This is a genomic window from Streptomyces sp. S.PB5 (genome assembly GCF_030403745.1).
GTDB lineage: Bacteria > Actinomycetota > Actinomycetes > Streptomycetales > Streptomycetaceae > Streptomyces.
This window is the reverse complement of sequence record NZ_JAQMWP010000027.1, coordinates 57,672-112,087: the sequence shown is the minus strand read 5'-3', so window position 1 is coordinate 112,087 and position 54,416 is coordinate 57,672. Positions and strand designations below refer to the sequence as shown.

General features: G+C 71.3%; 37 protein-coding genes, 1 rRNA gene and 4 pseudogenes (1 of these 42 only partly in view). 19 read left to right on the top strand and 23 right to left on the bottom strand.

From position 1 onward, the window contains the following. A 5S ribosomal RNA gene (gene rrf / locus PH203_RS43985) occupies nucleotides 1-91 on the top strand; the annotation flags it as partial. A gap of 92 nt (nucleotides 92-183) precedes the next feature. Here the strand turns inward: rrf and PH203_RS43980 are convergent. From PH203_RS43980 to PH203_RS43960, 5 genes are read right to left on the bottom strand one after another with little or no spacing between them, the layout of a single operon-like run. Beyond that, nucleotides 184-1,494 carry a DUF58 domain-containing protein gene (locus PH203_RS43980; RefSeq protein WP_289927935.1) on the bottom strand — a complete coding sequence of 437 codons (1,311 nt, stop codon included), beginning with the start codon at nucleotides 1,492-1,494 and terminating at the stop codon, nucleotides 184-186. Then, on the bottom strand, nucleotides 1,494-2,483 hold the full coding sequence (locus tag PH203_RS43975) for a MoxR family ATPase (RefSeq protein ID WP_289927934.1): 990 nt from the start codon (nucleotides 2,481-2,483) through the stop codon (nucleotides 1,494-1,496). Before PH203_RS43975 ends, PH203_RS43980 begins: the two co-directional genes overlap by 1 nt. Further along, entirely contained in the window at nucleotides 2,483-3,673 is a 1,191-nt protein-coding gene (locus tag PH203_RS43970) for a DUF4350 domain-containing protein (RefSeq protein ID WP_289927933.1), read from the bottom strand. The genes PH203_RS43975 and PH203_RS43970 overlap by 1 nt, the downstream gene beginning before the upstream one ends. After that, entirely contained in the window at nucleotides 3,670-4,428 is a 759-nt protein-coding gene (locus tag PH203_RS43965; protein ID WP_289927932.1) for a DUF4129 domain-containing protein, read from the bottom strand. Before PH203_RS43965 ends, PH203_RS43970 begins: the two co-directional genes overlap by 4 nt. A gap of 4 nt (nucleotides 4,429-4,432) precedes the next feature. After that, nucleotides 4,433-5,782 carry a glycerophosphoryl diester phosphodiesterase membrane domain-containing protein gene (locus tag PH203_RS43960; protein ID WP_289927931.1) on the bottom strand — a complete coding sequence of 450 codons (1,350 nt, stop codon included), beginning with the start codon at nucleotides 5,780-5,782 and terminating at the stop codon, nucleotides 4,433-4,435. Nucleotides 5,783-5,922: 140 nt separating this feature from the next. On the opposite strand from PH203_RS43960, the gene mtnA reads away from it, so the two are divergent. The 8 genes and pseudogenes from mtnA to PH203_RS43920 all read left to right on the top strand — a co-directional run bounded on the left by mtnA (nucleotide 5,923) and on the right by PH203_RS43920 (nucleotide 15,410). Then, a complete protein-coding gene (mtnA, locus tag PH203_RS43955; protein ID WP_289927929.1) occupies nucleotides 5,923-7,065 on the top strand; it encodes an S-methyl-5-thioribose-1-phosphate isomerase in 1,143 nt (380 codons plus the stop codon). Nucleotides 7,066-7,262: 197 nt separating this feature from the next. Beyond that, nucleotides 7,263-7,952: a two-component system response regulator MtrA gene (gene mtrA, locus PH203_RS43950; RefSeq protein ID WP_187822996.1), complete on the top strand. Its 690-nt coding sequence runs from the start codon at nucleotides 7,263-7,265 to the stop codon at nucleotides 7,950-7,952. 1 nt (nucleotide 7,953) lies between these two features. Beyond that, on the top strand, nucleotides 7,954-10,032 hold the full coding sequence (gene mtrB / locus PH203_RS43945) for an MtrAB system histidine kinase MtrB (protein ID WP_289927927.1): 2,079 nt from the start codon (nucleotides 7,954-7,956) through the stop codon (nucleotides 10,030-10,032). After that, the gene (locus PH203_RS43940; RefSeq protein WP_289927926.1) at nucleotides 10,022-11,866 is read left to right on the top strand and encodes an LpqB family beta-propeller domain-containing protein; all 1,845 of its coding nucleotides are present in this window, start codon (nucleotides 10,022-10,024) and stop codon (nucleotides 11,864-11,866) included. The genes mtrB and PH203_RS43940 overlap by 11 nt, the downstream gene beginning before the upstream one ends. A 212-nt stretch (nucleotides 11,867-12,078) precedes the next feature. Then, nucleotides 12,079-12,366, top strand: a pseudogene (locus PH203_RS43935) (ComF family protein); the annotation flags it as partial. Nucleotides 12,367-12,900: 534 nt separating this feature from the next. Beyond that, nucleotides 12,901-13,458: pseudogene (locus PH203_RS43930) on the top strand (hypothetical protein); the annotation flags it as partial. A gap of 310 nt (nucleotides 13,459-13,768) precedes the next feature. Next, nucleotides 13,769-14,461 (top strand): ribosome-associated translation inhibitor RaiA, encoded by a 693-nt coding sequence (raiA, locus tag PH203_RS43925; protein WP_289927925.1) that lies wholly within the window; start codon nucleotides 13,769-13,771, stop codon nucleotides 14,459-14,461. Between the two features lie 202 nt (nucleotides 14,462-14,663). Further along, nucleotides 14,664-15,410, top strand: coding sequence for a response regulator transcription factor (locus PH203_RS43920; protein ID WP_289927924.1), 747 nt, complete (start codon nucleotides 14,664-14,666; stop codon nucleotides 15,408-15,410). Here PH203_RS43920 and PH203_RS43915 read toward each other — a convergent pair. Both PH203_RS43915 and PH203_RS43910 read right to left on the bottom strand, forming a co-directional pair. Continuing rightward, nucleotides 15,396-16,589, bottom strand: a complete 1,194-nt coding sequence (locus PH203_RS43915) for a crosslink repair DNA glycosylase YcaQ family protein (protein WP_289927923.1) — start codon at nucleotides 16,587-16,589, stop codon at nucleotides 15,396-15,398. The genes PH203_RS43920 and PH203_RS43915 overlap by 15 nt on opposite strands. 284 nt (nucleotides 16,590-16,873) lie before the next feature. After that, complete coding sequence (locus PH203_RS43910) at nucleotides 16,874-17,473, bottom strand: GNAT family N-acetyltransferase (RefSeq protein ID WP_289927922.1); 600 nt, start codon at nucleotides 17,471-17,473, stop codon at nucleotides 16,874-16,876. A 269-nt stretch (nucleotides 17,474-17,742) separates the two neighbouring features. On the opposite strand from PH203_RS43910, the gene secA reads away from it, so the two are divergent. Further along, nucleotides 17,743-20,580: a preprotein translocase subunit SecA gene (gene secA / locus PH203_RS43905; protein WP_289927921.1), complete on the top strand. Its 2,838-nt coding sequence runs from the start codon at nucleotides 17,743-17,745 to the stop codon at nucleotides 20,578-20,580. 126 nt (nucleotides 20,581-20,706) lie between these two features. Here secA and PH203_RS43900 read toward each other — a convergent pair whose 3' ends face one another. Next, nucleotides 20,707-21,495 (bottom strand): Rv3235 family protein, encoded by a 789-nt coding sequence (locus tag PH203_RS43900; protein WP_289927919.1) that lies wholly within the window; start codon nucleotides 21,493-21,495, stop codon nucleotides 20,707-20,709. 320 nt (nucleotides 21,496-21,815) lie between these two features. On the opposite strand from PH203_RS43900, the gene PH203_RS43895 reads away from it, so the two are divergent. Both PH203_RS43895 and PH203_RS43890 read left to right on the top strand, forming a co-directional pair. After that, on the top strand, nucleotides 21,816-22,331 hold the full coding sequence (locus tag PH203_RS43895; RefSeq protein WP_289927918.1) for a hypothetical protein: 516 nt from the start codon (nucleotides 21,816-21,818) through the stop codon (nucleotides 22,329-22,331). Nucleotides 22,332-22,425: 94 nt separating this feature from the next. Beyond that, nucleotides 22,426-23,091: an HAD family hydrolase gene (locus PH203_RS43890; RefSeq protein WP_289927917.1), complete on the top strand. Its 666-nt coding sequence runs from the start codon at nucleotides 22,426-22,428 to the stop codon at nucleotides 23,089-23,091. 86 nt (nucleotides 23,092-23,177) lie between these two features. Here the strand turns inward: PH203_RS43890 and PH203_RS43885 are convergent. From PH203_RS43885 to PH203_RS43875, 3 genes and pseudogenes are all read right to left on the bottom strand, one after another. After that, a pseudogene (locus tag PH203_RS43885) lies at nucleotides 23,178-23,303 on the bottom strand (IS982 family transposase); the annotation flags it as partial. 264 nt (nucleotides 23,304-23,567) lie between these two features. Then, a complete protein-coding gene (locus PH203_RS43880) occupies nucleotides 23,568-23,780 on the bottom strand; it encodes a hypothetical protein (RefSeq protein WP_289927916.1) in 213 nt (70 codons plus the stop codon). A 237-nt stretch (nucleotides 23,781-24,017) separates the two neighbouring features. Further along, nucleotides 24,018-24,584, bottom strand: a complete 567-nt coding sequence (locus PH203_RS43875) for a DJ-1/PfpI family protein (RefSeq protein WP_289927914.1) — start codon at nucleotides 24,582-24,584, stop codon at nucleotides 24,018-24,020. A 589-nt stretch (nucleotides 24,585-25,173) separates the two neighbouring features. Between PH203_RS43875 and PH203_RS43870 the strand changes: the two genes are divergently transcribed. Further along, a complete protein-coding gene (locus PH203_RS43870) occupies nucleotides 25,174-30,105 on the top strand; it encodes an NAD-glutamate dehydrogenase (protein ID WP_289927912.1) in 4,932 nt (1,643 codons plus the stop codon). 110 nt (nucleotides 30,106-30,215) lie between these two features. Here the strand turns inward: PH203_RS43870 and PH203_RS43865 are convergent, their stop codons facing one another. Continuing rightward, nucleotides 30,216-31,040: an ABC transporter ATP-binding protein gene (locus PH203_RS43865; RefSeq protein WP_289927910.1), complete on the bottom strand. Its 825-nt coding sequence runs from the start codon at nucleotides 31,038-31,040 to the stop codon at nucleotides 30,216-30,218. Continuing rightward, nucleotides 31,033-31,959, bottom strand: a complete 927-nt coding sequence (locus PH203_RS43860; RefSeq protein ID WP_289927907.1) for an ABC transporter permease — start codon at nucleotides 31,957-31,959, stop codon at nucleotides 31,033-31,035. The genes PH203_RS43865 and PH203_RS43860 overlap by 8 nt, the downstream gene beginning before the upstream one ends. A 263-nt stretch (nucleotides 31,960-32,222) precedes the next feature. Between PH203_RS43860 and PH203_RS43855 the strand changes: the two genes are divergently transcribed. Next, complete coding sequence (locus tag PH203_RS43855; protein WP_289927906.1) at nucleotides 32,223-32,849, top strand: TetR/AcrR family transcriptional regulator; 627 nt, start codon at nucleotides 32,223-32,225, stop codon at nucleotides 32,847-32,849. Nucleotide 32,850: 1 nt separating this feature from the next. On the opposite strand, the gene PH203_RS43850 is transcribed toward PH203_RS43855, so the two are convergent. The 5 genes and pseudogenes from PH203_RS43850 to PH203_RS43830 all read right to left on the bottom strand — a co-directional run bounded on the left by PH203_RS43850 (nucleotide 32,851) and on the right by PH203_RS43830 (nucleotide 37,611). Continuing rightward, the gene (locus PH203_RS43850; RefSeq protein WP_289927905.1) at nucleotides 32,851-33,792 is read right to left on the bottom strand and encodes an ADP-ribosylglycohydrolase family protein; all 942 of its coding nucleotides are present in this window, start codon (nucleotides 33,790-33,792) and stop codon (nucleotides 32,851-32,853) included. A gap of 45 nt (nucleotides 33,793-33,837) precedes the next feature. Further along, nucleotides 33,838-34,818 carry a UDP-glucose 4-epimerase GalE gene (galE, locus tag PH203_RS43845; protein ID WP_289927903.1) on the bottom strand — a complete coding sequence of 327 codons (981 nt, stop codon included), beginning with the start codon at nucleotides 34,816-34,818 and terminating at the stop codon, nucleotides 33,838-33,840. Nucleotides 34,819-35,013: 195 nt separating this feature from the next. Then, nucleotides 35,014-35,682 (bottom strand): annotated as a pseudogene (locus PH203_RS43840) (glycosyltransferase family A protein); the annotation flags it as partial. Nucleotides 35,683-35,724: 42 nt separating this feature from the next. Then, a complete protein-coding gene (locus tag PH203_RS43835; RefSeq protein WP_289927902.1) occupies nucleotides 35,725-37,017 on the bottom strand; it encodes a glycosyltransferase 87 family protein in 1,293 nt (430 codons plus the stop codon). Nucleotides 37,018-37,143: 126 nt separating this feature from the next. Further along, nucleotides 37,144-37,611, bottom strand: coding sequence for a MarR family transcriptional regulator (locus PH203_RS43830; protein WP_289927901.1), 468 nt, complete (start codon nucleotides 37,609-37,611; stop codon nucleotides 37,144-37,146). A 139-nt stretch (nucleotides 37,612-37,750) separates the two neighbouring features. Here PH203_RS43830 and PH203_RS43825 point away from each other — a divergent pair, with 139 nt between their 5' ends. Beyond that, the gene (locus PH203_RS43825; RefSeq protein ID WP_289927900.1) at nucleotides 37,751-38,164 is read left to right on the top strand and encodes an organic hydroperoxide resistance protein; all 414 of its coding nucleotides are present in this window, start codon (nucleotides 37,751-37,753) and stop codon (nucleotides 38,162-38,164) included. A gap of 240 nt (nucleotides 38,165-38,404) precedes the next feature. Here PH203_RS43825 and PH203_RS43820 read toward each other — a convergent pair whose 3' ends face one another. The 5 genes from PH203_RS43820 to PH203_RS43800 form a co-directional block, all read right to left on the bottom strand. After that, nucleotides 38,405-40,675 (bottom strand): bifunctional glycosyltransferase family 2 protein/CDP-glycerol:glycerophosphate glycerophosphotransferase, encoded by a 2,271-nt coding sequence (locus PH203_RS43820; RefSeq protein WP_289927898.1) that lies wholly within the window; start codon nucleotides 40,673-40,675, stop codon nucleotides 38,405-38,407. A 150-nt stretch (nucleotides 40,676-40,825) separates the two neighbouring features. Continuing rightward, complete coding sequence (locus PH203_RS43815) at nucleotides 40,826-41,707, bottom strand: carbohydrate ABC transporter permease (protein ID WP_289927897.1); 882 nt, start codon at nucleotides 41,705-41,707, stop codon at nucleotides 40,826-40,828. After that, nucleotides 41,704-43,056, bottom strand: a complete 1,353-nt coding sequence (locus tag PH203_RS43810) for a sugar ABC transporter permease (RefSeq protein WP_289927895.1) — start codon at nucleotides 43,054-43,056, stop codon at nucleotides 41,704-41,706. The genes PH203_RS43815 and PH203_RS43810 overlap by 4 nt, the downstream gene beginning before the upstream one ends. 5 nt (nucleotides 43,057-43,061) lie before the next feature. Next, on the bottom strand, nucleotides 43,062-44,432 hold the full coding sequence (locus PH203_RS43805; protein WP_289927893.1) for an ABC transporter substrate-binding protein: 1,371 nt from the start codon (nucleotides 44,430-44,432) through the stop codon (nucleotides 43,062-43,064). Nucleotides 44,433-44,629: 197 nt separating this feature from the next. Beyond that, entirely contained in the window at nucleotides 44,630-48,937 is a 4,308-nt protein-coding gene (locus PH203_RS43800) for an FHA domain-containing protein (protein WP_289927957.1), read from the bottom strand. Nucleotides 48,938-49,328: 391 nt separating this feature from the next. Between PH203_RS43800 and PH203_RS43795 the strand changes: the two genes are divergently transcribed. From PH203_RS43795 to PH203_RS43780, 4 genes are all read left to right on the top strand, one after another. After that, complete coding sequence (locus PH203_RS43795; protein ID WP_289927891.1) at nucleotides 49,329-51,011, top strand: serine/threonine-protein kinase; 1,683 nt, start codon at nucleotides 49,329-49,331, stop codon at nucleotides 51,009-51,011. Between the two features lie 160 nt (nucleotides 51,012-51,171). After that, nucleotides 51,172-52,407: a serine/threonine-protein kinase gene (locus tag PH203_RS43790; RefSeq protein ID WP_289927890.1), complete on the top strand. Its 1,236-nt coding sequence runs from the start codon at nucleotides 51,172-51,174 to the stop codon at nucleotides 52,405-52,407. Between the two features lie 268 nt (nucleotides 52,408-52,675). Next, entirely contained in the window at nucleotides 52,676-53,779 is a 1,104-nt protein-coding gene (gene prfB, locus PH203_RS43785; RefSeq protein ID WP_289927889.1) for a peptide chain release factor 2, read from the top strand. 299 nt (nucleotides 53,780-54,078) lie between these two features. Further along, nucleotides 54,079-54,416, top strand: the 5' portion of a protein-coding gene (locus PH203_RS43780; RefSeq protein ID WP_289927887.1) for a hypothetical protein. Its footprint extends 298 nt past the window's final position; the window shows 338 of its 636 coding nt (coding positions 1-338); its start codon is at nucleotides 54,079-54,081; its stop codon lies off the right edge, out of view.

Below are 54,416 nucleotides of genomic sequence, written 5' to 3'. Positions count from 1 at the left end.
GCCCGGTTACATTCCGAACCCGGAAGCTAAGCCTTACAGCGCCGATGGTACTGCAGGGGGGACCCTGTGGGAGAGTAGGACGCCGCCGAACAAATTTTGAGAAAACCCCCGTGCCGTTGGCACGGGGGTTTTTGTTTTTCTACTTCCCTTTCTCGGGAGAGAGGCCCCCTCCCGAGAAGCCGATTACAGACGTCCAGCTGTCTTGAGTGCCAGATACGCGTCCGCCAGTGCCGGCGCCAGATCATCCGGGGTTTGGTCGACCACTGTGACGCCGTGGCGGCGGAGCTGTTCCGCGGTGCGGTGACGTTCGCTCTGTGACTGTGCGGCGGATGCGGCTTCGTAGACCGCGTCGGTGTTTCCGCGGGCTTTGGCCATGCGGGCGACTTGTGGGTCGGCCACGGATGCCAAGAGGACTGTGTGGCGCTGGGTGAGCTGGGAGAGCACAGGGAGCAGTCCTTCTTCGACGGGGGCGGCGTCGAGGGAGGTCAGTAGGACGATCAGGGAGCGGCGGGGGGCGGTCCTGAGTGCAGTGGCTGTAAGACCGCGTGCGTCTGTTTCCACGAGTTCCGGTTCGAGGGTGGCCATCGCGTTGACGAGGGATGGGAGGACGTCTTTGGCTGTGCGGCCCTGGACCAGGGTGCGTACTCGGCGGTCGTAGGCGAGGAGGTCTACGCGGTCGCCGGCTCGGGAGGCGAGGGCTGCCAGGAGGAGTGCCGCGTCCATGGAGGCGTCGAGGCGTGGGGCGTCGCCCACGCGGCCTGCTGAGGTGCGGCCGGTGTCGAGGACGATGAGGATGTGGCGGTCGCGTTCGGGGCGCCAGGTGCGTACGGCGACCGCGGACTGGCGGGCTGTGGCGCGCCAGTCGATGGAGCGGGTGTCGTCGCCGGGGACGTATTCGCGGAGGCTGTCGAATTCGGTGCCCTCGCCGCGGGTGAGGACGCTGGTGCGGCCGTCGAGTTCGCGTAGGCGGGCGAGCTTTGAGGGCAGGTGCTTGCGGCTGGTGAACGGGGGCAGGACGCGTACCGTCCACGGGATGTTGTGGGTGCCCTGGCGGGAGAAGAGGCCTAGCGGGCCGTATGAGCGGATTGTCACGCGGTCGGCCTGGCGGTCGCCTCGGCGGGTGGGGTGTAGGCGGGTGGTGGCGCGGCGGCGTTCGCCTGCGGGGATCGTGAGGCGGTGGCGGGAGGCTGCCGTCTCGGTGCCGGGGAGCCAGCTGCTGGGGGGCCAGGCGTCGCGCACGTGGGCGCGGAGCAGGCGCTTGGACGGGTTGGTGATGGTCAGGGTGACGTCGGCGGGTTCGCCCAGGCGTGCGGAGGTGTCGCCGGAGCGGGTCAGGCGCAGGCGTCGTACCGGTGCCGCCAGGGCGAAGTCGCAGGCGCAGGCGGCGGCCAGCGGGGCGTTCACCGCGAGTAGGCCCGTCAGGCTGGGGTCCCAGATGCCGACGGGGATCGAGCCCAGGGCCGCGAGGAGCGCGGCGCGTCCGGTGAGTGCCATCAGCGTGGGACGGGGACGTGGGCGAGGATCGCCTGGATGACGGAGTCGGGGGTCACGCCTTCCATTTCGGCTTCCGGGCGGAGTTGTACGCGGTGGCGGAGGGTGGGGAGGGCGAGGGCCTTCACGTCGTCGGGGATGACGTAGTCGCGGCCTGTCAGCCAGGCCCAGGCGCGGGAGGTCGCGAGGAGGGCCGTGGCGCCTCGGGGGGAGACGCCGAGGGTGAGGGACGGGGACTCGCGGGTGGCTCGGCAGATGTCGACGACGTAGGCCGTGATCTCGGGCGAGATCGTTGTTTTCGCGACCGCTGCTCGGGCGGCTTCCAGGTCTGCGGGGCCTGCTACCGGGCGTACGCCGGCGGCTTGCAGGTCGCGGGGGTTGAAGCCCTCGGCGTGGCGGGTGAGGACGTCGATCTCGTCCTGGCGGGAGGGGAGGGGGATGGTGAGCTTGAGGAGGAAACGGTCCAGCTGGGCTTCGGGGAGGGGGTAGGTGCCCTCGTACTCGACCGGGTTCTGGGTGGCTGCGACCAAGAAGGGGTCGGGGAGGGGGCGTGGGGTGCCGTCCACCGTGACCTGGCGTTCCTCCATCGCTTCGAGGAGGGACGACTGGGTCTTGGGGGGTGTGCGGTTGATCTCGTCCGCGAGGAGGAGGTTGGTGAAGACCGGGCCGGGCTGGAAGGAGAACTCGGCGCTGCGGGTGTCGTAGACGAGGGAGCCCGTGACGTCGCTCGGCATGAGGTCCGGGGTGAACTGGACGCGCTTGGTGTCGAGTTCGAGTGCGGAGGCGAGGGCGCGGACGAGCAACGTTTTGGCGACCCCAGGGACTCCTTCAAGGAGAACGTGTCCGCGGCAGAGGAGCGCGACTACGAGGCCGGTCACGGCGGGGTCCTGGCCGACCACGGCTTTGGCGATCTCGGCGCGCAGGGCTTCGAGGGATGCGCGGGCGGCGCCCGGATCCCCGGTGTTCCCGGCGTTGTCAGTGGTCGGGGCCATCATGGACGGCGTACCTCTCTTTCGAGGGCGTCGAGTTGGTCGGCGAGGGAGATGAGGGCCGCGTCGTCGCGGGGCGGCGGGCCGAAGAGGAGGGTCGGCAGGGTCTGTCCGTCGCTGTGGAGATGGGCGGACAGGGCGGGGAGCAGAGCTTCGGGCGCGTGCGCCTGGGCGACGGGGACGCCTACGAGGGGGGCGAGGCGGGTGCGGGTGGTGGAGCGCAGAGCGGCGGCCGCGCGGTCGCGGGCGTTGGCTTTGCGGTAGAGGCGGGCGCGGCCTTCGACGGTTTCGGAGGCGCGGATCGCCACGGGGAGTTTTTCGGGCACCAGGGGGCCGAGTCGGCGTGCCCGCCAGAGGGCGGCGAGGGCTGCGGCGATGAAGAGCTGGAGTGTGCCCCATTTCCAGCCTGCGGGGAGCAGGTCGAAGAAGCTGCGTTCGTCCTCGGTGGCGGCCGAGGAGTCGGAGAGTGAGGGGAGGTACCAGACCAGATGGGGGCGGGAGCCGAGGAGTTGGAGGGCGAGGGAGGCGTTGCCCTGCTCGTCGAGGCGGTCGTTGTGGAGGATGTCGGGCGCGCCGAGGACGACGGTGTCGCCGCCCCTGGTCGCCGGGATGCGCAGCAGGGTGGCCAGGCGCTGGCTGGGGTAGCAGGCGTCGGCGTCGGGGTGGAGGGTCGTGTAGCGGATGCCGCCCGTGTCGGCTGCGCCGGCGCGCTGGGCGGCGGGCAGGTCGCAGTCGGGGTCGAGCGTGGAGTCGGTGCTGGTGGCGGGGTCGGCCGTGACGTCGGGGGCGAGTCGGCCGACGGAGGCGCCGCCGGGGGCGATGAGGACGGTTCGGCCGCCGGAGGCGGCGGTCGCGGAGTGCAGCCGGGTCTGTTGACGGTGCGTCAGCAGGTCGGGGAGGGCGACCAGGAGGGTGGTGTCCGGGCCGGCCGCGGTGCGGGCTTCGTCGAGGGTGGTGACCACGCGGGTGGACACGCCGCGGTCGGCGAGGAGTTCGGCGACCGCTCGGCTGCCGAGCGGGTCGGCGGAGCGCGGGTCGAGGTTGCCGTGCCGGGCGTCGGAGCGGATCACGGCGATCGTGACCGCCGCCGCCAGGAGGAGCGCGAGGGCGAGCACGATGCCTCGGGAGCGGGTCCAGAGCTGGCGTGCGGTGGGCGAGACCGACGTGGCCGGGAGCGTGGCCTCGGTGGTCATTCGGCGGCTCCCTGGCGGGTGTTGTGGGCCGCGCTGGTGGTGCTGCTCGCGAGCTGGGGCTTGGTGCGTTCCAGGTCGCGGTCGAGTTCGGCGATGCGGTGGTACGACGGCTCGCTGGCCCTGCGGCCGCCGTATGTGACGTCGTCGAAGTCCCGGGCGGCCGCGTGCAGTCGGGCTGCTTGTGAGGGGAGGGCGCGGGCGGCCTCGGCGGCGGCCTCGTCCGCGGTGCGGCCGGGGCGGATGTCGAGGAGGGCGCGTTCCTCCAGGGAGCGGACGATGGCTCGCATACGTTCCTGCACGGCCTGGTTCCAGTGGCCCTGGGCGGCGTGTGCCTCGGATGCCGCGCGGTGTTCGGCGGCGCTGCGGGGGCGGTCGTCGAACAGGGCTGCGGAGGAGGCGGGTTCGCGGCGCGGGGTGCCCAGGCGCCACCACAGGGCGCCCAGGACCGCGAGGACGGCCAGGACGATGACGACGAGGCCGAGTGCGCCGCCGGGGGCGGCGGTCGCGGCCGTGCCGAACAGTTCGCTGACCCATGTCCAGAAGGTGTCGAGGGCGCGCTGGAACCAGCCGGGGTCGTTCTCGTGGTACAGCCGCTTGGACAGCTCGCGTCGAGCCGCCTCTCGCGCGGGATCACGCGGGATGGTGATCGGTGGTTCGTCGCCGGAGCGCGACAGCGACAGCATGACGGTGTCGCCGGCGCGCACGACCGTGTGCGGCAGCGGTACCGATGTGAGAACTCCCCCCGCCAGGCTCACCGCATCAGCCTCCGGGAGTGGCGCCGGGCGTGCCGGAGCCGTAGTCCTGGACGCCTGCCGCGCGGGCCAGTTCGAGGTCGAGGGCCTCGCGGCGGATGCGCTGGTCGATGTAGAGGAGCACGGTGACGCCCGCCGTGATCGGGAAGGTGATCATGGATCCGATCACCGAGCCGATGCCGCTGACGATCAGGAACGTCCAGCCGAGGTCGCCGCCGCTGTTCAGGATCCCGGTGAAGCCCTCGCCGTCCAGCGCGCTGGCGAGGAAGGCGAAGGGGATCACCACGATCGAGGCGACGACGTTGGCGATGATCGTGGCGAGCAGCTGGATGCCGAAGACGCGCCACCAGGAGCCGCGGACCAGTTTCGCGGACCGGCCCAGCGACTTCACGATGCTCTGCTTCTCCAGCATCAGCGCGGGCGAGGCCAGGGAGAAGCGGATCATCAGCCACAGGGCGACGACGCCGGCGGCGAGACCGCCCAGGACGGCGAGTCCGGCACCCGCGTCGCCCGATCCGCCGACGGCCACGAGGATGCCCGGCAGGGTCCCGACCGCGACGACCGCGAAGGCGATGAGGATCAGCAGGAAGATCAGGCCGAACAACTTGGCCACCTGCGGGCGCGCGTCGCGCCAGGCCTCGCCGATGGTCACCGATTTGCCGAGGACGGCACGGCTGGTGACCGTCGTGAGCAGGGCGGTCGCCACGATCGTGCCGATCAGCGAGATCAGGAAGACGACACCGGAGCTGAGCATGGCGTCGCCCATGGCGCGGGTCAGTTCGTCGACGGTGGCGCTGGGGTCGTCGAGGGCCGCGGTGCTGGTGTCGTCGAGGACCAGGCCTTCGAGGAGGATGACGACGATCTGGGTGACGATCGCGACGGTCAGAGAGATGCCCAGGACCGTGCGCCAGTAGGTGCGCATCGTGGAGACGGCGCCGTCGAGGATCTCGCCCACGCCGAGCGGGCGGAGCGGGATCACGCCGGGCTTGGCCGCGGGCGGGGGGCCGCCCCAGCCGCTTCCCCAGCCACCGGGGCCGCCGTATCCGCCGTAGCCGCCCTGGCCTCCGTAACCGCCGTGACCGGCGCCGCCGGGGCCGGCCGGGGGCGGGTTGCCCCAGCCCGGGCCGGGTGGTGGGGGCGGGGGCGTCTGGCCGGGGGGCGGCGGTCCGGTCGGGGCGGACCACTGGGCGGGCGGCGGCTGCTCCTTGGACCACTTCGAGCCGGTGCCCTGTGGGTCCTGGCCGGGCTGGTCCGAGGGACCGGGACGGTCTGCGGGCTCGGCAGGCCCGGACGCACCGGGCTCCTGCCCGTCGGACGGCGCAGATCCGGGCGAAGCCCAGCCCGGAGTGTCTTTCATCGTCGCTCCTTCACGGTGCCCGTCCGCGGTCGCGGCGGCAGGTTGGCAGCCATCGTGCCATGGGGTGGTCATCGGGGGACCGGGCACGGTATCGGCTGCACACCTTCAATTGTCCGCCGGATACGGGGCAGACTGACCGCATGGCTGATCAGTACGCGCAATCCGGCGAGGACAGCAGGCCGACCGAGATACCGGCGATCCGCTGGGAGGAGCCACCCGAAGGTCCTGTCGTGGTCCTCCTGGACCAGACGAGGCTGCCGGCCGAGGAGGTCGAACTGGTCTGTACGGACGCGTCCGCGCTGGTGGAGGCGATCCGTTCGCTCGCCGTGCGCGGGGCGCCGCTGCTCGGCATCGCCGGAGCGTACGGGGTCGCGCTCGCCGCCGCTCGCGGGTTCGACGTCGACGAGGCTGCGACCGTGCTGGCGGGTGCGCGGCCCACCGCGGTGAATCTCGCCGTCGGGGTGCGCCGGGCACAGTCCGCGTACCGGGCCGAGCTCGGCAGGAGCGGTGATGCCGGGCAGGCCGCGGTGGTGGCGCTGGAGGCGGCGCGGACGCTGCACCAGGAGGACGCCGAGGCGAGCGCGCGGATGGCGGAGCGCGGGCTGGCGCTGCTGGACGAGCTGCTGCCGGGTGGCGGGCACCGGATTCTCACGCACTGCAACACCGGTTCGCTGGTGTCGGGCGGGGAGGGGACGGCGTTCGCTGTGGCGTTGGCGGCGCATCGGGCGGGGCAGCTGCGGCGGCTGTGGGTGGACGAGACACGTCCGCTGCTGCAGGGCGCCCGTCTGACGGCGTACGAGGCGGCGCGCACCGGAATGGCGTACACCTTGCTGACGGACAATGCGGCGGGGTCGCTGTTCGCGGCGGGCGAGGTGGACGCCGTGCTGATCGGGGCGGACCGGATCGCGGCCGACGGGTCGGTGGCGAACAAGGTGGGGAGCTACCCGCTCGCGGTGCTCGCGCGGTACCACCATGTGCCGTTCATCGTGGTGGCGCCGGTGACGACGGTGGATCTGGAGACTCCGGAGGGGGCGTCCATCGAGGTCGAGCAGCGGCCCGGGTTCGAGGTGACGGAGGTCAGCGCTCCTCAGATGCCGGTGACCGGAGCGGGCGGGGGGATGCCGGTGGCGCCATTGGGGACGCAGGCGTACAACCCGGCGTTCGATGTGACGCCGCCCGAGCTGGTGACCGCGATCGTCACGGAAGAGGGCGTTGTTTCGCCCGTGACGGCGGAGGCTCTGGAGGAGCTGGTTGCCAGGTCGCGTCAGGTGACGATCGGCTAGCGGCCCGGCGGGGCGCGGGCCCGGCCGAAAGGTGTGGGGCCGGTGGCGCGGTCAGGGTGCGCCTACGCTGGGTAGCTGACATCCGTCACTGACATCCGTGTCGCCGGACGGGGGCAGACAGTGACGGCCGGGTACGACTATCGTCACGGGCCAGTGACCCTGCTCACCAGCGCCTCTGTCACTGTTATGAGAATGGGATGATGGCGTTTATGAAGGGACGAGTCCTTGTCGTCGACGACGACACCGCACTGGCCGAGATGCTCGGCATCGTGCTGCGTGGTGAAGGTTTTGAGCCGTCTTTCGTAGCCGACGGCGACAAGGCGCTGGCCGCATTCCGTGAGACCAAGCCGGATCTGGTGCTCCTGGACCTGATGCTGCCCGGCCGGGACGGCATCGAGGTGTGCCGCCTGATCAGGGCGGAGTCCGGGGTACCGATCGTGATGCTCACGGCGAAGAGCGACACCGTCGATGTCGTCGTGGGCCTGGAGTCGGGCGCCGACGACTACATCGTGAAGCCGTTCAAGCCGAAGGAGCTCGTCGCCCGTATCCGGGCGCGGCTGCGGAGGTCGGAGGAGCCGGCGCCGGAGCAGCTTGCCATCGGTGATCTCGTCATCGATGTGGCCGGTCACTCCGTGAAGCGGGACGGTCAGTCGATCGCGCTGACGCCGCTGGAGTTCGACCTGCTGGTCGCGCTGGCGCGCAAGCCGTGGCAGGTGTTCACGCGTGAGGTGCTCCTTGAGCAGGTGTGGGGCTACCGGCATGCCGCCGACACCCGCCTGGTCAATGTGCATGTGCAGCGGCTGCGCTCCAAGGTCGAGAAGGACCCGGAGCGGCCGGAGATCGTGGTGACCGTTCGTGGTGTGGGATACAAGGCAGGACCCAGCTGACATGTCCGGAGACAGTGCCGCTTCGTCGCCCGGGCGGACCGGGTCCGGTACGGAGCGGCCTGTCGGCCGGCAGACGTCGGGTTCCCGCTGGGGCCGCTTCCTGGAGGGCGGGCTGCTGCAGGGCGGAGTCCAGGGCAGCCCGGTCCTGAGGCTGTTCATGCGCTGGGTGCGCCGGCCGCTGCTGCCCGTCATGCGGCTGTGGCGGCGCAACATCCAGCTCAAGGTCGTCGTCACCACGCTGCTGATGTCACTGGGCGTGGTGCTGCTGCTCGGCTTCGTCGTCATCGGCCAGGTGCGCAACGGGCTCCTCGACGCCAAGGTGAAGGCGTCGCAGAGCCAGGCCACGGGTGGTTTCGCCGTGGCCGAGCAGAAGGCGGACGCGGCGGCGGCCGGCGCGGGCGGCGAGGATGCCGCGGGCACGGACGACGGCCGGAGCAGCCAGAACGTCAGCCAGTGGATGGGCGACCTCGTGGAGTCCCTCTCCAGCGGCGGCCAGGGCGCCTTCGACGTCGTCACGCTGCCCGCCGGGGGAGACAGCGGCGGGCGCGGTCCGCGCGCCTCCGGAAACGTCTTCGCGACCGGGAGTGTGCCCGAGGCCCTGCGGGACCGTCTCGACGAAGGCACCACGCCGGCGGCCCAGAGCTACACCCGGATCGTGTACACCGACGGCAAGGAGTCGCAGCCCGCGCTGATCATCGGCAAGCAGGTCGACGACCCCAACGACGAGCCGTACCAGCTCTACTACCTCTTCCCGCTCACCCAGGAGGAGAAGTCGCTGAGCCTGGTGAAGGGGACGCTGGCGACTGCCGGGCTCTTCGTCGTCGTACTCCTCGGGGCCATCGCCTGGCTGGTGGTGCGGCAGGTCGTGACGCCGGTGCGGATGGCGGCCGGGATCGCCGAGCGGCTGTCCGCGGGGCGGCTTCAGGAACGTATGAAGGTCACCGGTGAGGACGACATCGCCCGCCTGGGTGAGGCCTTCAACAAGATGGCGCAGAACCTTCAGCTGAAGATCCAGCAGCTGGAGGACCTGTCGCGGATGCAGCGGCGGTTCGTGTCCGACGTGTCGCACGAGCTGCGGACGCCGCTGACGACCGTACGGATGGCCGCGGACGTCATCCATGACGCGCGGGAGGACTTCGATCCGGTGACCGCGCGGTCGGCGGAGCTGCTGGCCGATCAGCTGGACCGGTTCGAGTCGCTGCTCGCCGATCTGCTGGAGATCAGCCGGTTCGACGCGGGCGCGGCGGCGCTGGAGGCGGAGCCGATCGACCTCAGGGAGGTCGTGCAGCGGGTCGTCAGCGGGGCCGCGCCACTCGCCGACCGCAAGGGCACGCGCATCCGGGTCGTGGGAGACCAGCAGCCCGTCGTCGCCGAGGCGGACGCCCGGCGGGTGGAGCGGGTGCTGCGCAATCTCGTCGTCAACGCCGTGGAGCACGGCGAGGGCAAGGACGTCGTGGTCAAGCTGGCCGCGGCGGGCGGGGCCGTCGCGGTCGCGGTGCGCGACTACGGCGTGGGCCTCAAGCCCGGTGAAGCGACCCGGGTGTTCAGCCGCTTCTGGCGGGCCGACCCGGCACGCGCGCGTACCACCGGTGGTACGGGGCTCGGGCTGTCCATCGCGCTGGAGGACGCGCGGCTGCACGGCGGCTGGCTGCAGGCGTGGGGTGAGCCGGGCGGCGGGTCGCAGTTCCGGCTGACGCTGCCCAGGACGGCGGACGAACCGCTGCGGGGGTCGCCGATACCGCTGGAGCCCAAGGACTCACGCCGCAATCGTGGACTTAATGACGCCGGTCTGCCGCGCGGGGCGGGCGACGGGGAGAAGCGCGCCACCGTGCCGGTGCAGACCTCAGGTGAACCGGCGCCGCTCGCGCCGCGGGTGCCTGCCGTGCCTCCCACCGCGGATCCGACGGCGCTGCCGGGCAACGGCGCGCGCGTGGTGCCGCGGCCCACCGGGGGAGCGCGACCGGCGGACGACACGGCCGCCGCCGTGGACGCGCCGCCGTCGGACGGGCGGCCGTCGGACGGGCGGCCGTCGGACGCGGCGGACCGGAGCAAGCAAGGGGAGGCAAGTCGTGGGCGCTGACCGGGCTGCGGGCGGCGGGCGGAGGCCGGTGCGCACGGTGGTGTCCGTCGCGTGCGGAGCCGTACTGCTGGCGGGGTGCGCGTCCATGCCGGACAGCGGGGATCTGCGCGGGGTGGAATCGACGCCCCGGCAGGACACACCGGTGCGGGTCTTCGCTCTGCCGCCTCGGGAGAACGCCGACGCGAGGGAGATCGTGGACGGCTTTCTCGAGGCACTGACCAGCGACGATCCCGGTTTCGAGACGGCGCACAAGTATCTGACCAAGTACGCCTCGGACCGGTGGGATCCCAAGGCGTCGCTCACGGTGCTCGCGGCCGGGCCCGACCCGGAGCAGAGGTCCACGAGCGGCCGGGACGAGCCGTCGGACACCGCCGAGTTCAGCCTGGAGGGCGACAAGGTCGCCACCGTGGACGCGCAGCAGGCGTACGCGCCCGCGGATGGTCAGTACGACAAGCGGCTGCACCTCGTGCGCGAGAAGAAGTCCAAACAGTGGCGCATCGACCGGCCGCCGCCGGGCGTGGTCATGGGCAAGTCGGACTTCCTGCGCAACTACACGTCGGTCAACCGGTATTACTTCGCCTCGAACTCGTCGACCGGGTCGGACACGCAGCCGGTGGCCGTGGCCGACCCCGTCTGGGTGCGCAAGAAGGTCGATCCGCTGACACAGACGGTGAGTCTGCTGCTCGCGGGGCCCTCACGCTGGCTGGACCCGGTGGTCAGGTCGAGCTACCCCACGGGGACGACCCTGAAGAAGGGCATCGGCTCGCTGGCGCCGGACGACCAGAACAGACTGACCGTGCCCCTGAACGTCAAGGCGAACCGGATCGGTCAGGACAAGTGCAAGGAGATGGCCGCCCAACTCCTGTTCACACTGCGGGATCTCACCCCCACGGGCGTGGACGAGGTCGAATTGCAGCGGTCGGACGGCACACGGCTGTGCGACCTGACCGAGATCGCCGCCGAGAACCTCGTCGTGCACGAGGCCGCGAACGACGATTACCAGTACTTCGTCGACGGCAAGCACCGGCTCGTACGGCTGGACAGCGACAGCGACGACCTGGACGCCTTCGAGCCGGTGCCGGGCGCGCTCGGCGAGGGCGAGAAGCCGCTGCGGTCGGCCGCGGTGTCCCGGGACGAACGCAAGGCGGCCGGGGTCTCCCTCGACGGCGGCTCGCTGTACGTCGGGTCGCTGGTGTCGGGTGCCTCGCTCGGCGAGCCGGTCCTGCGCAGCAAGGGCAAGACCGAGAACGACCGGCTCACCACGCCCAGTTGGGACGGTGACGGTGACCTGTGGGTGGCCGACCGCGATCCCGACCGTCCCCGGCTGCTGCTCCTGAAGCAGGGTGCGGGCCAGCCGGTCGAGGTCGACACCACGGGGCTCGACGGACGCATCGACGCGGTGCGGGTGGCCGCCGACGGAGCGCGGATCGCACTGATCGTGGAGAAGGGCGGCAAGAAGTCCCTCTACGTCGGGCGGATCGAGCGGGGCGACGAGGCGGGCGGGGAGAAGGCCGTGGCGGTCGTCGAACCTCGCTCGGTGACACCGCAGTTGGAGGAGGTCACCGCCATGTCCTGGGCGGGGGGCAGCCGGCTCGTGGTGGTGGGGCGCGAACGGGGCGGCGTGCAGCAGATGGCGTACGTCCAGGTCGACGGCTCCACGCCGGTGGAGGCGGCGCCGGCCGCGCTGACGGGGGTGAAGGCCCTCGCCTCGTCCGAGAACGAGCAACTTCCGCTGCTGGCGTACTCGGAGGAGGACGGCATCGTCCGGCTCTCGGCGGGGTCGAAGTGGCAGCAGGTGCTCAAGGACGGGACGGCGCCGGTCTACCCCGGGTAGAGGCGACGGGCGGTCGGGCGTGGCGGGAGCCGTCAGGCCTGGCGGGCGGTTCCGAGACGGCGTCCACCAGGCGTGTGGACGCGCTGGACGGCCGGGCGCGGGAGGCCTTCTGACGGGGCTTCCGGTGCTGTCTGCGGCCGCTGCGGAGTTGTCCACAGGCTGGTTGTCCACAGGGGTGGCCGGGTGGCTCGGGCGTTGGCACAGTGGTGGGTATGCGGGGGTGGTGGCAGGACCTCACCGATCTGGTGCTGCCGGCCGAGTGCGGAGGCTGCGGGATGCCTCGCACGGTGCTCTGCCCTGAGTGCCGTGCCGTCCTGAGCGGGAGCGCGCCGTGCCGGGTGCGACCGGAGCCGGAGCCGACAGGGCTGCCGGCGGTGCATGCGGCGGCTCGGTACGCCGATGAGGTGCGGGCCGTGCTGCTGGCCCACAAGGAACGCGGTGCGCTGGCCCTGGCGGCGCCGCTGGGTGCGGCACTGGCGGGGGCTGTACGGGCGGGGTTGTGGGAGGCCGGGGTCGGGCCCTGGGGCTTGGCGGGCGGCTGCGGTGTGGCGCCTGGGGCTGCCGAGAGGGCGGCTGAGCGTGGGGGTGCTGAGGGGGCGGCCGGGCTTGGGAGTGCCGAGGGGGCGGTGGGGTCCGGCGTGGGTTCTCCGTGGGCTGAGCGGGGGCGGGGGCCGGGTTCCGGGCGGTCCGGCGGGGAGTCGGCGGTGTACGAGGGCGTGGCCGGAGGTGTGACCCGGAGTGGTGGCTGGGGAGCGGGGGAGGCCGGGGGGTCCGGAGCTGGATGGGGCGAGGGGCCGGCGAGGGCCGGGGGCTGGGGTTCGGCGGGCTCTGGGGCGGGTCGGGCGGGTGGTCTGGCCGGAACTGGCGGCTGGGGGCCGCAGGGCGTCGTCATGGGGCGTGGCGACGGCCCGGGGGTGAGGGCTGCGCCAGGCGTGGTGGAGGCCTCGGGAGGGCGGGACTGTGGTTCTACGGGGACGGGGACGGGGGCGGCAGGTCGAGGCTGGGGAGGCCTCCCGGAGGGCTGGGACGCGACCGTGCTGCTCGTGCCTGTTCCGTCCGCGCGGCGGACTGTGGCGGCGCGGGGGCATGATCCGGCACGGCGGATCGCGCTTGCGGCTGCGGGGGAGCTGCGTCGGAGTGGGGTGCCGGCTCGGGTGGTCGGTGTGCTGCGGCAGCGGCGGGGCGTGGTCGACCAGGCCGGCCTCAACTTCCAGGCCCGGCTGGAGAATCTCGCGGGTGCGCTCGGCGTGGTCCCCGGTGGGGCGCGGCTGCTTCTGGGCGGGCCGGTGGTGCTCGTCGATGACCTGATGACCACGGGCGCGTCTCTGGCGGAGGCGGCGCGTGCGGTGCGCGTGGCGATGGAGGGGGCGCGGGTGGGACGCAGGGGCGCTGGGCCGGATGTGTACGGCCGGGGCGCAACGGCTGTGTACGGGGCCGCGGCTCGGGAAGGCATGGGGGAACCGGTGAGCGGACCAGCGGAGGCCAGCATGGGTGGTGGGCCGGGAATGGCGGGCGGATCGCGCCCCCGTGACGTCATCTGCGCGGCCGTGGTCGCGGCGGCGCCGGATTCTTTCGAAATAAACCGGAACTGACTCTGAACTTGCATCGTTGCAGGTAATGAGAGGACCAATTCACCTGAACGGAGGTACGCCGCGGTAGAGGGTGACGACATCCGTCCGGGCGAGATATGTTCGGTTGTGAGGAAAGGCGCAGGCCACACCTCTCATATCCGATTGCCGTGCCGCGGGTTTTTCACAATCACCCGGCTCGGTGGAGTGGAGATCTTGCCCGCGGGGGAGGAGGTGGAAGTCACCGAGTCCGAGGTTCCGGGGCTCACCGGAGCCTGGTGCAAAAGGGAGATGCTCCGCAGCGAAGCGGGGCGATCCGGGAACGGAGTTCTGCGTGGACATCGTCGTCAAGGGCCGCAAGACCGAGGTGCCCGAGCGGTTCCGCAAGCACGTGGCCGAGAAGCTGAAGCTGGAGAAGATCCAGAAGCTCGACGGCAAGGTGATCAGCCTCGACGTCGAGGTGTCCAAGGAGCCGAACCCCCGACAGGCCGACCGCTGTGACCGAGTGGAGATCACGCTCCGCTCCCGCGGTCCGGTGATCCGGGCGGAGGCGGCGGCAAGCGATCCGTACGCGGCGCTCGACCTGGCGGCGGAAAAGCTGGATGCACGGCTGCGCAAGCAGCACGACAAGCGATACTCCCGTCGTGGCTCCCGCCGACTCACGGCGGCCGAGGTCCCCGACCACGTTCCGGGCGCGGCGACACTCAACGGCAACGGCCACCCCGTCCATGAGGAAGAGCCGGACGGCGTCCCCACCAAGAAGATCGGCTCGCTGGAAGTGAAGGGCGAAGGCCCCCTCATCGTCCGCGAGAAGACCCACGTCGCCTCCCCGATGACCCTCGACCAGGCTCTTTACGAGATGGAGCTGGTCGGGCACGACTTCTATCTGTTCGTCGACTCCGAGACCAAGGAACCGAGTGTCGTCTACCGGCGACACGCCTACGACTACGGCGTCATCCACCTGAGCACCGACCCGATGGTCGCCCAGGCGCAACCTCCCGCGGCCGGCGGCACGCTGGGCGGCTGACCCGCCCGGCTGACGGCTGAGCCGGTGCCCCTGGAGCGCGTGTGCGCCCCCAGGGGCACCGGTGTGCGACCACTTCGAGCCCCGCTCTGTCACCGCGGTGTCGTCCGGGCATGAAATCATGGCCGCACCGGCCCAACCGGTGGGCCGTTGCCTTGGGTTGGCGATGGCACAGGACCAGCCACAGCCTTCAGGGGGAGGAACGATGGCGGACAGCTTCGGACCGATGCATGACGGGGACGCCGACGACGGCGCCGCCGGCATGCGGCCGGACGCGGGCTCACCACGCAAGGAGCCGATCCGTGTCCTGGTCGTGGACGACCACGCCCTCTTCCGTCGGGGACTTGAGATCGTGCTCGCGGCCGAGGAGGACATCCAGGTCGTGGGCGAGGCGGGCGACGGCGCCGAGGCCGTCGACAAGGCCGCCGACCTGCTGCCCGACATCGTCCTGATGGACGTGCGGATGCCCAAGCGGGGCGGTATCGAGGCGTGCACCTCCATCAAGGAGGTCGCGCCCAGCGCGAAGATCATCATGCTGACGATCAGCGATGAAGAGGCCGACCTCTACGACGCGATCAAGGCGGGTGCGACCGGTTATCTCCTCAAGGAGATCTCCACGGACGAGGTGGCCACCGCCATTCGGGCGGTGGCCGACGGGCAGTCGCAGATCAGCCCCTCCATGGCGTCGAAACTCCTCACCGAGTTCAAGTCGATGATCCAGCGCACCGATGAGCGCCGACTGGTGCCCGCGCCGCGGCTGACGGACCGGGAGCTGGAGGTTCTCAAACTCGTCGCCACCGGAATGAACAACCGGGATATCGCCAAGGAGTTGTTCATCTCGGAGAACACCGTGAAGAACCATGTGCGCAACATCCTGGAGAAGCTGCAGCTGCACTCCAGGATGGAGGCCGTCGTCTACGCGATGCGCGAGAAGATCCTAGAGATCCGTTAGGGCCTTCACGAGGGGTGCGCGCAGCTCGGGTGCGTCCACCCTTTCCACGCGTACGTCCGTGCAGTTCACCCAGCTCGCCGCCTCGACCAGGGCCTGTGCCACCGCCGGGACCGCCTTCGGGCCGTCCAGGGTGACCTGCCGGGCGATCAGGGTGCCACCCTCGCGCGCGGGGTCGACCCGGCCGACGAGGTGGCCGCCGGCCAGGACCGGCATGGCGAAGTAGCCGTGGATCCGCTTCGGCTTGGGGACGTATGCCTCCAGGCGGTGGGTGAAGCCGAAGATCCGCTCCGTACGCGCGCGTTCCCAGATCAGGGAGTCGAACGGGGACAGCAGGGTCGTACGGTGGCGGCCGCGCGGCGGGGTGTCGAGGGCGGCGGGGTCGGCCCAGGCCGGCTTTCCCCAGCCCTCGACCGTGACCGGGACCAGGCCGGAGTCGTCGATCACGGCGTCTACCTGTTCGGCCTTGAGGCGGTGGTAGTCGGCGATGTCCGCGCGCGTGCCGACGCCCAGGGACCGGCCGGCCAGGTTGACGAGGCGGCGCAGGCACTCGGTGTCGTCCAGGTCGTCGTGCAGGAGGTCCTGCGGTACGGCGCGCTCCGCCAGGTCGTACACGCGCTTCCAGCCGCGGCGTTCCACGCAGACCACCTCGCCGTACATGAGCGCGCGCTCGACGGCGACCTTTGTGCCGGACCAGTCCCACCATTCGCTGGTCTTCTTCGCGCCGCCCAACTCTGTCGCGGTGAGGGGGCCTTCGGTGCGGAGCTGCTTGATGACCTGGTCGTAGGTGCCGTCCGGGAGGGGGTGGTTCCAGTGCGGGCGGTTTCGGTAGGCGCGGCGGCGGAAGGCGAAGTGGGGCCATTCCTCGATGGGGAGGATGCAGGCGGCGTGGGACCAGTACTCGAAGGCGTGGGGTCGTGGCGTGGGCGAGCCAAGGGGGGCGGTGGTCCAGTAGGCGCTCTCGACTGCTTTGCGGCCCACTGCGCCCAGGCGGGCGTACGGGATGAGTTCGTGGGAGCGGGCGAGGACCGAGATGGTGTCGAGTTGGACCGCGCCTAGGTGGCGGAGGGTGCCGCGGACGCCGGCCTTGCGGTTGGGGGTGCCGAGGAAGCCCTGGGCGCGGAGGGCGATGCGGCGGGCCTCGTCTGCGGAGAGTTCTGCGGTGGGGCGCGGGGTCGTCATGTCTCCGCACGATAGGAGGTGGGACTGACAGTGGGGGATGAGCTGGGGGTTTGTGTGTGCGGTGGGGTTGGGGTGGGGCGGGGTGGGATGAGTTGCGGTGGGTGGGGGTGGGTCGCGCGGCCCGGCGCTTACGGGGTGCCGCCTGCGCCCACCCGTGCCGCCCTAGGCGGCACGAATGCCCGCAGGTTATGCCGGTTGGGCGGGTTACGCGGGCTGGCCAAGCTGGGCAAGCTGGGCTGGGCAACCAGGCCAGACAGGCTGGGTGGACCCGCAGCTCAGGTGGGTCAGGTGGGCTGGGTGGGGTGTGGTGGTTGGGGAGGGGCCGGCAAATAGGGGGCCGTCGAGGGTAGGGCCAGGTCTGAGGGGAGGAGGGAGCCCACCCAGCAGTCACGGCGTACGCCCTTGTTGTTGATCGCGGAGCGCAGCGTGCCCTCGATGGTGAAGCCGGCGCGTTCTGCCACCGCGCGGGAGGGGGTGTTGCCGACTTCCGCGCGCCATTCGATGCGGTCCACGGACAGGGCGGTGAAGGCCCAGCGGGTGGCTGTGGTGGTGGCTTCGGTGATGTAGCCGTTGCCGCGGTGTTCCTTCGTCGCCCAGAAGCCGATTTCGGCTACGCCGAGGGAGCGCATGGTGATGCCGAGCATGCCGGTGAGTTCGCCGGAGGGGAGGAAGACGCCGAAGGTGAACATGGAGTCGTCGGCCCAGCCGTCGGGGGCGAATTGTTCCGTGAACTGGCGCGCGTGCTCGCGGAGATAGGGCGAGGGGAACTGGGAGATCCAGCGCTGTGTCTCGGGGTCCTGGGCGGCGGCGTACACGGCTTCGGTGTCGGCGGGGCCGACGGTGCGCAGAACCAGGCGGCCGGTGGTGAGCGTGACGGGTTCCATCGGCCGATTCTGCTCGGGGCTCGATGAGGACGCCATCATTTTGCTTTCTGTGAGCGGGCGATCACAGTTCGCGCAATTCGTCTGCGGAACGCGGCACCATCCGCGACGGTCGGCCGTTGTCCCCTTTGACGGAGATTTGAAGCAGCGGGCGGTCGGCGTCACCGGCAGGCTCCCGGCGTGGCCGGGTCCTCGCATACGATGGCCGTTGCTCAGCCAAGTCAAATGGAAACCGACCGTCCCAGGCCCGACCGGCAAGGAGACCAACCCCCGTGTCCGTCCTCTCGAAGATCATGCGTGCAGGCGAAGGCAAGATCCTGCGCAAGCTGCACCGCATCGCGGACCAGGTCAACTCCATCGAAGAGGACTTCGTCGACCTCTCCGACGCCGAGCTGCGGGCGCTCACCGATGAGTACAAGCAGCGGTACCTCGATGGTGAGACGCTGGACGACCTGCTGCCCGAGGCGTTCGCCACCGTGCGCGAGGGCGCCAAGCGTGCGCTCGGCCAGCGTCACTACGACGTGCAGATCATGGGTGGCGCCGCACTCCACCTCGGCTATGTGGCCGAGATGAAGACCGGTGAGGGCAAGACCCTCGTCGGCACGCTGCCCGCGTATCTGAACGCGCTGTCCGGCAAGGGCGTCCACCTGATCACGGTGAACGACTACCTGGCCGAGCGCGACTCCGAGATGATGGGCCGCGTCCACAAGTTCCTGGGCCTGAGTGTCGGTTGCATCCTTGCCAACATGACGCCCGCGCAGCGCCGCGAGCAGTACGCGTGCGACATCACGTACGGCACGAACAACGAGTTCGGCTTCGACTACCTGCGCGACAACATGGCGTGGTCCAAGGACGAGCTCGTCCAGCGCGGCCACAACTTCGCCATCGTCGACGAGGTCGACTCCATCCTCGTCGACGAGGCCCGTACGCCGCTGATCATCTCCGGCCCGGCCGACCAGGCCACCAAGTGGTACGGCGACTTCGCCAAGCTGGTCACCCGCCTGAAGAAGGGCGAGGCCGGCAACCCCCTCAAGGGCATCGAGGAGACCGGCGACTACGAGGTCGACGAGAAGAAGCGCACGGTCGCCATCCACGAGGCCGGTGTCTCCAAGGTCGAGGACTGGCTGGGCATCGACAACCTCTACGAGTCGGTGAACACGCCTCTGGTGGGCTACCTGAACAACGCCATCAAGGCCAAGGAGCTCTTCAAGAAGGACAAGGACTACGTCGTCATGGACGGCGAAGTCATGATCGTCGACGAGCACACCGGCCGTATCCTCGCCGGCCGCCGCTACAACGAGGGCATGCACCAGGCGATCGAGGCGAAGGAAGGGGTGGCCATCAAGGACGAGAACCAGACGCTCGCCACGATCACCCTCCAGAACTTCTTCCGCCTCTACAAGCGCCACGACCACAACGGCAAGGAACAGCCCGGCCTCTGCGGCATGACCGGTACGGCGATGACCGAGGCCGCCGAGTTCCACCAGATCTACAAGCTCGGCGTCGTCCCGATCCCGACCAACCGGCCGATGATCCGCAAGGACCAGTCGGACCTGATCTACCGCACCGAGGTCGCGAAGTTCGAGGCGGTCGTCGACGACATCGTCGAGAAGCACGAGAAGGGCCAGCCGATCCTCGTCGGTACGACGTCGGTCGAGAAGTCCGAGTACCTCTCGCAGCAGCTCAGCAAGCGCGGCGTCCAGCACGAGGTGCTGAACGCCAAGCAGCACGACCGTGAGGCGACCATCGTCGCCCAGGCCGGCCGCAAGGGCGCGGTGACCGTGGCGACCAACATGGCCGGCCGTGGTACCGACATCAAGCTCGGCGGCAACCCCGAGGACCTCGCCGAGGCGGAGCTGCGTCAGCGTGGCCTCGACCCCGAGGAGCACATCGAGGAGTGGGCTCATGCCCTGCCCGCCGCCCTGGAGCGCGCCGAGCAGGCGGTCAAGGCGGAGTTCGAAGAGGTCAAGGACCTCGGTGGCCTCTACGTCCTCGGCACCGAGCGGCACGAGTCGCGTCGTATCGACAACCAGCTGCGCGGTCGTTCCGGCCGTCAGGGCGACCCGGGCGAGTCCCGCTTCTACCTGTCGCTGGGCGACGACCTGATGCGCCTGTTCAAGGCCCAGATGGTCGAGCGCGTGATGTCGATGGCGAACGTCCCGGACGACGTGCCGATCGAGAACAAGATGGTCACGCGCGCGATCGCGTCCGCCCAGTCGCAGGTCGAGCAGCAGAACTTCGAGACGCGTAAGAACGTCCTCAAGTACGACGAGGTCCTCAACCGCCAGCGTGAGGTCATCTACGGCGAGCGGCGTCGCGTCCTGGAGGGCGAGGACCTGCACGAGCAGATCCAGCACTTCATGGACGACACGATCGACGCGTACATCAGCGCGGAGACCGCCGAGGGCTTCGCCGAGGACTGGGACCTCGACCGGCTGTGGGGCGCGTTCAAGCAGCTCTACCCGGTGAAGATCACCGTCGAGGAGCTGGAGGACGCGGCTGGTGACCGGGCCGGTCTGACCGCCGACTTCATCTCCGAGTCCATCAAGGACGACATCCACGAGCAGTACGAGGCGCGTGAGACGCAGCTCGGCTCCGAGATCATGCGTGAGCTGGAGCGCCGGGTCGTGCTGTCGGTCCTCGACCGCAAGTGGCGCGAGCACCTCTACGAGATGGACTACCTCCAGGAGGGCATCGGCCTGCGCGCGATGGCGCAGAAGGACCCGCTGGTCGAGTACCAGCGCGAGGGCTTCGACATGTTCACCGCCATGATGGAGGGCATCAAGGAGGAGTCCGTCGGCTACCTGTTCAACCTGGAGGTCCAGGTCGAGCAGCAGGTCGAGGAGGTCCCGGTCGAGGACGCCGCGCCGTCGCTGGAGAAGCAGGACTCGGTTCCGGCGCAGGCCGGTGCGCGTCCGGAGATCCGCGCGAAGGGGCTGGATGCTCCGCAGCGGCGGGATCTGCACTTCTCGGCGCCCACCGTGGACGGCGAGGGCGGTGTCATCGAGGGCGAGTTCGCCGACGACGACGAGCCCGTGCGGTCCGAGGCGGACGGGCTCACGCGGGCGGAGCGGCGCAAGCAGTCGCGGGGACGTCGGCGCAAGAAGTGACGGTCGTCTGCGACGCCGTGGCGGATTGAGCGGCTGAGCGAGCGGATTGAGCGGATCGGAGGGCCGGGCCACCTTTGGGTGGCTCGGCCCTTTCGTGTGTGTGGACGTCTCTGCCGGGCCCCTGCGTCAGTCGTCGGCCGCGCGGCTGCGGCGGGGGCCGCCCAGCTCCACCGCTGTGCAGCGCCAGCGGAGGTCCTGGCCCTGTTCCAGGCGGAAGGCCATGGCGCGCAGCTGGTCGCCGGCGCCGATGCGGGCGAAGGCCTCCAGCGCGCCGTCCCGGGGGACGTAGTAGCCGATGTCGCGGACGACGGGGCGGGTGCCGCGGGTGCGCAGAGGGCCGCGTTCGGCGAGCTCGGCGAGTTCGTCGTAGGCCTGGCCGACGGTGTGCCGGAGCATCGAGTGGACGGGGCGCTGGCCGCTGAGGACCGCGAGGAGGAGCTCGGCGAAGTGGTCGGTGGGGCTGAGCTGGGGGACGGGCCTGCGGGGCGTCTGGGCGGGGACGACGGGGGCGTCGAGAGGCCTTGTGGGGGCCGTCGTGCGAGTCGCCGGGGCGGGCCTGCCGGCTGCGGGGATCGCGTCGGCGGTGGTGCGGCCCGCAGGGGCTGAGCCGGAAGGTGTGCGGGTGGCAGAGGGCGAACCGGCGGATGTGCGGCTTGTGCGGACCGATCCGGTGGTCGGGCCGCCTGTGTGGACCGATCCGGTGGCCGTGCGGGCGGAAGGTGTCGGTGGGCGGTTGTCGGTGGGGGAGGTGTTCGTGCGGGGCGGGGACGCGGGTGGGCGGCCCTCTGGGGTGGCCGTGCGGGGCGTTCCTCCGGACGGGGTGCGGGGCGGGGTGGCGCCGGGGCGGCGGGGGTCGCGACGGGCCGGCGGGCGGGTGCCGGGACGGTGCTGTGCCCTGGTCATGACCTTGTTCATGGGGTCCCCGTTCGATGCGCCCAGGTTTATACCGGGCAGTAACTTTCTTGGATGGGGATCTTGTACGGGGTCCTGGGCGGCAGCGGCAAGGAAGCGGCGGCCCGTGGCGAGGGGCCGGAATGTTCACTTATCCGGGTGAGGGGCGAGGGAAGGAGCCCAAGGCCACGGGGGCCCGCAGGGTGAGTTTCCGTACGGGGGTGGACGGCTCCGGGCCCGCTGACGGGGACTCGAAAGGGGACGCCCGCACGTATCCTGAAGGCGCTCCGGGCGGGGTCTGCGAGGCCCTGAGCCCTCCGTTCCGACCACGAAAGCGGCAGCCCATGCGCGTCTACGTCCCCCTGACCCTCTCCGGTCTCGCCGAGGCGTACAAGACGGGTGAGCTGGGTTCCGGACCGCTCCTCGCCTACGCCGTGACGCCCGCGTTGCGCGAGTGGTACCTCTCCGACGACATCGAGGAGCTGGAGTACGCCGCGCTGAACCGGGCCGCGCTCGCCTCCCTGCGGATGCTGGCAGCCGATGCCGAGGCGGTGCGGCGCCGGGTCGTGGTCGCCGTCGATGTGCCCGACCGTGCGGCGCACGCCGATCCCGACCGCGGGCTCGACCCTGCGGCGCTCGGTGAGGTCCGGGTCGACGGGGTGGTGCCGCTGGCCAAGGCGGCCGCGGTGCACGTCGACGCAGGTGACGCCGAGGCGGATGTCACCGCGGCGGCGGAGGCGCTGGACGCGGCGGACGGCGGGGACGACGACGCGCAGTTCGTGGTGGACGGGGCCGAGGACCATGAGCTGCTGTGGTTCGCCACGCAGGAGATCCCGAATCTGGTCGGGCTGGGCGACTGAGGGGTCCGCGCCTGGCCGTGGGTGGTCGCGGGGTGCGGCGCCTTTCTGAGCTGCGGGTCTCTTGATTGTCAGTGCGGGCGGGTACGTTTTCGGCATGGGGAAGCAGACGGGCGCGCACATTGTCTGGGACTGGAACGGGACGCTGTTCCACGACATCGACGCGATCATCGGGGCGACGAACGCGGCGTTCGGTGAGCTGGGGCTGGAGCCGATCACGCTGGAGCGGTATCGGGCGCTGTACTGCGTGCCGGTGCCGAAGTTCTACGAGCGGTTGATGGGGCGGCTGCCCACCGAGGCCGAGTGGGCGGTGATGGATGAGACCTTCCATCGGTACTACACCGAGCATCGGGTCGGGTGCGGGCTGACCGTGGGGGCGGCCGAGCTGCTCGCGGAGTGGCGGTCGGCGGGACGCAGTCAGTCGATCCTGAGCCTGTACGGGCACGAGGAGCTTGTGCCGCTGGTGCGCGGGTTCGGGATCGAGCCGCACTTCATACGCGTCGACGGGCGGACCGGGCCTTCCGGGGGTGGCAAGGCCGAGCACATGGCGCGGCATCTTGCGGCGCTGGGCGGGGTGGATCCGGGGCGGACGGTGGTCATCGGGGACGCGGCGGACGATGCGGTGGCGGCTCGGCACGTGGGGGCGCGGGCTGTGCTGTACACGGGGGGTTCGCACAGTCGGGCCAGCCTGGAGGCGGTCGGGGTGCCTGTGGTGGACACGCTGGCGGAGGCCGTGGTGGAGGCGGAGCGGTTGGCGGCTTAGCCGTGGGGTGGGCTGTGGGGGTGGGTTGTGAGGTTGCCCTGGGTCGGGCTGAGGCGCGGGTGGGTGCGTAGCCCGGCGCGACGGGGCCCGGACTGCTGCGGCAGATACGGGAACATCCCGGCTAGGTGCGTGCGTGCGTGCCGTAGCCGGCGCGCCTCGGAGTGGAACCTAGGCAGCGCCTGCGAGACCGTGAGCGTGACCAGTTCAGCATTCACGCGACGATCTTGAACTCCTTAGCCGGTCGTCAGGCGCTGGACGGTGCGGCCGTCGCGTGGCGGGCCGCCATGATGTACTCCACCGCGTTCAGGAGGAGGACGGCGGCCGGCTCCGCCAGCACGTACAGCCGAAGACGGCCAGGTGCGCCGCGCAGCCCCCGTACAGCAGGGCTGCCACCGGTAGGTGGAGATGGTCCGCCGGGTGGGCCACGGCCTCGGCCATGCCTACCGCCACGGCGATGATCGCACCGATGAAGTCGGTCAGCGGGTCAGCGGGCCGACGGCGAGGTGCGGGGCGGTCGTGACCGGGACGCTGATCGCGACGACCGACTTCATCGGCGCGATCGTCGCCAGCAGCCCGAACCGTTCGGTCAGGTGGCCGACGTCGAATGCGACGCGCATCAGCACCGTGCGGGTCAGCCGGGGCGAGGCGAGGTCGACGGCCCGGCCGGCGTCCACAGCGCACGCGGGCAAGGCCGTCGAGGAATCCGGCTGGCCAGGCCGGCAGCAGCGGGCCGGTGACCACCACGGACACGCTTACCGGGGTGACGGCAAGGTGCCCGCGAGGGAAGACCAGGGCCGCGAGGATGACGCGTGCGGCGAGGTAGGCGGCGTCGGAGAGCACTCCGAGGTCGTCGAAAGTCCCGGGGGCGGCCAGAGCCATGAGCAGACGGTCCCTGGACGGCGGACGTGCCCCCGGCGCGATCCCTCTTACGTCACCGGTGCCTTCGCCCTCAGGATCGTCAGGAACTCCCGCATCCACCGTGAGTGGTCCGGCCATGCCCGGGATGACACCAGCGTGCCGTCCACCACCGCCTCCGCGTCCTGGAAGGTCGCGCCGGCGGCCTGCATGTCGAGTTCGAGGGCGGGGTACGCCGTGACGCGGCGGCCGCGGAGGCCGTCGATCGCGGCGGTGAGCAGGGGGCCGTGGCAGATCTGGGCCACCGGTTTGTCCGCGTCGAAGAAGGACTTGAGGATCTTGCGGAGTTCGGGGTCGTTGCGGAGGTACTCGGGGGCGCGGCCGCCGGGGATGACGAGGGCGGCGTACTGGCCGGGGTCGACCTCGGAGAAGGCGAGGTCGGCGGGCCAGGTGTAGCCGGGTTTTTCCGTGTAGGTGTCGAAGCCCGGTTCGAAGTCGTGGACCACGAAGCGGAGCTTCTTGCGGGCGGGGGCGGCGATGTGGACGTCGTAGCCCTCCTCGCGGAGGCGCTGGTAGGGGTACAGGACCTCCAGTGACTCTGCTGCGTCGCCGGTGACGATCAGGATTTTGGCTGTCATGTCGGCAACGTGCATCCGCGGAGCGGACTTGCCAAGGGGGCCGGTCGGCATTGGATGCCGGGCGCTTCGCCGGACACCCTTCGGGACGCACCGCCGCACACCCCGCCGTACACCTCGCCGATCCCCGTCTGGATGCCCCCGCACGACATCCCAGCCGCCGCTCCTGTGCAGAACGTCAAAGTTCCACCCCCAGTTTTGTACACATACGGCTCATGACGGGCCCCCTGTAAGGAGCGATAGCCTTGTGGCGTGATCAGCGCGATAGCTCGCGGGGGCACCGTTGCCCCTGCCCTGCGCCCGGAGAGCACGGACGACATCCGTGACCGGGCGGCGGTCGCTGGTCTTCGCGGGCGGGGCGGGGCCTTCAAGGTCGCCGGGACGCCGCGCACACCCCGGGTCCAGGCGTCGCAGAGAGCAGCGTCACACCCGTCGGGCGCGTCGAGAATGGCTGATAACCCCCCGCTCATCTCACCTTGCGGCATAGCGTCGGAGCAGACCGGAGACCCCGGGCCGTGGCGTCGAGCCGCAGGGGAAGAGACCGTACTTCCTTCTACGTCACGCAACGGCGCGCGACAGGAGCCAGAGGACAATGCAGACCAAGCTGGACGAAGCCAAGGCCGAGCTGCTCGAAAGGGCCGCCCGGGTAGCTGAGAACAGCCCGGTCGGGGGGCACCTACCGACCGGGACGACGGATGAGAGCACCCCGGACCGGGAGACCGTGCTCGCATTCCTCCAGCGCTACTACCTGCACACCGCCCCGGAGGACCTGAGCGACCGCGACCCGGTCGACGTTTTCGGAGCCGCGCTTTCCCACTACCGGTTGGCCGAGAACCGGCCACAGGGCACGGCCAATGTTCGGGTTCTCACCCCCACCGTGGAGGAGAACGGGTGGCAGTGCAGCCACTCGATCGTCGAGGTCGTCACCGACGACATGCCCTTCCTCGTGGACTCGGTCACCAATGAGCTGACCCGTCAGGGCCGTGGCATCCATGTCGTCATCCACCCCCAGGTCGTCGTCCGCCGCGATGTCACCGGCAAGCTCATCGAGGTGCTCGCCCAGCGGCCCAGCGGCGAGCTGCCGCACGACGCGCACACCGAGTCCTGGATCCACGTCGAGATCGACCGGGAGACGGACCGCGCGGACCTGAAGCAGATCACCGCCGATCTGCTGCGTGTCCTGTCGGACGTCCGTGAGGCCGTCGAGGACTGGGAGAAGATGCGGGACGCGGCGCTGCGGATGGCCGAGGAGCTGCCCACCGAGCCCGTCGCCTCCGACCTGCGCGAGCAGGAGATCGAGGAGGCCCGCGAGCTGCTGCGCTGGCTGGCCGCCGACCACTTCACCTTCCTCGGCTACCGCGAGTACCAGCTCCGCGACGACGACTCCCTCGCCGCCGTCCCGGGAACCGGCCTCGGCATCCTGCGCTCCGACCCGCACCACGCCGACGAGGACAGCCACCCCGTCAGCCCCTCCTTCGAGCGGCTGCCCGCCGACGCCCGCGCCAAGGCGCGCGAGCACAAGCTGCTGGTGCTGACCAAGGCCAACAGCCGGGCGACCGTGCACCGGCCGTCGTATCTCGACTACATCGGTGTGAAGAAGTTCGACGCGGACGGCAACGTCGTCGGTGAGCGGCGCTTCCTCGGGCTGTTCTCCTCGGCTGCCTACACCGAGTCGGTGCGCCGGGTTCCGGTCATCCGCCGCAAGGTGGATGAAGTGCTTCAGCGCGCCGGGTTCTCGCCCAACAGCCACGACGGGCGCGACCTGCTGCAGATCCTGGAGACCTACCCGCGCGACGAGCTCTTCCAGACCCCGGCCGACGAACTGCAGGCCATCGTCACCTCCGTGCTGTATCTGCAGGAGCGGCGGCGGCTGCGGCTGTACCTGCGGCAGGACGAGTACGGGCGCTACTACTCCGCGCTCGTCTACCTCCCGCGCGACCGGTACACCACCGGCGTACGCCTGAGGATCATCGACATCCTCAAGGAGGAACTCGGCGGCATCAGCGTCGACTTCACCGCCTGGAACACCGAGTCGATCCTCTCCCGGCTGCACTTCGTGGTCCGGGTCCCGCAGGGCACCGAGCTGCCGGAGCTCTCCGACCTCGACAAGGAGCGCATCGAGGCCCGCCTCGTCGACGCCGCCCGCTCCTGGGCCGACGGCTTCTCCGACGCGCTCAACAACGAGCTCGGCGAGGAGCGCGCCGCCGAACTGCTGCGCCGGTACGGCAATGCCTTCCCCGAGGGCTACAAGGCCGACCACACCCCGCGCTCCGCGGTCGCCGACCTGGTCCACCTGGAGAAGCTCAGCGAGGAGAACAACTTCGCGCTGAGCCTGTACGAGCCGGTCGGCGCCGCCCCCGAGGAGCGCCGCTTCAAGATCTACCGCAAGGGCGACTCCATCACCCTGTCCGCCGTGCTGCCGGTCCTCAACCGCCTCGGCGTCGAGGTGATCGACGAGCGGCCGTACGAGCTGCGCTGCTCGGACCGGAGCGTGGCCTGGATCTACGACTTCGGGCTGCGCATGCCCCGGTCGCAGAACGGCTCCGGGGACTACCTCGGTGACGACGGCCGCGAGCGCTTCCAGGAGGCGTTCGCCGCGACCTGGACCGGCCTGGCGGAGAACGACGGCTTCAACGCCCTCGTGCTGAGCGCCGGTCTGGGCTGGCGGCAGGCGATGGTGCTGCGGGCGTACGCCAAGTACCTGCGGCAGGCGGGCTCCACGTTCTCGCAGGACTACATGGAGGACACCCTCCGCAACAACGTCCACACCACCCGGCTGCTCGTCTCCCTGTTCGAGGCCCGGATGTCCCCGGACCGACAGCGTGCCGGGCACGAGATCGTGGACGCCCTTCTCGAAGAGCTCGACGCCGCCCTCGACCAGGTCGCGAGCCTCGACGAGGACCGGATCCTCAGGTCCTTCCTGACCGTCATCAAGGCGACCCTGCGCACGAACTTCTTCCAGGAGGCGCTCGGCGGCAAGCCGCACGAGTACGTGTCCATGAAGTTCGACCCGCAGGCCATCCCGGACCTGCCCGCACCGCGCCCGGCGTTCGAGATCTGGGTCTACTCGCCGCGCGTCGAGGGCGTCCACCTGCGCTTCGGCAAGGTCGCGCGAGGCGGTCTGCGCTGGTCCGACCGGCGTGAGGACTTCCGTACCGAGATCCTCGGCCTGGTCAAGGCGCAGATGGTGAAGAACACCGTCATCGTGCCGGTCGGCGCCAAGGGCGGCTTCGTCGCCAAGCAGCTGCCCGACCCGGGCGTGGACCGGGACGCGTGGCTCGCCGAGGGCATCGCGAGCTACAAGACGTTCATCTCGGCGCTGCTCGACATCACCGACAACATGGTGGCCGGTGAGGTCGTGCCGCCCGCCGACGTCGTACGCCACGACGAGGACGACACCTACCTCGTGGTCGCGGCCGACAAGGGCACGGCGACGTTCTCGGACATCGCCAACGGGGTGGCCGAGTCGTACAACTTCTGGCTCGGTGACGCCTTCGCCTCCGGTGGTTCGGCCGGTTACGACCACAAGGGCATGGGCATCACCGCGCGCGGCGCCTGGGAGTCGGTCAAGCGGCACTTCCAGGAGCTGGGCGTCAACACGCAGGCCGAGGACTTCACGGTCGTCGGCATCGGTGACATGTCCGGTGACGTGTTCGGCAACGGCATGCTGCTCAGCGAGCACATCCGCCTGGTCGCCGCCTTCGACCACCGGCACATCTTCATCGACCCGAACCCGGACGCGGCCACCTCCTACGCCGAGCGCCGCCGCGTCTTCGAGCTGCCGCGCTCCAGCTGGGCCGACTACAACGCCGAGCTCATCTCCACCGGTGGCGGCGTGTTCCCCCGCAGCGCCAAGGCCATCCCGGTCAACGCGCACATCCGCGAGGCCCTCGGGATCGACGGCAAGGTGTCCAAGATGACGCCGGCCGACCTGATGAAGGCGATCCTCCAGGCGCCGGTGGACCTGCTGTGGAACGGCGGCATCGGTACGTACGTCAAGGCCTCCACCGAGTCCCACGCGGACGTCGGCGACAAGGCCAACGACCCGATCCGCGTCGACGGCGCCGATCTGCGCGTCAAGGTCGTCGGCGAGGGCGGCAACCTCGGGCTCACCCAGCTCGGCCGGGTCGAGTTCGCCCTCCACGGCGGCAAGATCAACACGGACGCCATCGACAACAGCGCGGGCGTGGACACTTCCGACCACGAGGTGAACATCAAGATCCTGCTCAACGGCCTGGTCGCGGACGGCGACATGACCGTCAAGCAGCGCAACAAGCAGCTCGCCGAGATGACCGACGAGGTCGGCCGTCTCGTCCTGCGCAACAACTACGCGCAGAACACGGCGATCGCCAACGCGCTCGCCCAGTCCAAGGACATGCTCCACGCCCAGCAGCGCTACATGCGCCACCTGGTCCGCGCGGGCCTGCTGGACCGGGCCCTGGAGTTCCTGCCCACCGACCGCCAGATCCGCGAACGCCTCGGCGCCGCACAGGGCCTGACCGGCCCGGAGACGGCCGTCCTGCTGGCGTACACGAAGATCACGGTCGCCGACGAGCTGCTGCACACCTCGCTCCCGGACGACCCCTACCTGCGGGGTCTGCTGCACGCGTACTTCCCGAGCGCACTGCGCGAGAAGTTCGCCGAGCACATCGACAGCCACCCGCTGCGCCGCGAGATCACCACGACCGTGCTGGTCAACGACACGGTCAACACGGGCGGTACGACCTATCTGCACCGGCTGCGCGAGGAGACCGGGGCCTCCCTGGAGGAGATCGTCCGGGCGCAGACCGCGGCCCGCGCGATCTTCCGCTCGGCCGTGGTGTGGGACGGGGTGGAGGCCCTCGACAACCTGGTCGAGGCCGCCGTACAGACCCGTATCCGGCTGCACTCGCGGCGCCTCGTCGAGCGCGGCACCCGCTGGCTGCTCAACAACCGGCCGCAGCCGCTCCAGCTCGCCGAGACCGTCGAGTTCTTCGCCGAGCGCGTCGAGCAGGTCTGGGCGCAGCTGCCGAAGCTGCTCAAGGGTGCGGACCTGGAGTGGTACCAGCGGATCTACGACGAGCTGACCGGCGCCGGCGTCCCGGACGAACTCGCCACGCGCGTGGCCGGGTTCTCCTCCGCCTTCCCGACGCTGGACATCGTCTCGGTGGCCGACCGCATGGGCCGGGACCCGATGGACGTCGCCGAGGTCTACTACGACCTCGCCGACCGGCTGCGGATCACCCAGCTCATGGACCGCATCATCGAGCTGCCCCGCGCCGACCGCTGGCAGTCCATGGCCCGCGCCTCCATCCGTGAGGACCTCTACGCGGCCCACGCCGGCCTGACCGCCGACGTCCTCGCGGTCGGCAACGGCACCTCCACCCCCGAGCAGCGCTACAAGGCCTGGGAGGAGAAGAACGCGGCGATCCTGGGCCGGGCACGCTCGACCCTGGAGGAGATCCAGAGCTCGGAGGCGTTCGACCTCGCCAACCTGTCGGTGGCGATGCGGACCATGCGCACCCTGCTGCGCACGCATTCGTAGCCCGTACGACGAGAAGGGCACCCCGGGCCGTGATGGCTCGGGGTGCCCTTTTGAACCTTGCCGAGGAGCCTGGTCTGTCGGACGTGGGTGTTGCAGTCCGAGGAACTGGGCTAGACGGCGACCTTCGGCTTGGGTTTCGGCTTGGCCGCCTTGTCCCCGGTGAAGGCCTCGTACTCCTTCAGGACATCCTCGGTGGGGCCGTCCATGCGCAGCTCGCCGCGCTCCAGCCACAGCACCCGGTCGCAGGTGTCGCGGATGGACTTGTTGTTGTGGCTGACCAGGAAGACCGTGCCGGCGTGCTTGCGCAGCTCGCGGATGCGCTGCTCGGAGCGTTTCTGGAAGGAGCGGTCGCCGGTGGCGAGGGCCTCGTCGATGAGGAGGACGTCGTGGTCCTTGGCGGCGGCGATGGAGAAGCGGAGGCGGGCGCCCATGCCGGAGGAGTACGTGCGCATGGGCAGGGTGATGAAGTCACCCTTCTCGTTGATGCCGGAGAAGTCGACGATCTCCTGGTAGCGCTCCTTGATCTGCTCGCGGGACATGCCCATTGCGAGACCGCCGAGGTAGACGTTGCGCTCGCCGGTCAGGTCGCCCATCAGGGCCGCGTTCACGCCGAGGAGGGAGGGCTGGCCGTCGGTGTAGATGGCGCCGCTCTCCACCGGGAGCAGGCCGGCGACCGCCTTGAGCAGGGTCGACTTGCCCGAGCCGTTGGTGCCGATCAGGCCGATGGCCTCACCGCGGTAGGCGACGAAGGAGACCTTCTTCACGGCGTGCACCTTGCGCACGCCGGCCGCCTTCTCGGTCTGCTTACGGCGCAGGATGCGGTTGAGGGCGGCGGTGGCGGAGCCCTTGCCGGCTCCGGTGCCGTTGACGCGGTAGACGATGTCGACGTTGTCGGCGACGACGGTCGGGACGTTCTCGTCGGTGTTCTCAGCCACGGCCGTACGTCTCCTCAGCCTTCCAGAAGTAGATGAAGCCGCCGACCCCGGCGAGCAGCGCCCAGCCGGCCGCGATCGCCCACACGTGGTGGGGCAGCTGGCTGGAGTGGAAGCTGTCGATCAGGGCGAACCGCATCAGGTCGATGTAGATGGCGGCGGGGTTGGCCTGCAGGACCGGGCCGACCCAGGACGGCAGGTCGTTGTGCTTGCTGAGCAGGTGGTCGATGCTCCACATCACGCCGGAGACGTACATCCAGGTGCGCAGGATGAACGGCATCAGCTGGGCGATGTCCGGGGTCTTGGCGCCGAGCCGGGCCATGATCATCGAGACGCCGGCGTTGAAGGTGAACTGCAGGACCAGCACCGGGACCGCCAGCAGCCAGGACGCCGAGACCGGAATGCCGAAGCAGAGCAGGATGACGACCAGGGCGGCCATCGAGAACAGCAGCTGCTGGAGCTGCTGGAGGCAGAAGGAGATCGGCAGCGCGGCCCGCGGGAAGTGCAGGGCGCGGACCAGGCCGAGGTTGCCGGAGATGGCCCGGGTGCCCGCCAGGATCGAGCTCTGCGTGAACGTCCAGATGAACACGCCCGTGACCAGGAACGGGATGTAGTCCGGGACGCCCTTCTTGGTGCCCAGCAGCACGCCGAAGATGAAGAAGTACACCGCCGCGTTGAGCAGCGGGTTCATCACCTGCCACAGCTGGCCGAGCTTCGCCTGGCTGTACTGGGCGGTGAGCTTGGCGGTCGAGAACGCGGTGATGAAGTGACGCCGGGCCCACAGCTGGCGGACGTACTCGGACAGGGTCGGGCGGGCACCGCTGACCGAGAGGCCGTGGCGGGCGGCGAGGGCCGCGAGGTCGCCCTCGGCGGGAGCGGGGGTGGTCGTTGCCGGAGGCGGCGCGTTGAGGACCTGGCTCACATCCGCTGCTTTCGCTCAGGGGGTGGGGGTGCGTGCGACAAGGAGCCCGTCGTCCGGCGTTTCCTTACGCTTCTCTTCACGTTCTCTTACGTCGGGACGGGACCGTATCGTCGCAACGTGAGCGTAGGCCGAGTTGGCGTCGCAACGCAACCGTTTCGTCGTCACGCATGACGTGAGGACGGTCCCGTTTCGTCGTGACGCCGCCTGCCGGCGTTCTGCGTGGGGACGGGACCGTATCGTCGTAACGCCCTATGCTGGGCGGCATGACGACGAACGCCGACGAGCCGCAGACCCGTCCGCGCCGCCGGGCCCCCGCCGGAGCCGCCGTGCTCCGGGAGGATGTGACGGAAGCCATTCGGGCCGCCGTCTTCGAGGAGCTCGCGGCCGTCGGCTATGCGCGGATGTCCATCGAGGGGATCGCGCGCCGCGCGGGCGTCGGCAAGACCGCGGTCTACCGGCGCTGGCGCTCCAAACTCCACCTGGTGCTCGACGTGGTCTCGGCGCTCGCCGTGCAGGGCCTGCCCGCGCCGGACACGGGTGCGCTGGAGAGTGACCTGCGGCTGCTGTACGAGGTCACGTCCCGGGCGCTGCGCCACCCCGTCGCCTCGCAGATCCTCCCGGACCTCCAGGCCGAGGCGGCCCGCAACCCCGAGATCGCCGAGGCGGTCCAGAAGGCCCTGCGGGACGGCCAGGAGGGCGTCGCCAGCAAGATCATCGTCGCGGCGGAACAGCGCGGCGAGGTCCGGCTCGGCCTCGACGACGAACTGGCCCTCGATCTGATTTCCGGCCCGCTGTACTGGCGTTCCGTGGTGATCCGCAGCCCGAAGCTGCCGAAGGGGTACCTGGACGCGCTGGCGCGGGCGACGGCGGAGGGGCTCAAGGCCCTGTAGCTCAGGCCCGGACCGTGAGCAGCCGGCGGGTCAGATCCGCCAGTTCCGGCGTGCGCAGGACCCGTTCTCCGAAGCCCGGGAGCGGGACGTGCAGGACCTCCGTCCACCGTTCGGGGACGCCCTGGATGCCGTACACCGCTCCCGCGAGGGCGCCTGTCACCGCGGCGACGGTGTCCGTGTCGCCGCCGAGGTCGATGGCGGCGCGGACGGCTTCCTCGTAGCTGGAAGTGCTGCGCAGGGACCAGACCGCCGAGCCCAGGCACGGCCAGACCGCCCCATTGAACTCCGTTGCCTGGTGGGGGTGCCAGTCAGGGGCGAGGACGGTGGCGTACCGCGGACGGTGGTCGGGGTGGACGGCCGCGAGCGTGTCCGGCACGGCGGTGAGCGGGTCCGTGCCCGTGAGGGCCACGCGGATCAGTTCGTGGAGGATCGCGGTGCCTTCCCAGGCCGCGCGGTCGCCGTGGGTGAGGGCGGAGAGGCGGCGGGCGGCGTCCATCGTGGCCTCGCGTCCGCGGAGTGCGAAGCAGACCGCGGACGGGGCCGCCCGCATCAACGCGCCGTTCCCCGCGGCCCGTTGGCTGGTCTGGAAGTGCAGGGCCGCGGCCAGGTCCCAGGGGTCGCCGCTGCTCAGCACGGCCTCCGTCTGCAGGCCGATGTCCTTGGGGTCCGCGGCCGCCCAGCGCCGGAACCGGTCAAAGACGTCCGGGAGTTCGAGGCCGCCGTGCTCCAGCAGCGACTCCGCGACCAGGACCGCCATCTGCGTGTCGTCGGTCGCCTCGCCCGGCTCCCAGCCGCCGCCCCCGCACATCTCGCCGCCGTGCCCGGGGTGCGGGAAGCGGGCGGAGAAGGCGTTCTCGGGACCGAACTCGAAGGGGGCGCCCAGCGCGTCGCCGACGGCGGAACCGATGACGGCGCCCAGGGCGCGGGAGGCGGAGTCGGTCATCCGGGCAGGTTACGGCCCGCCCGCGGGGAGCCGGCGGACGGGGTGTCAGTCGCGCGCCGCCTGCGGGTGCAGCCGTACCCAGCCCTCCCACGCCGAGGTGATCATGTCCTGGACGTCGTGTCCGGCCTTCCAGCCCAGCTCGGCGGTGATGCGGTCGGCGGAGGCGACGACGCGGGCCGGGTCGCCGGGGCGGCGGGGGGTGACCGTCGGGGGCCGGTCGTGGCCCGTGACGGCGTTGATGCGGTCGATCATCTCGCGCACGGAGACGCCCTCGCCCCGGCCGATGTTGAGGGTCAGGGTGCGGCCGGGGGAGGACCGGAGGGCGCGGGCCGCCGCCACATGGGCCTCGGCCAGGTCGACGACATGGATGTAGTCGCGGATGCAGGTGCCGTCGGGCGTCTCGTAGTCGTCGCCGAAGATGCGTGGGGGCGCGTTCTCGGTGAGCTTCTCGAAGACCATGGGGATCAGGTTGAAGACGCCCGTGTCGGCCAGGTCGGGGCTCGCCGCGCCCGCCACGTTGAAGTAGCGCAGCGACGCCGTGGCCAGCCCTGTCGCACGGCCCGTCGCGCGGACCAGCCACTCACCGGCCAGCTTGGTCTCGCCGTACGGGGACATGGGCAGGCACGGGGTCTCCTCCGTGACCAGGTCCACGTCCGGCATGCCGTACACCGCCGCCGAGGAGGAGAAGACGAAGGCGGACACCCCGGCCTCGGTCACCTGCTCCAGCAGGACGCGCAGGCCCTCGACGTTCTCCCGGTAGTAGTACAGCGGCAGGTCCACCGACTCGCCCACCTGCTTCTTCGCCGCCAGATGCACCACCCCGGTGACGGCGTGATCGGTGAGGACGCGAGCCACGCGCTCCGCGTCCAGGGTGGAGCCCACTACGAGCGGCACCCCGTCCGGCACCCGCTCGGCGATCCCGGTCGACAGGTCGTCGTACACCACCGCGCGCTCGCCCGCCTCGGTCATCGCCCGGACGACGTGCGCCCCGATGTAGCCGGCACCGCCGGTGATCAGCCAGGTCATGTGCGGACGTCCCCTCGTCGGTTCGCGGTGCATCGGTGCATCGGTTTCGGTTCGGCGGTGCGGCGGTTCGGACAGGCACCGGTATCAGTGAATCAGGCGGCGGAGGCGATTGCGGACGACATCGACAACTCTCCGTGCGCGAGAGGGTGCGAGCAGTGGCAGCCCCGGCCGGGCGCCTTGCGGTGCGTGCCCGGCGCGCACCGCCTCCGCGAGCTCCGTCCGCCCGGCGGCCAGCAGGATGTCGCACGCCAGCGCGTGCGCCTCCGCGAGCGCCCGCGGGTCGTCCGTGGCGCCCGGCGGCCGGTGCGGTGCGCACACCCGCGCCGGTACCAGCGCGATGTGCGGGCTCGCGGCCAGCACGCGCGCGTGGAAGACGACCTCGCCGTACGCGAAGCGGCCCTCGGGGAAGCGGATGCCGTTGTCGTGCAGAAAGCCGGTGCGGTGGAGCTTGTTGCCGCACGCGGTGTCGTGCACCAGGAGCGGGCGCTGCGCGGGGAGCGCGCACAACCCGCTCGCGACCTCCGCGCGCGCCCCCAGTAGCGCCTCCACCGCGCCGGGCAGCAGCACGTCACCACCGTCCAGGAACATCACGTACGGCGAGGTGACCCGGTCAAGCCCGGTGTTGCGCGGGCTGCCGCGGCCGCCGCTGTGCACCCGGCGGCGCAGCACGCGCACGCGTGCGTCACGGGACGCGAGGCGGGCCAGCAGTTCCGGTCCGCCGTCCGTGGAGCAGTCGTCGACGACGAGCACCTCGCGGACGGCCGGCCCCTGCGCGAGTGCGGAGCGCACGGTGGCCGCCACGCGCGGGGCGTCGTTGTAGCCGGTCACGACGACGCCGACCTGCGGGGGCTGAGGGTCGTCCAAGGCGGTCGCGTTCCGGAGTCGAGGGAGTGGGCGAGGGGTGCCCTAGGGGGCGGTCAGTGCTCGGTCCCGAAGACGGTGGGACGCGGTCGCCGGTTCATCCGCGGGCGCCGGATCCGTGATCGCGGCCCGCGTGGAACGCCACAGACGCGAGAAGGACAGCACCGCCGCCGCGGCCAGCAGACCATTGCGTACGACCATCAGCGCGCAGCCCGTCCACGTGGCGGCCTCGACCTGGTCGTACAGGACGGGGTACACGACCGCGCTGACCGCCGTCGCCACCAGGATCAGCGCGGCCACGGGGCGCTGGGTGGTGTGCCGCGAGGTCATGCACACGGCGGCCAGACCCAGGAGCCAGATCATGTACTGCGGGCTGATCACCCGGCTGGTGACGGTGAACAGGAGCACGGCCGTCAGTGCGGCGTCGTACGGCGTCGCCGCGTTCCGGTGCCGGGCCCGCAGCCGCCACAGCAGGAGCAGCGCGAGGGCGAGCGCGGTCGCGGCCAGGGAGGCGTGGGCGACCAGGGACACGTACGGGCCGGTGTACTCCAGGGCGCCGTACTGGAAGCGCACGACACCCGGCCAGCCCGCGTGTGTCGCGAGGCCGAGCACCGTGCCGCCGAACGACTCGATCTGCACGCCCCGGCCGCCCTGGTGGCGCAGGAAGGCGAGCGGGTGGTCGAACAGGACCGCCAGGACGGCGAGCGCCGAGGCACCTGTGACCGCCGCCCAGGTCCATGCCGACCGGGTCCACGCCGACCGGGTCGTACGCCCGCTCGGCGTGCCCAGCAGCACCAGCGCCGGCCAGACCTTCACCAGGGCGCCCAGTGCCGCGAACGCTCCGCACGCACGCGTGGAGCGCGTCGACGTCAACAGGGCGATGACGGCCAGGGCGGTGACCTGCACGTCGTACCGGACGAGCGGCACGTGCAGGAGAAGGGGGAGTCCGCCGATCCACAGGGCGGCGCCGCGCAGGCTGCGGCCCGGGCGGGTGCCCGCGCGGGACAGGGCCGCGGTGATCGCCGCGTCGGTGGCGAGGGTGAGGGCGACGAAGGCCTGGAAGTACGTCAGCCCTGGCAGCAGACCGGGGGAGAGGAGCACCGGACCGGCGCCGGGCGGGTACTGCCACAGGGTGTCGTGGGCCGGGAAGGTGCCGTGGACGAGGACGTCGTACCAGTTCCGGTACACCCACCACACCTCACGGGCGACCGCGTCGCCGCCCAGCAGGGGGTGCCTGGCGTGGGTGAGCAGCCACAGCATCAGGGCGCGGGTGACGAGCCAGGCGGTGGCCAGGGCGAGGGGGCGGCATCTGAGGGTGCGGCGGGCCAGGTGATTCATCACGGCGGATCGTAAGTCGAGCGAATGCCGTGAATGCCTTATAGGCCGTGAAGGTTCGTCAAGTGTGCCTTGATGGCACAAAACATGGCGTAGGCCCCTCCGTCAGAGATCCCTACGCCAGAGGCCTCACGGCGTCTCCTCCAGCAGTGCCGAGTCCAGTGCCGTGGTCAGCTCGTCCAGGCGGGAACGCAGTGCGCGGATCTCGTCCACGTCGAAGCTCGTCGCCGCGGCGATCCGGCGCGGTACCTCCAGCGCGCGCTCGCGCATGGCGACGCCCTCCTCGGTGAGGCGGACGTCCACGGAGCGTTCGTCGCGGGCGCTGCGTTCGCGGCGGACCAGGCCAGCCGCCTCCAGGCGCTTGAGGAGGGGGGAGAGGGTGCCGGAGTCGAGGCGGAGGTGTTCGCCGAGCTTCTTCACCGGCAGGTCGCCATGCTCCCACAGGACCAGCATCACCAGGTACTGCGGGTAGGTGAGGCCGAGGTCCTTGAGGACCACGCGGTAGACGCCGCCGAAGGCACGCGTGGCGGCGTTCAGGGAGAAGCAGATCTGCTGGTCGAGGCGGAGCCAGTCGGTGGTGGGCGGGGGCGTCGTCATGTCTCCAGGGTAGCGCTTGTCTGCCATTTAGTTGTGCGCAACTTAATTGTGTGCTCTACTTGTGGTCGTGACACGGCCCGGACCGCATACCGGAAGGGGCCGGCTGCCCCCGTCACCACGTTTGAGAAGGATGGATCCCATGGACGCGCTCTACACCGCTGTCGCCACCGCCACCCACGGCCGCGACGGTCGCGCCGTCAGCAACGACGGCCAGATCGACCTCCAGCTGGCCCCGCCGGCCGCGCTGGGCGGCAACGGTCAGGGCACCAACCCCGAGCAGCTCTTCGCCGCCGGTTACGCCGCCTGCTTCGGCAGCGCCCTCGGCCTCGTCGGCCGCCAGGCCAAGGTCGACGTCACCGACGCCGCCGTGACCGCCGAGGTCTCCATAGGCAAGCAGGGCGAGGGCTTCGGGCTCGCCGTCGTCCTCCGCGTCGAGCTCCCCGACACCGTGGACGAGGCCACCGGCCGCAAGCTCGTCGAGACCGCCCACCAGGTCTGCCCCTACTCCAACGCCACCCGCGGCAACATCGAGGTCGACCTCGTCATCGAGTAGTGGCCGAGCGGGCGGTTCCCACCGGAAACTCCTCACCGGAAACTCCGGGGAACCGGCCCTCCGTACCAGCACCTGGGCGGCGCGGTAGTCGTCGGCGAGCACCATCTCGCCGTGTACGACATACCGCGCCGCCCATGCGCGTGCGGGCTCAGCGACCGGGGCGCCCCGCCGGACGCCACGTCTGCGGTCGGGTCGGTGTGGGGCGTGACGGGCTGGACGGCATGAAGGCTTCCCGGAGGCTCAGAGGGTTTCGGCGACGGAAGTCAGCGGGGCCGCGGGGCGCGGCACCGTCGCGAGGCCGGACAGGTCCAGGGCCGCCGCGGCGGACGGGACCGGATGGCGCTCGGCCGGGGGTACCGGCGGCGGGAACTCCGTCTCGCCCAGCACCACATGGCGCACGACCCGCTCCGCGGCACGGCCGTCATCGTACGGGCAGAAGCGCTCCCGGAACGACGTGCGCAGCTGGGTGGAGCGGGAGCCGCGCCAGTGGCCGGTGGCGAAGATGTCGGTCAGTTCGTCCTCACTGCGGGCCACCGCGCCCGGAGGGAAGGAACGCAGGTCGAAGTAGGTGCCGCGGGCCGCCTCGTACGCCGCCCAGTCGTCGTCGGCGGCGTGGATCACGATCGGGCGGTCGAGGCCGGCGTAGTCGAACATCAGGGACGAGTAGTCGGTGACCAGCGCGTCCGAGGCGAGGCAGAGGGACTCCACGCTCGGGTGGTCGGTGACGTCGATGACGCGGCCGCGGCTCGGGGCGAGGGAGCCGCCGTGGCGGTGGTGGGCGCGGGCCAGGACGACGAAGCGGGGGCCGAGGCGGCGCAGGACGCGGTCCAGGTCGAGGCCGGTGCGCTGGGTGCGGCGGTGGTCGCGCGGGGTGGGGGCGTACAGGATCGCGACCGTCCCCTCCGGGATGCCGAGCGACTCGCGCGTACGGCGCACGTCCTCCGAAGTGGCTCGCTGGAACACGTCGTTGCGCGGGTAGCCGTACGGCAGGGTCGTGTACGTGCCCGGGTAGACCCGCTCCCAGGTGAGCGTGGTGTGGCGGTTGGCGGACAGGACGTAGTCCCATTTGTCCACGTCCGCGAGAAGCGCCGCGAAGTCCGTGTCCCGCGCCGCCGCCGGGCGTTCCAGCAGATCCAGGCCCATGTGCTTGAGCGGTGTGCCGTGCTGGGTCTGGACGAGGATCTGCCCCTGGCGCTTGACCAGGCGGGGGTCGAACCCGGTGTTGTCGACCAGGTACTTGGAGCGGGCCAGCGCCGTCCAGTACGCGGCCGTGCCGGGGCGCAGGCGGCGCACGCCCGTCGGGATCGTGTGGTGGTGCTCGGGGGCGGCGATCCACGCCGTGCGGATGCGCGGGGCGTGGGTGCGGAACGCCCGCTCCAGGGCGCCCGGGTTGCAGCTGTGGCCGCGGCCTCCGTGGGCGGCGAACACGGCCTGGTCCTCGCGGAGGGGGAGGCGGAGCTGGACGCGGTAGTGGAGGCGCAGGGCCGCCGTGCGCAGCGAGCGCGCGAGGCGGGTGGCGCTCGCCGATGTGCGGCGGCTCAGGCGCTTCGCCGCCTCCAGCGCACGATACGTGCGGTGCAGCCCCAGGCGGACCAGCGTGTGGCGCAGACGCGCACGGAACGGCACCGGGTGCCCCGGGGTGCGGTGACTGCGGTAGTGGGCACGGGCCTTGAGGAGGAACTCGGCGCGGGCGTCACGGGGCAGACGGTGCCGGTCGGTGAACACCTCCGACAGCCGGTCGACCATGTGGCCGAACAACACCGGGCGCCAGCGCGCGAGTTCGGGGCGCTGGTCGACGTACGCGAAGACCCGGTCGTACTGGTCGAAGACATCGAAGTGGCCGCGGCCCGTCGTGCCGAGGAGGCTGCCGTGGCGGCGTACGCGGAAGTGGACGCAGACCCGGTCGAGGGTTGCGATGGTCTCCGCGCTCATCAGGACCGGGAACGTCCAAGGGGTGTCCTCGTAGAGGCCGGGCGGGAAGGTGAGGCCCGCGCGTTCCGTGAACTCCCTGCGGTACGCCTTGTTGCAGACAGTCGGGGGCAGGCGCAGCAGGCCGGGGCGGTCCTCCAGGCGGAAGGGGGCCGGGCCCTGTTCGGCGAGCTGCACGGCGAGTTCGTCGCGGGTGGCCTCGCCCGTCCAGTCGGTGAGCGCGTGGTCGTGGACCAGGACGTCCGGCTCGCCGGTCTCCTTCAGCCGGTCCGCGATCGACTGCAGGGCGTCCGGGGTGAGGGTGTCGTCGCCGTCCAGGAGGACCAGGTAGTCGCCGGTCGCCGCCTTGAGGCCGGCGTTACGGGCGCCGCCCGGGCCCCGGTTCTCGGGCAGGTGCAGCGCTCTAACGCGCGGGTCGCGGGCCGCGTACTCGTCGGCGATCGCACCACAGGCGTCCGGCGAGCCGTCGTCGACGGCGATCAGCTCCAGATCCGGATACGACTGGGAGAGCACCGAGTCCAGGCACTCGGGCAGATACGCCTGAACCTTGTATGCGGGGACGATGACACTGAACCTGGGCAAGGCACATCCAAGAGTCGGCGCGGGCGTATCGGCCCGGGAACTGCCGGTGGTGCGACTTGGTTACGTCGGTTGCGGCATACGGGGGATGCACGGCGAGAGCGAGGGGGCGGACCGGTGTGGTCCGCCCCCTCGACTTCCCCGTCGCACTGGCTACTTGACCGCGCCCGCCATCACTCCGGACACGAACTGCCGCTGGAACGCGAAGAACACGACCAGCGGAATCACCATCGAGATGAAGGCGCCGGTCGCCAGGATGTCGATGTTGCTGCCGAACTGCCGTACCTGCTGCTGCAGGGCGACCGTCAGCGGCTGCGAGTCGGCGTTGGTGAAGACCAGCGCGACCAGCATGTCGTTCCACACCCACAGGAACTGGAAGATGCCCAGCGAGGCCAGCGCGGGGGCCGCCAGCGGCATGACCACCGTCGCGAACAGCCGGGCCTCGCCCGCCCCGTCCAGCCGCGCCGCCTCCAGGAGCTCACGGGGGATCTCCGCGAAGAAGTTGCGCAACAGGAAGATCGCGAACGGCAGACCGAAGGCGACATGGAAGAGGACGGCGGCGATGATGTCACCGAAGATCCCGATGTCGCCGAAGAGCACGGTCAGCGGGATCAGCGCGATCTGCACCGGCACCACGAGCAGCCCCACCACGACCATGAACCACCAGTCCCGGCCCTTGAAGTCCATCCACGCGAACGCGTAGCCCGCCATCGCGCCGATGATCACCACCAGCAGGGTCGAAGGGACCGTGATCCAGATCGTGTTGAACAGCGAGTCGGTGATCGCGTCGTTCTTCAGGATCGTCTCGTAGGTGTTCGCGGTCAGCTGGCCCGGCGCGGTGAACACCTTCCACCAGCCGGAGGTGGCGATGTCGGTCGGCTCGCGGAACGAGGAGACCAGCAGACCGAACGTCGGCACCAGCCAGATCAGCGCGACGACGATCAGGAAGACCCGCATCACCCCGCCGGCCGCCCCGCTCGCCACCCGGGCGGCCAGCGAGCGCTTGGCACGCACGGTCGTGTCGAGACTGGTCACCGCTCACGCTCCTTCCGCAGCCGACGCAGGTTCACCCACATCACCGGTACGACGAGCAGCAGCAGGATGACGCCGATCGCACTGCCGATGCCGTAGCTGGCGCCGCCGCCGAACGACGACTGGAACAGCTGCAGCGCCAGCACATTGGCGTCGTCCTGGGTGGGCTGCGGGGCGATGATGTAGACCAGGTCGAAGATCTTCATCACGTTGATCATCAGGGTGACCAGGACGACGACCAGGACCGGCGCCAGCATCGGCACCGTGACCTTTCTGAACACCTGCCACTCGTTGGCCCCGTCGACCCGGGCCGCCTCCAGCAGATTCCGGTCGACCCCCGCGAGCCCGGCCGCGATCAGGATCATCGCGAACCCCGCCCACATCCACACGTACGCGCCGATGATCGCCGGGGTGACGAGCGTCGGGCCGAGCCACTCGATGCCGTTGTAGGGCGCCGCGAAGTTCGAGCCGGGCAGCCGCAGTTGGGCCCCGTCGGCCTCGCCGGGCAGATTGAAGGTGCCGTCGGCGCCGCTCTTCGTCGAGGCGACCACCTTGCCGTCCTTCACAGCCTCGATCTTCACGCCCTCCAGGGCCTTCTCACCGGGGTCGATCTGCCCCTTCGTGCCGCCGCCGCCCAGCTTGAAGTCCAGCCAGACGGCGCCGGTGACGCCGTCGCCGGTCGCCGCCTTGGCGTCCTCGGGGGTGCCGGGGAGCTTGTTGGGCGCGATGCCGACGAGCGGGAGGAGGGCGGGGGTGCCCGCCCGTACCGTGCCGGTCGACGTGAACGATCCGCCACCCGAGGCCTTCAGATCGCTCACCGACGCGTTCGGCCGGGCCTTCGGATAGACCGAGGAGTCGACGAACGTGTCGTGCACGCTCGTCACCACCGCGTTGGCCACCCCCTGGTCCGGGTCCGCCGCGTACACCAGCCGGAAGATGATGCCCGCGGCCAGCATGGAGATCGCCATCGGCATGAAGACGATCAGCTTGAACGCCGTGCCCCAGCGCACCCGTTCGGTCAGCACCGCGAAGATCAGACCGAGCGCGGTGACCACCGCGGGGGCGACCGCGACCCAGATCGCGGTGTTCTTCACCGCGGTCAGAGTGGCGTCGTTGCTGAAGATGTCGCCGTAGTTGTCCAGGCCGACGAAGTTCGAGCCGCCGGCGTCGTAGAGGCTTCGCCAGACCGAGTACCCGATCGGGTAGACCACGAGCGCGCCGAGCAGGACCAGCGCGGGCAGCAGGAACAGCACCGCCACCCACAGTCTGGTCTTCGTCACGCTCTTGCGCGGTGACGCGGAGGGCGTCGGCAGTGCGCCGGCGCCCTCCGCCGAGTTCGCCACGGAGGCCATCGGCGTCAGCCGGCCCCGTAGGCCTTGGCGGCGTTGCTCTCCAACTGCTGCTGCGCGCCCGCGACATCGCTCGGGTCGGCGAGGAAGTCCTGGAGGTCCTTCCACTCACCGGCGCCCTGCGTACCGCCGAACGCCGCGGGTGCCTGGTCGGACATGTCGAACCGGAAGTCGTCTCCGGCGTCGATGAGCGCCTTGGCGATCTGCCCGGTCACGTCGTCCTTGTACTTCGACTGGTCCATCTCCTTGTTCGGGGAGAGGAAGCCGCCCTGCGCCGCCCAGATCTCGGCCGCGTCGGTCGAGGCGAGGAAGGTGAGCAGCGCCTGCGCGCCCTGACCGTCCTTCAGTGCCACGGCCACGTCACCACCGCTGACCACGGGGGAGTCGGAGCCGACCGCCGGGAACGGGAAGACCTTGGCGTCCGTACCCACCTTCGCCTTGGTGCCGGCGTTGATCTCCGCGGTGACGAAGTCGCCCTCGAAGACCATCGCGGCCGGGGTGTCACCGGAGAAGGTCTGGGTGACCGACTTCGGGTACTCCGTGTCCAGCGCGCCCTTGCGGCCGCCCGCGAGCAGCTCGTCCTTGCCCCACAGCTCGGCGAGCGTGGTCAGGGCCTGCTTCACGGACGGGTCCGTCCACTTGATCTTGTGCTCGGCCAGCTGGTCGTACTTCTCCGGGCCGGCCTGGGACAGATAGACGTTCTCGAACCAGTCGGTGAGCGTCCAGCCGTCGGCGCCGCCGATCGACACGGCGGGCGAGCCGGCGTCGGACAGCGTCTGCGCGGTGGAGATGAACTCCTTCCACGTCTTCGGCGGCTCCGTGATCCCGGCAGCGTCGAACGCCGCGGTGTTGTACCAGATCAGGGACTTGTTGGCGGCCTTGGCGTAGACGCCGTACTGCTGTCCGTCGACCGCTCCGAGGTCACGCCAGCCCTGGGAGAAGTTCTTGTCCACCTGCGCCTTGGCCTCCGCGCCGAGGGGTTTGAGCCAGTTCTTCTCCGCGAACTGGTGGAGCACGCCGACCTGAGGCAGGAACGCCACGTCCGGGGGCTGGCCGCCACCGATCTTGGCGGCGAGGAAGGTGGAGGTGTTGTTGCCGGTCGGCACGAACTTGACCTTCGCGCCGGTGCGTTCGGTGAACTCGTCCAGGACCTTGGTGAAGTTCTTCTGTTCGGCTCCGGTCCAGACGGCGGCGACCTCCAGCGTCTGGCCGTCGAGCTTGGGGAGCGTCACGGAGGTGCCGCCGCTCTCCGTGCCGCCACCGCCCCCGCCCCCGTCGTCGTCATCGCCCCCGCACGCGGTGAGCGTGAGGGCTCCCGCGAGGAGGGCGGCCGCCGCGGTGGCCATCCGTGTCCGGTATGTGCTGCTCGTGCTGCGCATCACTGCCCCGTTCTTCGTTCCTCGTCGAACGTAGAGCGCTGTCCCGTGGGCTCTGGTCTACGCCGGGGGCCAGGGGTCGGCAAGACCGCACGCGCTGTCAACCGGCCGATCGTTGTCTCGTCGTAACGGGACACAGGCGTTGAACGGAGTTTGCAGAGCGGAACTCGACCGGAACGAGAGTCGGGACCGGACCGGAACTAGAGAAGCGACGGGACCTCTGTGGCCGCCACCTCCCGCGCCGCCCGCTCCAACGCGCTCGCCAGCAACGCCAGGTCCGTCGGCCCGTTCCCCAACTCCCGCACCGGGCGCCGGGTCGGCGGGTCGCCCATGCGCTGCCAGTCCAGGGGGACCACCGTCGGCCGCAGGGTCGCCGTGCGTGGGATACGTCCCGTCACGCGCCCGCCCTGGAACGGGGCCGTACGACCGTCCGCCCAGGTCAACCGCCCGCGCCCGGGCGCCGGCTCGTCCGGTCCCGCCGCCACCGCCTCCAGCGTGACCCGCAGCGCCGCCCGCCGTGCCGCCTCCGACTCCGCCGTACGGCCGCCGGAGGCCGCCGCGGCGACGAGGTGCACGCCGAGCCGCTCGCCCTCCCGGGCCACGCCCTCCAGCGCCCGCACCACCGAACCGGCCGAGGGGCGGCCCGGGGACCCCAGCGCGGGGGAGACCAGCGCGTCCAGGTCGTCGACGACCACGACCAGCCGGGGCAACGGGGGCGCCGAGTCCGTCTGCCGGCGGGCCGCCCCCGGGCGCAGCCGCATGGTGGAGCTGGCCGGGGAGTCCAGATCCCCGTTCGCGGAAGCGCCCCGCTGCGCGACCATACGGCCCGACAGCTCACGCCCGGTGTGCCACTCGGCGAAGTCCGACCGGCCCAGCAGCTCGGCCCGCCGCTTCAGCTCGGCGCTCAGCGACTGCGCGAACTCCCGCATCCGCACGGGGTCGTTGGCAGCGAGATGCGTGGTCACATGCGGTACGTCCGTACAGACCCGCAGCCCCTCGCCGTGCCCGCCGCCGCCCGTGCCCACACTGTCCCGGCCGTCCATCAGCACGATGCTCAGCCGGTCGGGGCGCTCGGCGGCGGCCAGCGACGCGACGACCGCCCGCAGCAGCTCCGTACGGCCGCTGCCCGCCGGGCCCTCGATCAGCAGATGCGGGCCGTCGGCCACGAGGTCCGCACTCACCGGACCGCGCGGTCCGGCACCGAGCACGGCCCACGCCCGTCCGCCGAGGGCTTCCGTGTCGTCCGCCGCGTCCGCCCAACGCGCCATCAGCGACGCCGGGGTGGCCCGCGCCAGCCCCAACTCGTCCAGCAACCGCGCCATCTGGGGCAACGGCGCCGACACGCGCGCGTGCCGCTCACCGCCGGCGCCGTCCGTACGCAGCGGTGCCAGCGCCCGGGCGAACCGCTCCGCCCAGGCGGGGGAGACGGCGTCGACGGCGGCGATGGTGCCGTGTCCCACGGGGCCGGTGGGGTGGGAGCGGGAGGCGGGGTGGTGGGTGGGGACCTCGCCGGAGGGGCGGTGGTCGATGGGACGGTGATCGGTGGGGTGGTGATCGGCGGGACGGTGGTCGGTGCGGCGGGGGTCAGTGTGGTGGGGGTCGGCGGAACGGCGTTCGGTGGTCCTGGGGTCAGCGGTCCTGTGGTCGCTGGTCGTGTGATCGGCGGACCAGGGGTCGCCGGAGCCGGAACCCCCGCCGGGGGCAAGGGTGTTGACGTCGGAGCCGAGGGTTCCGCCCCGCGCCACCCGCATCAGCCGCAGCGCCGTCGCCACGTCCCCGCTGAGCAGCGCGACCGCACCGCACTCCCGGAACACCGGGGACGCCACGCACGCCGCCTCGTACGTCTCCGTCACCGGGGACGCGGGCGAGGCCGGTGCCGTCTCGGCGAGACACACCACGTGCATCCCGGCCCGGGGCCCTTCCGACGCCAGCCGGGCCACCGCCTCCCGCACATCGGCGCCACCGGGGTCACCGTCCACGAGGAGGACGGTGTACGGCCCTTCGAAGCCGGCCGTCCGGTCGGTCCCGTCGGTGTCGTCGGCCTGGGCCCAGGAGGGCCGGCGGGCCGCACCCCGGACGCCGCTCCGGCCGTCCGGGAGGGCGCCCTGCACCTGGCCGTGGCCGCTGCCCGTGTCACCGGCGGTGCCGGGGCCCTCGCCCCGGAGCTGTTCCTGCGGGGTCCGCCCCGGCCCGCTCGGCGGATCCTGTGTCGCGCGCGTGCCGCTCGGTCCCGGCGTCGACCGCCCCGGCCGGCCGGCCGCGCCCGGCGCCTGCGAGGTCTCCTCCAGGCGCCTCAGCAGCTCCTCCGTACGTGCCGTCGCCTGCTCCCTGTCGTACGCGAGGAGGAGGCGGCAGTCCTGGCCGTGGCCCGGACGCAGATGCGGGAGCCAGCCCAGCCAGGCCCATTCGGCGACGCGCTCGGCTGCGGGGCGGGAACGGTCCGCGCTGATCAGAACGATTTCGAGAGTGTCGGGGGAGTGCAGCGCGGCGAGCTGGGCCACCACCGAGCGGGCCAGCCCGGCCAGCCGCGTGCGCGGGCCGGCCAGCCCCAGCGCCCCCACCTCACGCAGATCGGCGGTCACCGGTACCGCCGGCAGCAGACCCGAACCGTCGGGCGCCGCCCGGTCGGCCGTGCCCAGCCGCACGGTGAGCGCCTCGGGGTGGTCCGGCTCGCGCTCCCAGAGACGGGGCCCGGGGCCCAGCGCCGTCAGGAGCAGCGCCGCCGGGTCCGGCCAGGTCTCGGGCTGCTGGGGTGCGGTGGCCGAGGGTGCGGGTGTCGCGTGCGGTGCCTCTTCGTCGTGGGCCGTGGTCCCGGCCGCCGTGCCCTGCTCGCTCCGGCCGCCGGTCAGCCGCCGTGCCCACGCCCCGAGACCGCCGCGCTTGCGCACGCCGGGCGGGACATCGGTCCCGCGGAGGGGGGTGCCCTTACGGCGGCTGCCCGTGGGGGCGTCCGTGGCACGCGCGTGCTCGTCGGCCGGGGTGGAACCTACGGGGCCGCCAGGTGCTCGGGTGTCTCCGGCGCCGGGCATCTCACCGGGCGTCGAGGTGTCGGCGGAGCCGCCGCGCCTCGCCGGATCGTGAAGTCCGCCGTTGCCCGGGACACCGTCCGCCGTCCGATCGCCGCCGGTCCCGGAAGCTCCGCCGGAACGGCCGCCGGAGGCCACCGAGGCTCCCGGCGTCCCTCCCGGCGCTCTGGTGTCGTCGATGCCGGAACCCCTGCCGGGTGCCGTGGCGCCGCGGGAGTCGGCGGGGCCGCGGCGCCTCGCCTGATCGTGAAGTCCGTCGGAGCTCGGGACACCGTTCGCCGCGCGGTCGCCGCCGGTCCCGGAAGCTCCGCCGGGCACCGCCGGACCGCCGGGAAGGCGGCCGGGGGCCGGGATACCGCCAGGACCGGGATGCCCGCTTGCGCCCGCCCGGCCGGCGAAGGCCGCGTCGGCCGCGCCCGCTGCGGTGGGGCCGCCCGCGGTCGCCGGGTCGCCGAAACCTCCCTCGGGCGTGTTCACCCCGAGCCGGCCGCCATGGGTCTCCCCGCCGTCCCCGGCGGGGCCCGCGCCCGGTACCCCGGAAACCGTCCCCGAGGCCCGGGCGACCCCGGACACCCGGCGGCGGGAGACCGCGCCCTGGGCGTCGTACGTCCGCGCCCCCCTGCTCTCGATCCGCGGTGCCTGCCCCTGGCCGGGGACGACAGGCTGGTCGGTGCCGCCCTGCCCGGGGGCGGGGGCGGGGGCCGGGGTCAGGTCGGCGTCGCCGTATGCGTGCCGTGTCGGTCCGGACGGTCCGGACGGTCCGGACGGTCCGGACGGTCCGGAGGTGGCCGTCGGTCCTTCGGTGGGCTCCGCCGTCACGCGTACGTGTCCCTCGCCGTCCGGCGTGGTGCGCAGCCGCGCGCCCGGGCCGCCGGCCGGGGCCAGCCGCAGGGCCGACTCGCCGATGCGGAGCAGGGCGCCCGGGGCGAAGCGGACCGCGCGGGTGCCGACCCGGGTGCCGTCGAGGACCGTGCCGTTGGTGGAGTCGAGGTCGGCCACGGAGACGCGGCCGTCGGGGGCGACCGTGACCGCGCAGTGCAGGCGGGAGACGTCCGGGTCGTCGAGCGGGACGTCGGCGTCGGCCGAGCGGCCGATCTCGATGCGGCCGCCGTGCAGCAGGTGGACGCCGCCCGCGTCGGGGCCCGCGACCACGTCGAGGCGGGTGGGGGCGTCGTCGACCTCGGGGTGCGGCTCGGGGTCGGTGGGGGAGCCCAGGGACAGCACGGCGCCGTCGGTCAGCGGGGGCTCGCCGAGGGTGCAGCGCTGGGCGTCGAGGCGCTCGGCGCCGGCGTACAGAACGGGCTGGCCGGTGCCCGAGGCGGGTGTGCCGTCACCGGAGACCGCCGAGGCGAGCGCGGAGGTTATCGCCGCGAGCGCGGTCCCCGCGGGCGCTGTGACCAGCACGTCGCAGCTCGCGGCACGGCCCGGGGCCGCCTCCGCGGGCGGGGCCAGCGGGTCTACGACGGTCAGCCGGATCTGCATCGCCGTCAGCGGTCCCTTCTGCGCGGGCACCCGCGGAACGAGGGCGAAGCCACCCCACGGTCCCCCACACCGCGGACTTCCCCCACCGCCGCACGAGCACATCGGCCAGTACTGAAGGCATCCTCGCACCTGCCACTGACAGTCCGCCCTCCCCCGGAGGGCAAGTGATCTTGAATGGTCAGCTCTGCCCCAAAAGTGCCTGACCAGTGCGCCGTCGGCGATCACTTGAGATCGGTCACGTCAGGGTTCGGCAACCGGGAGACCGAGTCGAGCGTCTTTCCTGCGAACAGGCTTGGCAGCGCATACGTAGTGCTTTCGACTACGTAGTGCTTTCGGGGGACGGCACTACAGTGGGTCGGAAACGCAGGCAAGCAAGCAGGGAGCGCATGACGTGCGGCCGGTAGGCAGCAAGTACTTCCTCGAGGAGCCGCTCGGACGCGGCGCCACGGGCACCGTCTGGCGCGCCCGGCAGCGGGAGGCCGCGGGCGCCGAGGCGGCCGTGCAGGGACAGCCCGGCGAGACGGTCGCGATCAAGGTCCTCAAGGAGGAGCTCGCGAGCGATCCGGACATCGTGATGCGGTTCCTGCGGGAGCGCTCCGTCCTGCTCCGGCTCACCCATCCCAACATCGTGCGGGTCCGCGACCTGGTCGTCGAGGGCGATCTGCTCGCCCTGGTCATGGACCTCGTCGAGGGCCCCGACCTGCACCGCTACCTCCGGGAGAACGGCCCCTTCAGTCCCGTCGGCGCCGCCCTGCTCACCGCGCAGATCGCCGACGCGCTCGCCGCCAGCCACGCCGACGGCGTCGTCCACCGCGACCTGAAGCCCGCCAACGTCCTGCTCCAGCAGCACGGCGGCCAGATGCACCCGCTGCTCACCGACTTCGGCATCGCGCGCCTCGCCGACTCTCCCGGCCTGACCCGCACCCACGAGTTCGTCGGCACGCCCGCGTACGTCGCCCCCGAATCCGCCGAGGGCCGCCCGCAGACCTCCGCCGTCGACATCTACGGCGCCGGCATCCTGCTCTACGAGCTGGTCACCGGCCGTCCGCCGTTCTCCGGCGGCTCCGCCCTGGAAGTCCTCCACCAGCACCTGAGCGCCGAGCCCCGCCGCCCGTCCACGGTCCCCGACCCCCTCTGGACGGTCATCGAGCGCTGCCTGCGCAAGAACCCCGACGAACGGCCCAGCGCCGAGAACCTCGCCCGCGGCCTGAGGGTCGTCGCCGAGGGCGTCGGCGTGCACGCGAACTCCGCGCAGATCGCCGCCGCCGAGAACGTCGCGGCCCTCCTCGCGCCCGACCCGGCCCCCGCGGCCGTACCGGGCTCCGCCGACCCCACCCAGGTGCTGCCGCAGGGCGCGGGCGCGTTCGACCCGAACGCCGCGACCAACGTGCTGCCGCACGTGGGCGCTGCCGACCCCACCGCCGTACTGCCGAACCGCGGCGCGGCCGACCCGACGGCCGTCATGCCGCCGGTGCCGCCCGGCCAGCCGGTGCAGGGACAGCACGGCCAGGGCGGGCCCGAGGACCCGCACCCCTGGCAGAACCAGCTGCGCGCCGCCCGCGACCGCAACGAGCAGACGCAGGTCCAGTACCTCGACCCCGACCAGGACCCGCTGCGCCGCCGCCCCCAGCGGCAGGTCCAGCGCCCGCAGCAGCCGCCGCAGCGCCAGCAGCGTCCGCAGCCCCAGCAGGGGTACGGCTATCCGCAGCAGCAGCCCCAGCAGCGGTACGCACCTCCGCGTCAGCCCCAGCAGCCTCAGCAGCCGCAGCGGTACGCGCCGCCCCAGCAGCCGCAACAGCCTCAGCCGCCCCAGCGTGAGCCTCGCCAGCCGCGGCAGCGCAGCGCCAACCCGATGAAGATCCCGGGGCTCGGCTGCCTCAAGGGGTGCCTGTTCACGATCGTCATCCTGTTCGTCGCGGGCTGGCTGATCTGGGAGCTGAGCCCGCTGCAGGACTGGATCGGCACGGGCAAGAGCTACTGGGACCAGATCGGGGACTGGATCAGCACGGTGTCCGGGTGGATCGGGGATCTGGGCGGCGGTGACTCCGGGGGCGGCGGTTCCACCGGGCAGTGACCCCGGTGGCTCAGGTGGCTCAGGTGGCTCCGGCGATCCTGGTATTCGGCTGCGACTCTGGAGATTTGTCGACACCTGGCGGGTGATTTCGGTCTCCGCGGTGAAGGTTGGCTCGTCGGACGCGTAGCTTTATCGCCAACACGCGTCTGTAGGAGCAGCCTTGGCACGGAAGATCGGCAGCAGGTACACCGCCCACCAGATCCTGGGGCGGGGCAGCGCCGGCACGGTGTGGCTGGGTGAGGGGCCCGAGGGGCCCGTCGCCATCAAGATGCTGCGCGAGGACCTCTCGGCCGACCAGGAGCTCGTCGGGAGGTTCGTGCAGGAGCGCACGGCGCTGCTCGGCCTCGAGCACCCGAACATCGTCTCCGTCCGTGACCTGGTGGTCGACGGCAACGACCTCGCGCTGGTCATGGACCTGGTCCGCGGCACCGATCTGCGCACCCGCCTGGACCGCGACCGGCGGCTCGCCCCGGAGGCTGCGGTCGCGATCGTCGCGGACATCGCCGACGGGCTGGCCGCAGCGCATGCCGCAGGGGTCGTGCACCGGGACGTCAAGCCGGAGAACGTCCTGCTGGACATGCAGGGCCCCCTGGGCCCGGGCGGCTCGCACCGCGCCCTGCTCACCGACTTCGGCGTCGCGAAGCTCATCGACACCCCGCGGCGGACCCGGGCGACGAAGATCATCGGCACGCCGGACTATCTCGCCCCCGAGATCGTGGAGGGCCTGCCCCCGCGGGCCGCGGTCGACATCTACGCCCTCGCGACGGTCCTCTACGAGCTGCTGGCGGGCTTCACCCCCTTCGGCGGCGGCCATCCGGGCGCGGTCCTGCGCCGCCATGTCACGGAGACCGTCGCCCCGCTCCCCGGCATCCCCGACGAACTCTGGCAGCTGATCGTCCAGTGCCTCGCCAAGGCTCCGGCCTCCCGGCTGCGCGCCTCCGAGCTGGGCGCGCGCCTTCGTGAGCTGCTGCCGCTGGTCGCCGGGATGCCGCCGCTGGACGTCGACGAGCCGGACGCGGAGGCGGAGGAGGCGGCGGACGAGACGCCGTCGGAGGAGCCGGTGTCGGCACGGCCGGTACGGCGGGGTGCGGTGCCCCTGGTGCCGGGTGCGAAGCCGGCCGACTCCAACCGGGACACGCATACGTCGATGAGGGTGCCGGCGCCGGACGAGCTGGCGGGGGGTGCGCACGGGACGGCGCGGGTGCCGCGGGCCTCGGGTGCGCCGCGGCCCGGCTCCGCGCGGAACCGGGCGGTGACGCGGCGGCGGCGGGTGATCGTGAGTGTGGCGGGGGTGGTGCTGGTGGCGGCGGCCGGGGTGGGGACGTGGGCGGCGACCTCGGACGACGGCTCGGGGACTCCGCAGGACACGAAGAACTCGGCGCCGGCTTCGCCGTGAGGCCGGGTGGGGGCGCGCCCAGGTTTTTTCGCCCCCGCCGCCCCTACCCGTCCCGTCCCTGGGGGCTGCCGCCCCCAGACCCCCGCTTCGGCCCTGAACGGGCCTCGTCCTCGAACTCCCCCAGAGGGGGCACCCCCAGACGGGCTGAGATGCAGTGACCGGCGTCCGGAAGGCGCCGGACGGGCTGAATGATGCGGACCGGTGTCGAAGAGGGCAGCGGCCAGGCCGCCCGGCCGAGGTCGGTTGCCACAGCCGTTAGGCTGGAGGCGTGGCAGTCGTCGATGTATCCGAAGAGCTCAAGTCCCTCTCCTCGACCATGGAGTCGATCGAGGCCGTTCTGGACCTCGACAAGCTGAGGGCAGACATCGCCGTGCTCGAGGAGCAGGCGGCCGCGCCGTCCCTGTGGGACAACCCGGACGAGGCGCAGAAGATCACCAGCAAGCTCTCCCACCTCCAGGCGGAGGTCAGGAAGGCCGAGGCGCTGCGTGGGCGGATCGATGATCTCTCCGTCCTCTTCGAGATGGCCGAGGAGGAGGACGACCCGGACACCCGCGCCGAGGCCGAGGCCGAGCTCGCCGCCGTCAAGAAGGCGCTGGACGAGATGGAGGTGCGGACGCTGCTGAGCGGGGAGTACGACGCCCGGGAAGCGCTCGTCAACATCCGCGCCGAGGCCGGTGGCGTCGACGCCGCCGACTTCGCCGAGCAGCTGCAGCGCATGTACCTGCGCTGGGCGGAGCGCCACGGCTACAAGACCGAGCTCATCGAGACGTCGTACGCCGAAGAGGCCGGCATCAAGTCGACCACCTTCTCCGTGCAGGTGCCGTACGCCTACGGCACGCTCTCCGTGGAGCAGGGCACCCACCGGCTGGTGCGGATCTCGCCCTTCGACAACCAGGGGCGCCGTCAGACCTCCTTCGCGGGTGTCGAGGTGCTGCCCGTCGTCGAGCAGACCGACCACATCGACATCGACGAGTCCGATCTGCGGATCGATGTGTACCGGTCCTCCGGGCCCGGTGGCCAGGGCGTCAACACCACCGACTCCGCCGTGCGCATCACGCACCTGCCGACCGGCATCGTCGTCTCCTGCCAGAACGAGCGCTCGCAGATCCAGAACAAGGCCACGGCCATGAACGTTCTGCAGGCCAAGCTCCTTGAGCGGCAGCGCCAGGAGGAGCGGGCCAAGATGGACGCCCTCAAGGACGGCGGCAGCTCCTGGGGCAACCAGATGCGCTCGTACGTCCTGCACCCGTACCAGATGGTCAAGGACCTGCGCACCGAGTACGAGGTCGGTAACCCGCAGGCCGTGCTCGACGGCGAGATCGACGGCTTCCTGGAGGCCGGAATTCGCTGGCGCAAGCAGCAGGAGAAGTAACCGACAGCGATTTGTCGACAAGGCAACTGCCGCCCCTGAGGCGGCAGTTGCCTTTTCTGTGACCGGATGTCTGGGTTTTACATCACACTCACAGGCTCCAACCCCCGGCAAAGAACCCTTACTCGGACATCGCGTACGCAACGGCCTTGACGTTGCTTTGAAAAATGGGAAGGGTAAAGCGTGGCATGCGTATCTCTGGGGCGCATGTGAACCGGGGGACTTGAGCGCTGCCGCCCCCCGTCGATCACGGCCCCCGAGCGCCGCCTCACTGACGATGAGCTACTGGGGGTAGCAACCTTATGACCAAGAAGACGCGGATCCGGATCGCGCGCATCGCCGCCGGTGCCGTGATCGCGGCCGGTGCCTCGCTGACCGCCGCCGGCGCCGCCTCGGCGCTCGAGATCGGCGTGAACGTGGACGAGGGCGGCATCGGCGTCAACGTCGACACCGGTCTCGGCGACGAGACGCCCACTGCGGACCCGACCCCGACGGACCCGGTCCCGACCGACATCCCGACCGAGGAGCCGCCCACGGAGGAGCCGCCGACGGAGGAGCCTCCCACCGAGGAGCCGCCCATCACCGAGGAGCCGACGGACGAGCCCACCGAGCCGACTGAGGAGCCCTCCGAGGACCCGTC

What these genes read in the sequence shown, in the direction of transcription:
- PH203_RS43875 (WP_289927914.1), bottom strand. Translation starts at nt 24,584, where the DNA reads ATGACAGCCAAAATCCTGATCGTCACCGGCGACGCAGCAGAGTCACTG.
- PH203_RS43870 (WP_289927912.1), top strand. Translation starts at nt 25,174, where the DNA reads ATGCAGACCAAGCTGGACGAAGCCAAGGCCGAGCTGCTCGAAAGGGCC.
- mtrB (WP_289927927.1), top strand. Translation starts at nt 7,954, where the DNA reads ATGTCCGGAGACAGTGCCGCTTCGTCGCCCGGGCGGACCGGGTCCGGT.
- mtrA (WP_187822996.1), top strand. Translation starts at nt 7,263, where the DNA reads ATGATGGCGTTTATGAAGGGACGAGTCCTTGTCGTCGACGACGACACC.
- PH203_RS43890 (WP_289927917.1), top strand. Translation starts at nt 22,426, where the DNA reads ATGGGGAAGCAGACGGGCGCGCACATTGTCTGGGACTGGAACGGGACG.
- PH203_RS43975 (WP_289927934.1), bottom strand. Translation starts at nt 2,483, where the DNA reads ATGGCCCCGACCACTGACAACGCCGGGAACACCGGGGATCCGGGCGCC.
- PH203_RS43805 (WP_289927893.1), bottom strand. Translation starts at nt 44,432, where the DNA reads ATGCGCAGCACGAGCAGCACATACCGGACACGGATGGCCACCGCGGCG.
- PH203_RS43910 (WP_289927922.1), bottom strand. Translation starts at nt 17,473, where the DNA reads ATGGAACCCGTCACGCTCACCACCGGCCGCCTGGTTCTGCGCACCGTC.
- galE (WP_289927903.1), bottom strand. Translation starts at nt 34,818, where the DNA reads ATGACCTGGCTGATCACCGGCGGTGCCGGCTACATCGGGGCGCACGTC.
- PH203_RS43835 (WP_289927902.1), bottom strand. Translation starts at nt 37,017, where the DNA reads ATGAATCACCTGGCCCGCCGCACCCTCAGATGCCGCCCCCTCGCCCTG.
- PH203_RS43915 (WP_289927923.1), bottom strand. Translation starts at nt 16,589, where the DNA reads ATGACGACCCCGCGCCCCACCGCAGAACTCTCCGCAGACGAGGCCCGC.
- PH203_RS43850 (WP_289927905.1), bottom strand. Translation starts at nt 33,792, where the DNA reads ATGACCGACTCCGCCTCCCGCGCCCTGGGCGCCGTCATCGGTTCCGCC.
- PH203_RS43900 (WP_289927919.1), bottom strand. Translation starts at nt 21,495, where the DNA reads ATGAACAAGGTCATGACCAGGGCACAGCACCGTCCCGGCACCCGCCCG.
- PH203_RS43855 (WP_289927906.1), top strand. Translation starts at nt 32,223, where the DNA reads ATGACGACGAACGCCGACGAGCCGCAGACCCGTCCGCGCCGCCGGGCC.
- PH203_RS43825 (WP_289927900.1), top strand. Translation starts at nt 37,751, where the DNA reads ATGGACGCGCTCTACACCGCTGTCGCCACCGCCACCCACGGCCGCGAC.
- PH203_RS43800 (WP_289927957.1), bottom strand. Translation starts at nt 48,937, where the DNA reads ATGCAGATCCGGCTGACCGTCGTAGACCCGCTGGCCCCGCCCGCGGAG.
- PH203_RS43970 (WP_289927933.1), bottom strand. Translation starts at nt 3,673, where the DNA reads ATGACCACCGAGGCCACGCTCCCGGCCACGTCGGTCTCGCCCACCGCA.
- PH203_RS43920 (WP_289927924.1), top strand. Translation starts at nt 14,664, where the DNA reads ATGGCGGACAGCTTCGGACCGATGCATGACGGGGACGCCGACGACGGC.
- PH203_RS43980 (WP_289927935.1), bottom strand. Translation starts at nt 1,494, where the DNA reads ATGGCACTCACCGGACGCGCCGCGCTCCTCGCGGCCCTGGGCTCGATC.
- PH203_RS43830 (WP_289927901.1), bottom strand. Translation starts at nt 37,611, where the DNA reads ATGACGACGCCCCCGCCCACCACCGACTGGCTCCGCCTCGACCAGCAG.
- PH203_RS43960 (WP_289927931.1), bottom strand. Translation starts at nt 5,782, where the DNA reads ATGAAAGACACTCCGGGCTGGGCTTCGCCCGGATCTGCGCCGTCCGAC.
- PH203_RS43810 (WP_289927895.1), bottom strand. Translation starts at nt 43,056, where the DNA reads ATGGCCTCCGTGGCGAACTCGGCGGAGGGCGCCGGCGCACTGCCGACG.
- mtnA (WP_289927929.1), top strand. Translation starts at nt 5,923, where the DNA reads ATGGCTGATCAGTACGCGCAATCCGGCGAGGACAGCAGGCCGACCGAG.
- PH203_RS43895 (WP_289927918.1), top strand. Translation starts at nt 21,816, where the DNA reads ATGCGCGTCTACGTCCCCCTGACCCTCTCCGGTCTCGCCGAGGCGTAC.